The sequence below is a fragment of the Finegoldia sp. P2-F-LR genome (assembly GCF_052932265.1).
In genome coordinates, this window is sequence record NZ_JBRFJF010000006.1 from 57672 (window position 1) to 115342 (window position 57671).

At 31.2% G+C, this 57671-nt stretch carries 57 protein-coding genes, 1 pseudogene and 1 CRISPR repeat array (2 of these 59 cut by a window edge); of the genes and pseudogenes, 28 read left to right on the plus strand and 30 right to left on the minus strand.

Going from position 1 to position 57671, the window contains the following annotated elements; all coding sequences use genetic code 11:
- Positions 1–708: a CRISPR direct-repeat array (repeat unit 28 nt; unit sequence GTTGTACCCGCACACGCGGGGATGATCC) (it extends 1516 nt beyond the left edge of the window).
- Between the two features lie 160 nt (positions 709–868).
- From ACU68W_RS04880 to fusA, 4 genes and pseudogenes are all read left to right on the plus strand, one after another.
- A pseudogene (locus ACU68W_RS04880) lies at positions 869–1192 on the plus strand (MobA/MobL family protein); the annotation flags it as partial.
- Between the two features lie 138 nt (positions 1193–1330).
- Positions 1331–1903, plus strand: a complete 573-nt coding sequence (locus ACU68W_RS04885; RefSeq protein ID WP_446756193.1) for a uracil-DNA glycosylase family protein — start codon at positions 1331–1333, stop codon at positions 1901–1903.
- Between the two features lie 67 nt (positions 1904–1970).
- Entirely contained in the window at positions 1971–2258 is a 288-nt protein-coding gene (locus ACU68W_RS04890; RefSeq protein ID WP_094204083.1) for an AraC family ligand binding domain-containing protein, read from the plus strand.
- 637 nt (positions 2259–2895) lie between these two features.
- Complete coding sequence (gene fusA / locus ACU68W_RS04895) at positions 2896–4953, plus strand: elongation factor G (protein WP_446756194.1); 2058 nt, start codon at positions 2896–2898, stop codon at positions 4951–4953.
- 337 nt (positions 4954–5290) lie between these two features.
- Here fusA and ACU68W_RS04900 read toward each other — a convergent pair whose 3' ends face one another.
- Positions 5291–5956, minus strand: a complete 666-nt coding sequence (locus ACU68W_RS04900; protein ID WP_094223156.1) for a Crp/Fnr family transcriptional regulator — start codon at positions 5954–5956, stop codon at positions 5291–5293.
- Positions 5957–6064: 108 nt separating this feature from the next.
- Between ACU68W_RS04900 and cysK the strand changes: the two genes are divergently transcribed.
- The 4 genes from cysK (at position 6065) to ACU68W_RS04920 (ending at position 9797) form a co-directional block, all read left to right on the plus strand.
- Positions 6065–6961: a cysteine synthase A gene (gene cysK / locus ACU68W_RS04905; RefSeq protein ID WP_446756195.1), complete on the plus strand. Its 897-nt coding sequence runs from the start codon at positions 6065–6067 to the stop codon at positions 6959–6961.
- Positions 6948–7472, plus strand: coding sequence for a serine O-acetyltransferase EpsC (epsC, locus tag ACU68W_RS04910; RefSeq protein ID WP_094223158.1), 525 nt, complete (start codon positions 6948–6950; stop codon positions 7470–7472). The genes cysK and epsC overlap by 14 nt, the downstream gene beginning before the upstream one ends.
- 90 nt (positions 7473–7562) lie before the next feature.
- Positions 7563–8564 carry a hypothetical protein gene (locus tag ACU68W_RS04915; RefSeq protein ID WP_446756196.1) on the plus strand — a complete coding sequence of 334 codons (1002 nt, stop codon included), beginning with the start codon at positions 7563–7565 and terminating at the stop codon, positions 8562–8564.
- Positions 8565–8705: 141 nt separating this feature from the next.
- Positions 8706–9797: a glycerol dehydrogenase gene (locus ACU68W_RS04920; RefSeq protein WP_094204076.1), complete on the plus strand. Its 1092-nt coding sequence runs from the start codon at positions 8706–8708 to the stop codon at positions 9795–9797.
- Between the two features lie 66 nt (positions 9798–9863).
- On the opposite strand, the gene ACU68W_RS04925 is transcribed toward ACU68W_RS04920, so the two are convergent.
- From ACU68W_RS04925 to ACU68W_RS05010, 18 genes are all read right to left on the minus strand, one after another.
- Complete coding sequence (locus ACU68W_RS04925; protein WP_446756197.1) at positions 9864–11438, minus strand: antibiotic ABC transporter permease; 1575 nt, start codon at positions 11436–11438, stop codon at positions 9864–9866.
- The gene (locus ACU68W_RS04930; protein WP_278731837.1) at positions 11425–12165 is read right to left on the minus strand and encodes an ABC transporter ATP-binding protein; all 741 of its coding nucleotides are present in this window, start codon (positions 12163–12165) and stop codon (positions 11425–11427) included. Before ACU68W_RS04930 ends, ACU68W_RS04925 begins: the two co-directional genes overlap by 14 nt.
- 295 nt (positions 12166–12460) lie before the next feature.
- A complete protein-coding gene (locus ACU68W_RS04935) occupies positions 12461–13000 on the minus strand; it encodes a DUF3783 domain-containing protein (protein ID WP_446756198.1) in 540 nt (179 codons plus the stop codon).
- 9 nt (positions 13001–13009) lie between these two features.
- Positions 13010–13426, minus strand: coding sequence for a hypothetical protein (locus ACU68W_RS04940; RefSeq protein ID WP_446756199.1), 417 nt, complete (start codon positions 13424–13426; stop codon positions 13010–13012).
- 25 nt (positions 13427–13451) lie between these two features.
- Positions 13452–14318, minus strand: coding sequence for a hypothetical protein (locus tag ACU68W_RS04945; RefSeq protein ID WP_102164277.1), 867 nt, complete (start codon positions 14316–14318; stop codon positions 13452–13454).
- Between the two features lie 3 nt (positions 14319–14321).
- Positions 14322–14735, minus strand: a complete 414-nt coding sequence (locus ACU68W_RS04950) for a conjugal transfer protein (protein WP_102164278.1) — start codon at positions 14733–14735, stop codon at positions 14322–14324.
- Positions 14736–14827: 92 nt separating this feature from the next.
- The gene (locus tag ACU68W_RS04955; RefSeq protein WP_102164279.1) at positions 14828–16204 is read right to left on the minus strand and encodes an ATP-binding protein; all 1377 of its coding nucleotides are present in this window, start codon (positions 16202–16204) and stop codon (positions 14828–14830) included.
- A gap of 162 nt (positions 16205–16366) precedes the next feature.
- On the minus strand, positions 16367–16807 hold the full coding sequence (locus ACU68W_RS04960; RefSeq protein WP_102164280.1) for a GNAT family N-acetyltransferase: 441 nt from the start codon (positions 16805–16807) through the stop codon (positions 16367–16369).
- Between the two features lie 1115 nt (positions 16808–17922).
- Positions 17923–18096 carry a hypothetical protein gene (locus tag ACU68W_RS04965; RefSeq protein ID WP_446756200.1) on the minus strand — a complete coding sequence of 58 codons (174 nt, stop codon included), beginning with the start codon at positions 18094–18096 and terminating at the stop codon, positions 17923–17925.
- A 14-nt stretch (positions 18097–18110) separates the two neighbouring features.
- On the minus strand, positions 18111–18422 hold the full coding sequence (locus tag ACU68W_RS04970) for a hypothetical protein (protein WP_094223168.1): 312 nt from the start codon (positions 18420–18422) through the stop codon (positions 18111–18113).
- 146 nt (positions 18423–18568) lie between these two features.
- The gene (locus ACU68W_RS04975) at positions 18569–19132 is read right to left on the minus strand and encodes a flavin reductase family protein (protein WP_094223169.1); all 564 of its coding nucleotides are present in this window, start codon (positions 19130–19132) and stop codon (positions 18569–18571) included.
- An 87-nt stretch (positions 19133–19219) separates the two neighbouring features.
- Positions 19220–19612, minus strand: coding sequence for a ferritin family protein (locus ACU68W_RS04980; RefSeq protein ID WP_094223170.1), 393 nt, complete (start codon positions 19610–19612; stop codon positions 19220–19222).
- A gap of 182 nt (positions 19613–19794) precedes the next feature.
- A complete protein-coding gene (locus ACU68W_RS04985; protein WP_102164671.1) occupies positions 19795–20319 on the minus strand; it encodes a GNAT family N-acetyltransferase in 525 nt (174 codons plus the stop codon).
- Positions 20320–20664: 345 nt separating this feature from the next.
- Entirely contained in the window at positions 20665–21693 is a 1029-nt protein-coding gene (locus ACU68W_RS04990; protein WP_102164672.1) for a S66 family peptidase, read from the minus strand.
- Positions 21694–21737: 44 nt separating this feature from the next.
- Positions 21738–23066, minus strand: a complete 1329-nt coding sequence (gene rlmD / locus ACU68W_RS04995) for a 23S rRNA (uracil(1939)-C(5))-methyltransferase RlmD (RefSeq protein ID WP_446756201.1) — start codon at positions 23064–23066, stop codon at positions 21738–21740.
- Entirely contained in the window at positions 23066–23326 is a 261-nt protein-coding gene (locus ACU68W_RS05000; RefSeq protein ID WP_002835237.1) for a hypothetical protein, read from the minus strand. The genes rlmD and ACU68W_RS05000 overlap by 1 nt, the downstream gene beginning before the upstream one ends.
- 78 nt (positions 23327–23404) lie before the next feature.
- Positions 23405–25651 carry an ATP-dependent DNA helicase gene (locus ACU68W_RS05005; RefSeq protein WP_446756202.1) on the minus strand — a complete coding sequence of 749 codons (2247 nt, stop codon included), beginning with the start codon at positions 25649–25651 and terminating at the stop codon, positions 23405–23407.
- Complete coding sequence (locus ACU68W_RS05010) at positions 25648–26118, minus strand: acyl-CoA thioesterase (protein ID WP_094202885.1); 471 nt, start codon at positions 26116–26118, stop codon at positions 25648–25650. The genes ACU68W_RS05005 and ACU68W_RS05010 overlap by 4 nt, the downstream gene beginning before the upstream one ends.
- Before the next feature lie 145 nt (positions 26119–26263).
- Between ACU68W_RS05010 and ACU68W_RS05015 the strand changes: the two genes are divergently transcribed.
- The 5 genes from ACU68W_RS05015 to ACU68W_RS05035 all read left to right on the plus strand — a co-directional run bounded on the left by ACU68W_RS05015 (position 26264) and on the right by ACU68W_RS05035 (position 31230).
- Positions 26264–26683: a PPC domain-containing DNA-binding protein gene (locus ACU68W_RS05015; RefSeq protein WP_094230233.1), complete on the plus strand. Its 420-nt coding sequence runs from the start codon at positions 26264–26266 to the stop codon at positions 26681–26683.
- An 8-nt stretch (positions 26684–26691) separates the two neighbouring features.
- The gene (locus ACU68W_RS05020; protein WP_094202884.1) at positions 26692–27654 is read left to right on the plus strand and encodes a lipoate--protein ligase; all 963 of its coding nucleotides are present in this window, start codon (positions 26692–26694) and stop codon (positions 27652–27654) included.
- A complete protein-coding gene (lipA, locus tag ACU68W_RS05025) occupies positions 27647–28510 on the plus strand; it encodes a lipoyl synthase (protein WP_306478911.1) in 864 nt (287 codons plus the stop codon). The genes ACU68W_RS05020 and lipA overlap by 8 nt, the downstream gene beginning before the upstream one ends.
- Positions 28511–28556: 46 nt before the next feature.
- Positions 28557–30098, plus strand: a complete 1542-nt coding sequence (locus tag ACU68W_RS05030) for an ABC transporter ATP-binding protein (protein ID WP_446756203.1) — start codon at positions 28557–28559, stop codon at positions 30096–30098.
- Between the two features lie 106 nt (positions 30099–30204).
- Complete coding sequence (locus ACU68W_RS05035; protein WP_094202879.1) at positions 30205–31230, plus strand: YeiH family protein; 1026 nt, start codon at positions 30205–30207, stop codon at positions 31228–31230.
- Between the two features lie 214 nt (positions 31231–31444).
- Here ACU68W_RS05035 and ACU68W_RS05040 read toward each other — a convergent pair whose 3' ends face one another.
- Together ACU68W_RS05040 and ACU68W_RS05045 are read right to left on the minus strand one after the other, a co-directional pair.
- Positions 31445–31882 (minus strand): DUF523 domain-containing protein, encoded by a 438-nt coding sequence (locus ACU68W_RS05040; protein ID WP_094223178.1) that lies wholly within the window; start codon positions 31880–31882, stop codon positions 31445–31447.
- An 11-nt stretch (positions 31883–31893) separates the two neighbouring features.
- Positions 31894–32532, minus strand: a complete 639-nt coding sequence (locus ACU68W_RS05045; protein WP_446756204.1) for a Maf family protein — start codon at positions 32530–32532, stop codon at positions 31894–31896.
- A gap of 70 nt (positions 32533–32602) precedes the next feature.
- On the opposite strand from ACU68W_RS05045, the gene pfkB reads away from it, so the two are divergent.
- The 5 genes from pfkB to ACU68W_RS05070 all read left to right on the plus strand — a co-directional run bounded on the left by pfkB (position 32603) and on the right by ACU68W_RS05070 (position 37499).
- Positions 32603–33526 carry a 1-phosphofructokinase gene (gene pfkB, locus ACU68W_RS05050; protein WP_446756205.1) on the plus strand — a complete coding sequence of 308 codons (924 nt, stop codon included), beginning with the start codon at positions 32603–32605 and terminating at the stop codon, positions 33524–33526.
- Positions 33516–35387: a PTS fructose transporter subunit IIABC gene (locus ACU68W_RS05055; protein WP_094223181.1), complete on the plus strand. Its 1872-nt coding sequence runs from the start codon at positions 33516–33518 to the stop codon at positions 35385–35387. The genes pfkB and ACU68W_RS05055 overlap by 11 nt, the downstream gene beginning before the upstream one ends.
- Positions 35388–35439: 52 nt before the next feature.
- Complete coding sequence (fba, locus tag ACU68W_RS05060; RefSeq protein WP_094202874.1) at positions 35440–36306, plus strand: class II fructose-1,6-bisphosphate aldolase; 867 nt, start codon at positions 35440–35442, stop codon at positions 36304–36306.
- 91 nt (positions 36307–36397) lie between these two features.
- Positions 36398–36961 (plus strand): chromate transporter, encoded by a 564-nt coding sequence (locus ACU68W_RS05065; RefSeq protein ID WP_242427969.1) that lies wholly within the window; start codon positions 36398–36400, stop codon positions 36959–36961.
- Complete coding sequence (locus ACU68W_RS05070; protein ID WP_094202872.1) at positions 36948–37499, plus strand: chromate transporter; 552 nt, start codon at positions 36948–36950, stop codon at positions 37497–37499. The genes ACU68W_RS05065 and ACU68W_RS05070 overlap by 14 nt, the downstream gene beginning before the upstream one ends.
- Positions 37500–37529: 30 nt before the next feature.
- On the opposite strand, the gene ACU68W_RS05075 is transcribed toward ACU68W_RS05070, so the two are convergent.
- From ACU68W_RS05075 to scfA, 6 genes are all read right to left on the minus strand, one after another.
- Positions 37530–38366: an antibiotic ABC transporter permease gene (locus ACU68W_RS05075; protein ID WP_094202871.1), complete on the minus strand. Its 837-nt coding sequence runs from the start codon at positions 38364–38366 to the stop codon at positions 37530–37532.
- Positions 38359–39063: an ABC transporter ATP-binding protein gene (locus ACU68W_RS05080; RefSeq protein WP_094209001.1), complete on the minus strand. Its 705-nt coding sequence runs from the start codon at positions 39061–39063 to the stop codon at positions 38359–38361. Before ACU68W_RS05080 ends, ACU68W_RS05075 begins: the two co-directional genes overlap by 8 nt.
- Positions 39060–39416 (minus strand): GntR family transcriptional regulator, encoded by a 357-nt coding sequence (locus tag ACU68W_RS05085; protein WP_094209000.1) that lies wholly within the window; start codon positions 39414–39416, stop codon positions 39060–39062. The genes ACU68W_RS05080 and ACU68W_RS05085 overlap by 4 nt, the downstream gene beginning before the upstream one ends.
- A 60-nt stretch (positions 39417–39476) precedes the next feature.
- A complete protein-coding gene (locus tag ACU68W_RS05090; RefSeq protein WP_094208999.1) occupies positions 39477–40721 on the minus strand; it encodes an aminotransferase class V-fold PLP-dependent enzyme in 1245 nt (414 codons plus the stop codon).
- Entirely contained in the window at positions 40714–42072 is a 1359-nt protein-coding gene (gene scfB / locus ACU68W_RS05095; protein WP_094223746.1) for a thioether cross-link-forming SCIFF peptide maturase, read from the minus strand. The genes ACU68W_RS05090 and scfB overlap by 8 nt, the downstream gene beginning before the upstream one ends.
- Positions 42073–42221: 149 nt before the next feature.
- Positions 42222–42371: a six-cysteine ranthipeptide SCIFF gene (gene scfA, locus ACU68W_RS05100; RefSeq protein ID WP_002835215.1), complete on the minus strand. Its 150-nt coding sequence runs from the start codon at positions 42369–42371 to the stop codon at positions 42222–42224.
- Between the two features lie 132 nt (positions 42372–42503).
- Here scfA and ACU68W_RS05105 point away from each other — a divergent pair, with 132 nt between their 5' ends.
- The 7 genes from ACU68W_RS05105 (at position 42504) to ACU68W_RS05135 (ending at position 49348) form a co-directional block, all read left to right on the plus strand.
- The gene (locus ACU68W_RS05105; RefSeq protein ID WP_242428048.1) at positions 42504–44123 is read left to right on the plus strand and encodes an ATP-binding cassette domain-containing protein; all 1620 of its coding nucleotides are present in this window, start codon (positions 42504–42506) and stop codon (positions 44121–44123) included.
- A gap of 19 nt (positions 44124–44142) precedes the next feature.
- Entirely contained in the window at positions 44143–44955 is an 813-nt protein-coding gene (locus tag ACU68W_RS05110) for a hypothetical protein (protein ID WP_094223744.1), read from the plus strand.
- Between the two features lie 111 nt (positions 44956–45066).
- A complete protein-coding gene (locus tag ACU68W_RS05115; protein WP_446756206.1) occupies positions 45067–45984 on the plus strand; it encodes an ABC transporter ATP-binding protein in 918 nt (305 codons plus the stop codon).
- Positions 45981–46751 (plus strand): ABC transporter permease, encoded by a 771-nt coding sequence (locus tag ACU68W_RS05120; RefSeq protein WP_446756207.1) that lies wholly within the window; start codon positions 45981–45983, stop codon positions 46749–46751. The genes ACU68W_RS05115 and ACU68W_RS05120 overlap by 4 nt, the downstream gene beginning before the upstream one ends.
- A 1-nt stretch (position 46752) precedes the next feature.
- Positions 46753–47523, plus strand: a complete 771-nt coding sequence (locus tag ACU68W_RS05125; protein ID WP_308611524.1) for an ABC transporter permease — start codon at positions 46753–46755, stop codon at positions 47521–47523.
- Between the two features lie 2 nt (positions 47524–47525).
- Positions 47526–47651 carry a hypothetical protein gene (locus tag ACU68W_RS05130; RefSeq protein ID WP_275542317.1) on the plus strand — a complete coding sequence of 42 codons (126 nt, stop codon included), beginning with the start codon at positions 47526–47528 and terminating at the stop codon, positions 47649–47651.
- A 227-nt stretch (positions 47652–47878) separates the two neighbouring features.
- Positions 47879–49348: an ATP-binding cassette domain-containing protein gene (locus ACU68W_RS05135; RefSeq protein ID WP_274983580.1), complete on the plus strand. Its 1470-nt coding sequence runs from the start codon at positions 47879–47881 to the stop codon at positions 49346–49348.
- Between the two features lie 2 nt (positions 49349–49350).
- Here ACU68W_RS05135 and ACU68W_RS05140 read toward each other — a convergent pair whose 3' ends face one another.
- Entirely contained in the window at positions 49351–50259 is a 909-nt protein-coding gene (locus ACU68W_RS05140) for a DMT family transporter (protein WP_446756208.1), read from the minus strand.
- Between the two features lie 113 nt (positions 50260–50372).
- Between ACU68W_RS05140 and ACU68W_RS05145 the strand changes: the two genes are divergently transcribed.
- Together ACU68W_RS05145 and ACU68W_RS05150 are read left to right on the plus strand one after the other, a co-directional pair.
- Complete coding sequence (locus tag ACU68W_RS05145; RefSeq protein WP_446756209.1) at positions 50373–51914, plus strand: ATP-binding cassette domain-containing protein; 1542 nt, start codon at positions 50373–50375, stop codon at positions 51912–51914.
- Entirely contained in the window at positions 51907–53436 is a 1530-nt protein-coding gene (locus ACU68W_RS05150) for an ATP-binding cassette domain-containing protein (protein WP_242428034.1), read from the plus strand. Before ACU68W_RS05145 ends, ACU68W_RS05150 begins: the two co-directional genes overlap by 8 nt.
- A 32-nt stretch (positions 53437–53468) precedes the next feature.
- Here ACU68W_RS05150 and ACU68W_RS05155 read toward each other — a convergent pair whose 3' ends face one another.
- Together ACU68W_RS05155 and ACU68W_RS05160 are read right to left on the minus strand one after the other, a co-directional pair.
- A complete protein-coding gene (locus ACU68W_RS05155) occupies positions 53469–54620 on the minus strand; it encodes an iron-containing alcohol dehydrogenase (protein WP_446756210.1) in 1152 nt (383 codons plus the stop codon).
- Positions 54621–54713: 93 nt separating this feature from the next.
- Positions 54714–56156 carry a threonine synthase gene (locus ACU68W_RS05160; RefSeq protein WP_446756211.1) on the minus strand — a complete coding sequence of 481 codons (1443 nt, stop codon included), beginning with the start codon at positions 56154–56156 and terminating at the stop codon, positions 54714–54716.
- Positions 56157–56379: 223 nt separating this feature from the next.
- Between ACU68W_RS05160 and ACU68W_RS05165 the strand changes: the two genes are divergently transcribed.
- Positions 56380–57671 carry the 5' portion of an ATP-binding cassette domain-containing protein gene (locus ACU68W_RS05165; protein WP_094207498.1) on the plus strand. The gene runs 283 nt beyond the window's last position, so 1292 of the gene's 1575 nt are visible here — the first part of the coding sequence; it begins with the start codon at positions 56380–56382; the stop codon falls past the right edge of the window.

Here is a 57671-nt window from a genome sequence, read left to right on the forward strand (position 1 = left end):
ATGAAATATGTTGTACCCGCACACGCGGGGATGATCCCACGTCATCATACAGCTTTATCGTGTCTCCTGTGTTGTACCCGCACACGCGGGGATGATCCCAGGTTTACAAGGAGCAATTGCTCAAGGTTGGGGTTGTACCCGCACACGCGGGGATGATCCCAAAACTTCCGTCGTGAGTTGCTATTATTTTAAGTTGTACCCGCACACGCGGGGATGATCCTGTATTGGTTTTTGTTTTCTTGACTATATAAAAGTTGTACCCGCACACGCGGGGATGATCCTGTTCGTTTGATGCTTTTAGTACCCTGCCACTAGTTGTACCCGCACACGCGGGGATGATCCTGTGTTAGATGGTATATTTGTCGTGCTTGCTCCGTTGTACCCGCACACGCGGGGATGATCCCAACTTTTCTAGCATTCTTCAGCGAATTAGTACGTTGTACCCGCACACGCGGGGATGATCCCGTTCAAAAGGACACTGAAATAAGCATAAACATGTTGTACCCGCACACGCGGGGATGATCCCAAGTGAAGCACAAAGACGTGCAAGCAAGAAATGTTGTACCCGCACACGCGGGGATGATCCCATCTGCTGCTACAGTTTGTAATGATGAAGTAAGTTGTACCCGCACACGCGGGGATGATCCCGAAAACTTGGAAACTGGAACTTGTATGCTTACGATGTACCCGCACACGCGGGGATAATTCACAAACAAGAACTAATAAAGATTCAAAAACGCATGAGTACTGATGTAAAAGACATTGTAGAAGTACTGTGTAGTAAGTTTCTAACTAAAAGACTAACAAAATGTGCATATTAAAATGAACTGACCTCCTTTAGTTAGTTTTTAGGTCTAACTTTTGAGGGTCAGTTCAAAGTGCGGCATATATAAGTGGAGAAAAAATAAAAAATGAATGGGACGGAGTAACCTACGACTATACAAGAAAAGAAAAAAGTATTAGTAAAAAATATAATATTGCCTGATCACATACCAAAAGAATTTAATTATAGGTCGACCTTATGGAATAAAGTAGAAATGGCAGAAAAAAATTCTTATGCACAACTAAAAAGACACTTCATAATAGGACTAGCAAAAAATTATCTTTAAGTGAAAATAAAAACCTAGTCGAAAGATTTATAAAAGAAAATCTAACATCACAAGGAATGATAGTAGATTATACAATTCATGATTAGAGTCAAGACAAAAATGGGTAATAATCTTATGTAGGTTAAAAGTTTTACTATGCTAAGAATAGATTTTTTACGAAAATTGTTACTTGCCATAAAGCTTGGTAAGGGTCTAATTCTAATGAAGGTGATGGCAAAATTATGAAAGAAAAACTCATTATTAAAAAATTAAGAGAAGATAGCAGAAATGAAATCTACATAAATAGAGGAATTAACCCAATATTCCAGCTAAATCCAAAATCAAAAATTTTGATAATTGGGCAAGCTCCTGGGGAAAAGGTTGAAGAAACTGGTATTTTATTTAATGATAAGAGTGGGGAAAATCTTGTCAAATGGTTGGGTATATCGGAAGACGTCCTCCATAGTGAAGATTTTTCTATAATTCCAATGGATTTTTATTATCCTGGAAAGGGGAAATCGGGCGACAAGGCTCCTAGATCTTTTATTGCAAAAGAATACCATCCACTATTATTAGATGAATTGAAGGATATAAAGTTAACCATTTTGATAGGAGCCTATGCTCAAAAGTTTTATTTGAAGGATAAATTTAAGAAAAATTTAACCGAAACAATAAAATCTTACAAAGAATTTTTGCCAGAATATTTCCCAATAGCCCACCCAAGTCCTCTAAACAACAGGTGGATAGCAAAAAATCCTTTTTTTAGAGAGGAGGTCTTGCCTGAGTTAAAGGAAATTGTAAAAAAGCTGAGATAAATTGTGTTTGTAAAAATTTATTGTATACCATTTTTTATGGTAATGGTCATTAACAAGGAGAGAAAATATGAAAAAAATAAGTGCGAATATTTTAGACGGCAAATTTGAGCATTTGGTGGATGAGGATAATTTACAAATAACCCACCTACAAATCAAAAAGGGCGATGAAATACCAAGTCACAAGTCAGATAAAAGTGTAGTAGTTGTAATTTATAAGGGCAAGGTAGATTTTAAGGGAGAGAACGGAAATCAGATAATAATCCCAGGTGATATAATCACAATGGATCCTAATGAAATCCATGCTCTTAAGGCTCTTGAGGATAGCGATTTGATGGTTATAAAAGTAAGAATTTAAGAATATATTTAACTAAGATAGGCAGGTGGTTATTTTATCAACCTGCCTTTAATTTTTATATATTTAAGAAAAAATTTGGGGCATCATATATGAAAAAAGACTTAGTTTTATTGAAAATACAGAGGTTTTATGTTTTATAAGGCTAATTATCTTATTTTAGAAAGATATTGTGCGTGATGATTATTTTATGCAGGTGTAAGACGGTATTATTGTTGGATTTTCTACGAATCAGATATCAAATCGATAGAAATATTAGACTAATTAAGCAAACTACTATGCTTTATACAGTAATATATTAAAGGTGCTTTTTTTGTACATTTAAGTGTGTTGATTGAATGATATCAGAGAATAAAACCACCTCTTATGTAGATATAAGATGTTAGATTTAGATTCAAGCAAAATAAAATCTCATTTTAAAAAATATAAATATGTAAGGAGGAATTTTTATATAATAATTTTTAGGTTGTTAGGAATTTTGATTTTTGGGTATATATATTTTAATAATATAAGAGAAACGTTGCGGTCATTTTGCAAACGATATTATAAATATTGTTTGGCAAATTTATTTATCAATTTGCGTATTAAACTATGCAATAAAAATGCAAATGTTTTCTTATAAATAATAGGAGGCACAATTATGAAATCTTATCCAACAAACAAAATCAGAAATCTTAGCTTGGTTGGGCATAGTGGAAGTGGAAAAACTCAACTCACTGAAGCATGCCTATACTTAACCAATGTGATTAACAGAGTAGGAAAAGTTGAGGACAAAAACACAGTTTCAGACTATTCTAAGCAAGAAATGAAGAGGGGTATTTCTATATCCAGCTCTGTTATTCCAATCGAACATAACGACATAAAAATAAATTTCATTGATACACCGGGCTATTTTGATTTTGAAAGAGAAGTGTACCAATCATTAAGAGCATCTGAAGCAGCGCTTATCGTTATAGATGCAGTTAATGGAATTGAAGTAGGAACAGAAAAAGTATTGCGTTATACAGAATCTATCGATCTTCCAAGAATTATATTTGTTAATAAGATGGACAAAGAAAACGCTAACTTCAACAAGTGCGTAAGTGATTTGCACGAAAGATTTGGTAATAATATTATTCCTTTCACTTTGACTCTTGGAGAAGGCGAAGACTTTAAGGGAGTTATTGATGTTATCGACAAGAAAGCATATGAATACAATGGTTTCGAATTTAAGGAAGTTCCTATTCCGGAAGATAGAGTGGATGAAGTTAATGTCGTATTCGATGAAATTTGTGAAGTTGTCGCTCAAACAGACGATGATTTGATGGAAAAATATTTCAACGGAGAAGAATTTACTCACGAAGAATTCAAAAAAGCTTTAGTATCAGCACTACTTGAAGGCAGTTGTGTACCACTTATTGCAGGAAGTGCGCTTACAGGAGTAGGTGTTGATGTTTTATTAGAAATTATCGAAAAATACATGCCAACACCTGACGATGAAAGAGCAAAATACGGATTCAGACATGCAGACGACAAGCAACGTAAGTTCTCTGTTGACGAACCAATGAGTGCAGTTGTATTTAAGACAATTGTGGATCCTTTTGTTGGAAAGATTTCAATTTTCAAGGTTATATCAGGTAAAATAACCAAAGATACTTTAATATATAATTCAAGCAAGGAAGTTGATGAAAAAATTGGTGATTTGTTCTTCTTACGTGGCAAGGAACAAATAAAAACCGATGAAGTTCACGCAGGTGACATTGGTGAAATTAGCAAATTGGTTGAAACAGAAACAGGAGATACTATTTCTGATAAGAATGATCCAACTGTTTACAAACGTTTGAAATTAAAACCTGCAACATTATTCTTTGCTATTCAACCAAAATCAAAATCAGATGATGACAAGATTTCAACAGCATTAACTAAATTGCAAACTGAAGATTTGTCATTTGTATCTGAAAGAAATAATGAAACTAAGCAATTATTAATTGGTGGACGAGGCAATGTTCAACTTCAAGTAATGATGGACAGATTAAAAGATGAATACCAAGTAGAAACAGAAGTTGTTCCATTGAGAATTGCATATCGTGAAACTATCAAATCAAAATCAGACGTCGAAGGAAAACACAAGAAACAATCTGGTGGTGCTGGACAATTTGCGGATGTATTTATTAGATTTGAACCATTGACAGATTCTGAAGAAAACTTTGTATTTGAAGAAGAAGTATTCGGTGGAGCTGTTCCTAAGAATTTCTTCCCAGCAGTTGAAAAAGGCTTGGAAGAATCTTTGGAAAAGGGACCTTTGGCAGGATATCCTGTAGTTGGTGTCAAGGCGATACTTTACGATGGAAAATATCACCCAGTAGATTCAAATGAAATGGCATTCAAGATCGCAGCTCAAATCGCATTTAAAAAAGGAATTGAAGAAGCGAAACCAATTTTATTAGAACCTATTATGAAAGTTACAATCAAAATCCCTGAAGAATACATGGGAGATGTAATGGGAGATATGAACAAACGACGTGGTAAAATTTTGGGAATGGAATCTGACGAAGATGGTAACCAAGTAGTAATCGCAGAAGCTCCTCACAAAGAATTATTCGAATATTCAATAGATTTGAGATCAATGACTCAAGCAAGGGGAGAATTTGAAATGGAATTTGTGAGATATGAAGAAGTTCCTTCTAATGTTACAGAAGAAATAATTAAAGAACAATAAAATTAGAGATGCCCTTATCGTTTGATAGGGGCATTTTTTTGTGGCAAGAAACTTGAGTGCTGAAAAATTCAAATGACAAAAAGCTTGCTGGGATACAAGCAAACATCTCGCTATCGAATATCTCGCTTACGAAAATAAATAAATTCTAAGCTCGTTAGCCTAAAATTGTGAACTCTTGCTACGCACTCAGACAGCACAATTTTTTAACGACTAACTTCGCTTGAATTTATGATTATTTTCTCCAGAGGATATTCTTAAGCTTCGATTGTTTGCTGGAATGCTGAGAGATTTCACATAAAAAAATCCGTATTGTCAGATTCTGGTAGAGTAGACGCGACTAGATTACGTAGAAGTATTCTTCCTTGAAGTTTTTGTGGAGTGAGAAGTGGTTTTTGTTGTAGTCGAGTAGTCCTTCTTTTTTCATTTCCATTAGTTCCTTCGATAGTGCACTTCTGTCGACGTTTAGGTAATCTGCTAGTTCTTGTCTATTAAATGGTATGTCGAATTGGTTGGTTTCTTTTTTTAGGGCGACAGAGCTTAGGTACACGGATAGTTTTTGGCGAATTTTTTTGAAGGAGGATTGGCAAAGTTTTTGTGATAGTGAATAGTTGTCGTTCGATAGTATGAGGAGAAGATTTTTGATTAATTTGTCGTTGTAATCGTTGTGATTTGCGAAAATTTGGTTTGTTTTTATGAACAAGATTTCACAGTCTTCACTTGCGATTACATCTATGATTAATTTTTCGCCACTTATTGCGTAGGACTCTGCTATAATTTGAAATTTGTTTCTGTTTGAAAGTATAATTCTACTTCCCCAATAATTTGTGATTTCTAATCTAACTTTTCCTTTGAGTATTAATCCGAATGTGTCTGTTATGTTTCCGGATTTGTATATGTATTGGTGTTTTTTATAGGATTTTTGGTAAATAAAATTTGAGTTTAATAGTTGTTCGATTTCTTGTTTTGAGAAGTTTTTAAATAATTCTGATTTTAATATTTCCATTTCTACCTCTTATGTTGTTTTAACAACGTACTTTTTCATTAAATTATATTAAACTATAGACATAAAATCAAATGTGGTTTATTGTATATGGAAACAAAGGAGAGAAAAATGAAAAATATTTTAGATACTATTGGAAATACAAGACTTGTTAGATTGAAAAACATAGGAAATGGAAATATCTATGTCAAGGTTGAGAAGGAAAATGCAACTGGTTCAATCAAAGACAGAGCAGCTCTTGAAATGATTAGAGGTGCGATTGATGATGGTTCATTAAAACCAGGCATGAAGATTGTTGAGCCAACAAGTGGTAACACGGGAATTGCTATTGCAATGATTGGTAAAACTTTGGGATACGAAGTTACACTTGTTATGCCAGAATCAATGTCTATCGAAAGACGTAAATTGATGCAAGCATATGGTGCGACAATTATTTTGACTGGCGAAGGTGGTATGCAAGCAGCCGTTGATAAGGCGAAGGAAATGGAAGCTACTGGCGAATATTTTATGCCAAATCAATTTGCAAATCCTTACAACACATTGGCTCACGAAAAATACACAGGTCCTGAAATCTATTCTGAATTACCAGAGGTTAAAGGATTTATCGCTGGTGTTGGAACAGGTGGAACTGTCAGTGGTGTTGGACATTTCTTAAAAGAAAAAAATAAAGATGTTAAAGTGTGGGCAATTGAACCAGAAGAATCAGCGTTGTTAAGCACTGGTAAAGCTGGTGGACATAAAATCCAAGGAATTGGAGCAAACTTTATTCCAGAAATTTTGGATAGAGACATGTTAGATGAAGTAATCACTGTAAAGGGTGATGATGCTTTGGATATGGCAAGAAGACTTGCAAAAGAAGAAGGACTTTTGGTGGGAATTTCTTCGGGCGCAAATGTATTTGGCGCATTAAAAATGTTAGAGAAAGTTGATGGTCCGATAGTTACTGTTCTCCCAGACACTGGAGAAAGATACTTGTCGACTGAATTATTTGAAAATGAGGCTAATTAAAAGATTATCTGAATACGGTGATTTTATTTTAAAAGAAGATCCTGCATGTCGCACGAAATTTGAAGCGTTATTTATGTATCCAATCGTGAGGGCGTTGATTTATCATAGAATCGCAAATTATTTTTACAGAAAAAAGCACACAACTGTTGCGAGATTTTTCTCACAAAGAGCGAGGCGTAAAACAGGAATTGAAATTCATCCAGGTGCAACTATCGGAAAGAATCTATTCATAGATCATGCGATGGCAGTTGTAATTGGAGAGACTGCGATTGTCGGGGACAATTGCCACTTCTACCATAATGTCACATTAGGTGGTACTGGCAACGAAAAAGATCACCAACGTCATCCGATTGTAGGAAATAATGTTGTAATTGGAACTGGAGCGACTGTTTTGGGGCCGATTAAAATTGGAGATCGTGCGAAAATCGGTGCAGGTGCAGTTGTTTTACATGATGTTCCAAGTGATTGCACAGCAGTTGGAATGCCTGCAAAAATAATAAGACACCATTAATATGAATTTAAATCTCTTCGGCAAATTTATTTGCTGAGGAGATTTTTTATTTTGTGGTAGAATGGATGTATAAGCAAGCAGGAGGAATTTATGAAGAAGAAAATATTTGCAATTGTAATGGCGCTTTTAATGTTGTGCTCATGCAGCATTGGAAAAAGGGATGTGTATTTGTATGGAGAAGACCACGATATAAAACCTATTTATAATGAAGAATTAAACATTTTGAGAGATTACTACAAAAAAGGTGGTAGGAATTATTTTCTAGAGTCTCCTCATTATTGTGCACAATATCTTAATTTGTGGATGAAATCAGATAATGATGAGTATTTGAACAAAATGTATGATTTTTTTAAAGAATATGGAAATTATGATTATGATTACACTATTGAATTTTATAAAACTATTAAGAAAGAAATGAATGATATTAGATTCTACGGTGTCGATGTGGGACATGCTTATGATATCATCGGCAAGGATTACCTAAAATTAGCAAAAGAAAAGGGCGACAAAGAAGATATTGAACTTACTGAAAAAGCTATAGAACAAGGCAAGAATTTCTATGGCAAAGAAAAAGTTGATCATTTAAAAGCCAGTGAGTACAGAGACAAAATGATGGCAGAAAACTTTATGAATACATATAACAGGACAAAAGGAGATGTTATTGGATTTTTTGGATTGGCACATATAAATGGAGTGGGTTATGTTAACGATTATATGACGAAGATTATACAAGATAAAATTAAAAATCTTCACACAGTTAATTTGTTGAAAAGTAAAAATCTCAAACCAATCTCAACAGAAAAAATCACATATAATGGAAGAGAATTTGAAGCAGATTATTATGGAATTATAAGTCACAAGTACTCTCCATATCCTCACGAAAAATTATACCGAATTAAAGATGCGGAATATTTCAAAGATTTTACGACAATAGGTTACAATCAATCATTTCCGTATAATTTCAGCTTTGAAAAAGGAGACATCATATTAACTAGACAATACAACGATAAAGATCAAGAAGATGTCGTTGTAAGAGTTACAAGTGATGGAACAGAAAAACTTTTCTTAGTAGACTACATTCAACCAAAATAATTAAAAAATAAACAGCGATGAACGAAAAAGTTTGTCGCTGTTTTCGTTTTTTTAAATTTGGGTATAAATATTTTAGAGGTTTATTGAACATAAATGTTAAATAAATAACCTTGTATATCAAAATTACGAAAGGAGAATTAAATGTTAAAATTAATTAGAACACCACAAAAATACGTTCAAGGCAAAGACGCTTTGAATGAATTTGGGAAATACGCAAAGGATTATGGAAACAGGTTTTTGTTCGTATCTTCAAAAAGAGGATTGAACGATTGTAAGGAAAAAATCGAAAAAAGTTTTGAAGGAACTGACGCTTTCAGAAAATATGAAATATTCTCAGGGATTTCTTCCAATGGAGAAATAGAGAGAATGAGAAAAATCGTAGTCGATGAAAAAATCGATGCAGTTGTTGGGATTGGTGGTGGATCTGCTATTGATACTGCAAAGGCTACTGCATTTTATGAAAACAAACCAGTTTTGGTAGTTCCTACAGTTGTAGCGACTGATGCTCCATGTACTGGACTTTCAGTTATTTACAATGACGATCACACATTTGACAGATATATTTTCTATCCAGATAATCCTAACATGGTAATCGTGGATACGACAATAATTGCCAACGCTCCTGTGAGATTTTTGGTTGCAGGAATGGGCGATGCTTTGGGAACTTACTACGAAGCAAGAAGTTGCAAAAAAGTTGATGCACCTTCACTAGAAAATGGTGGAATTAGTGAATCAGCGATGGCACTTTGCAAATTGTGCAATGAAATTTTGTTTGAACATGGAGAAATTGCCAAAAAATCTGTGGATAATCATTTGTTGAATGAATCTGTAGAAAAAGTTATTGAAGCAGCAACTTATCTAAGTGGTGTTGGTGCTGATAATGGTGGACTTGCAGCGGCACATTCTATCTACAACGGATTTACTGAAATAGAAGGTGTGTCTGCAATGCACGGAGAAATCGTAGCTTTTGGTACGATAGTGCAATTGTTGATGGAATCAGCTCCAAAAGATGAATTGATGAAGGTAATGGATTTCTGCTACAAAGTTGGGCTTCCAATCACTTTGAAAGATATGAATATAAAAGCTGAAAATATAATGGTAGGTTGCGAAAAAGCCTGTGTTGAAGGAGAAACTATTCACAACGTAGTTGGAGAAATCACTCCGGAAAAATTAAGAGATTTCGTATTAACAGCTGATGTATTGGGAACAAGATACTACGAAGAGCACAAATAAATTTACGCATTAATAGCATATTAAAAAATCATCCTAAGTTTATTGACTAGGATGATTTTTGTGTGTCTATTTTATTTTTCTCCAAAAACCGATTTGATTGTAAAGTTCAATTCCTATTACTATTAATGCCCATGGAATTAATATTCCTATGAGAATCCATTTAATAGGAGCTGATTGGATGCTAAACATTACAATTGAGAATATTGCTATCGTCAAAAATGAAAGTCCCATCATTTTAATAACGTAGGCGAATTTGGATTGTCTGTTCATTATATCTGAAATGCTCGACCAATTTACGTACTTGTGTTTATAATCTCCTGCGACTTTGAATCTACAAAATACGAATATAGATATTAAATTCAACACAATTGCAACGATTACGAAATAGATTTTTACTCTGAAGAATAAGGAACATCCTAATATTGCAAGTGCAGATAATGCTCCCATAATTAGAGCTGAGAATTTTACTTTTTCGTTCAAATAAGTTTTCTTATTTATTGGTAGGCTCATCAAATAATCGTGGTTTTGTCCGTCCAATGAAACTATTATCGATTGTAGATTCATAGGAAATAGTCCGATGAACACACTGTACATAAATGAAATGCTGAGTGCAACAGCAAGTGATTGCAAATCGGAAATATTTGTTCCGAGGTCACTTCTCATATTTGACAAGTTTGTAAATGTCATTATTATTGGGAACATCACTGGGAATAAAATGCACGATGTGATAGTTGTAGCATCACTCAAAAGCATTTTGTTGTATTTGAACATTTCCTTGCCGATATTGCTTGGTTCTTTGTCAACTTTAGTTCTTCTGACAGAATTTTTTCTGTTTTGAATATCGCTCATGTGTTCGTACAAGTTCTTCGATGCAAATTCTAGGATTGCCTTTCCTAAAATCACTTCAATAACTGCCAATACAGCTATGAAAATAATCGCCGATAATGGATTGTGAAGTAATCCTGAAATAGGGCCAAGTCCTGTGGCATTCTTCATGATTTTTGAATTTTGAATAAAAATTACAAACACTATGGCAACGACTTGAATGAAGATATTAAGTCCAACCATTATTTGCGTGTTGAATTTGTACAAAGCGGATGTTCTCACCAAAAGCTCCGCAACGACAATATTCAAAATTATTGTAAAAACGAATAAAACTACGAAATTCAAAATTCCGAACAAAATTGCCAAGAATATATTGAATTTGAAATCAATGAAAAACTTTATCGACAACAACAAAATCGGACTTAGAACTGTCAACGAACTCAACATTGTCAAGAACGTCTTGGATATGAACATTTCTTTCTGACTAATTGGGAAGTAGGACATCTTCAACGAATCCTTGTTTTCATAAAACAGATTGAATACGCTGATGAAGTTTTGCAAAGTTCCCAGAATTACCAAGTAAAACACGAACAAATCATACGCCTTAGGGGCCTTGCTGTAATCAAATATAAGTCCGAACATAAGTCCGTAAATTACAAGCATCATCACAGCGGACATTATATATTGTCTGATAATTTTCTTGTAAATACTTTTGTTCTCAGCAGGCTTGGTCTTCTGTCTGATTTGCCCTGTGAGCATAGGATTTATATTCAATAAGTCGATTTTCATCAATTCTTTTAATTTAGTTTTGTTCATTTGGAACCTCATCGTGTGATTTTATCATTTCAAGATAAATTTCTTCCAAAGATTTATCCGGATGTAAATCTTTTAGTTCTTGAACTGTACCTAAGAATATAAGTTTTCCTTTTTGCAAAATTCCAATTCTGTCGCAAAGTTTTTCTGCAATTTCCAAAATATGAGTTGAGAACAAAACAGTATTTCCTTTGTTGGCGTGTTCTCTCATCATTTCCTTCAAATTGTACGAGCTTTGTGGGTCAAGTCCTGTCAACGGTTCGTCCAATACCCACACATCTGGATCAGATAACAGAGCAGCTATTACGAAAACTTTTTGTCTCATACCATGTGAAAAAGATTCGATAGGTTGGAAGAATTCTGTCAAATCAAATTTTTCGGAAAGCATCTTGCAAGTAGCATTGAATTTGTTTTCTTCAACTTCATAAATCGTTCCTACAAATCTCCAAAATTCGTAAGGAGTCATCTTCAAAAACATATCTGGACTGTCAGATACATATCCGATTTTTTTCTTAGCTTCCATTGGATTATCTTTTACATCAATATCGTCAACTTTGATAGTCCCTTCTTCAGGTTTTATAACACCAACTAAGGATTTTATCGTAGTTGATTTACCGGCTCCGTTATGTCCAATAAGACCGAAGATTTCGCCGCTATTAATTGTAAGATTCAAATTATCCAAAGCGATTTTCTTGTCATATTTTTTTGTCACATTCTCAAAAGTAATCATACATACCTCCTCTTGTATCATACTGTATCATAATCGTAGCACACTTGTGATATCGTGTCAAATAAAAAAAGAATTAGCTATTGCTAATTCTAATATGTAAGCAAACCCTCATACACGAATATCTGGACTACAAAAATTGTTGATTTCTAAATCTCAAAATCCTAAAATCGAAAACTCACTTACGTTCAAACAGTTCGATTTTTACGGATTTTTTCGAATTGAAATCAAAGCAATTTTCTCCGTATGATATTCTTAGCATGAGGGGTTTATTACTTTGACTATGAGTTAAATAAATCTAGCTAATTCTTTCTATAACTGATTTTAAATGGTTGAATCTTCTGATAAGTTCATCCTTTTCAAATTCTTTTGGTTGCATATATTCAGTGACTTCAGTAATAGTTTCATAAAGTTCATCATTGTCATTTTCTTTGTACAATTGAATAGCTTGTGATCTGAGAGAAGCAAGCTCCTTGTAAATCGTCATCACCTCGTGCTCTTCTTTGTTTTCCAAAAGAAGTTGTTTAAGTGGCCAATTGATATTGTGCTCAGTAGTCACGCATTTGTTTGGAATGTAAATATTCTCACGTTGCATATCTTTCAAAAATCTATTTAAAATTTGGTTGTTGAATTTATTGATCATTAGAAAATTAATATCAACACCTTCTTCAGCACACTCAATTTTTTCGCCGTCTTCTTCTTTTAAAAGCACAGATATTTTAGTGCACAAATCAGAATCATCGCATTCGATTATTTCAAAATCGTGCTTCTCAGATTCAATCTTCAAAAATTCTTTAATATTTTCAGGCATATTGTAAATTAAAATCGATCTAGCCATAAAACCTCCTTAAATATTCATATCTTCCCAATCAAAGTCATCACTCAAAGGCTTTTTATTATAAAAGTCCTTGAACAAATCCTTTGTGTCTTCGACACTCACATCATCGACACACTTCACCAAACTGTCAGCAATATCCTTCATATATTCAATATGATAAACACATTCGTAAGCATTAGGAATAAAAGTCGCTTGAATGAAACTTTCGCCCACAAATTCCAACGAGAAAAAGTAAGTCTTCTTACCAGATCTTACTTCCTTGTAATTTCTTAACGCATCTTCTGAAATCTTGTCTATCTCATCTAAAACTATATCGAATAGGGGAGAGTCGAATGTTTTTTCTGAAGTTTTCAAAATCAATTTACTTTTTTGTTCCAAAAACTCATCAGTTCCACTAAAAACTCCCTTTTTCAAAAACTCAAGCATAAAAACCCTCCTTAAAATTATACATTTAATCGGTTAAACTAATAGTATACAATTCATACTTCGTTATGAAATTAAAACCCACACTTTCAACTATTTTTCTTTCCTTTTCTTCAACAAAAAATGTAGTATGTTTTTGATTATCTAATTTTGATGTATTCAAGCATTTAATCAATAAACTTCGCATTATATTTTCGTCAAAATCATCCTTATAATCAATCCCGAAGATCTCCATAAGTAAAGGCGTGTACACAAAATAAATACATCCTTTTAAAATATTTTTTTCGTAATATAAAAAAATATTCCATTTCTTATTTGACTTTGAATTTAAAGCGTTGAAAAGCCTATCGGAATTCCAGTAAATATCACTTGTTTTATCATGTAAATCTCGAAAATCATTCCAATTCTCAATATTAACACTAACTATGTCTCCATCACATTCTAAAGGAGAATATTTTTCAAAACTTAAAGTGTATACGTAGTTTTCGTCAATTTTTTCAGAATCTATACTTTTCAAATACTCAATACTTAGTGTATTATCTGAAGGAAAACCAAAATAAATCGTATAGTTTGGATATCTGGATTTTGAATATTCAATAAATTCTTCAATAACTTCTTGTTGATTATTTTGAATATTAAATACATTAAAGCCTAAATAATGGTCTTGTTCAATCCAATAATAATCAATCCAACCTAACACTTCATCATTATTTATAAATAAGAGTATTTTTGAATTTGATTTTGAAAATGATGAATATGCTGATTTGTAAAAATCATTTTTAGTCTTGATACCATCCAAATAAGTTGGAAATGCTGAAGTTGTCAAATCTTGTGATAAATTATATGAAAAGTCCAAATAATTTTCTATATCTTGTAAAGTCGCTTTTTTTAACATATACTACCCTTGGAAATCATTTCTGAATTTAGGTGTTTTTCCATTTTCATAAGGATTGTAGTTGTTGATATCACATTGAAATTCTTTTAGTTCAATAATTTTCTCTGAATCATTCCATAGAACAAGCGAAATTCCTTCAAAACTTGAAAAGTCGCCGTTACTCATTTTACATTCAAAAATCCACTGAACAACTGATTGGTTTTCATGATGAAATATTTGTAAAATATCCCATTTTATAACCTTACCGCGAGTATTCCATTCATCAAACCATATCTTTATAGTTTTTTTATCTGAGTACCTTGGACCCCAACATTCTGTGTAGACAACATTATCAGCAAAAATGTTATCTATTCCAAAGTCTTTTTGTTCTAACCACATTTTAAACCATAATTTTATAATTAATTCTCTATTATTCATCATAATCTCCCTTAAAAGATTTCTGTCATACATTAATGATACCACAAATCAAATAAATTACGGTAATTTAGCCTGCACATTATCATATAAAACTAAGCGTACATGTCATCTAAAGTAATAAGCTCAACATTGTCATCGTATGAAAAATCTTCAAAGCCAGACATGCTAATTATCCAGTAAAATTTTTGGTTGCTGTTAAATATTTTCGATTTTTCAATGAGTTCATTGAGTACAGATTTCGGACAAAGTCCATTTCTCCATTTGCATTCCACGAACAGATAATTTTCACTGTCGTAAGCTAATATATCAATCTCTGATTGTTTTTTACGAAGAGAATCATTTCCCCACCAATTGCCGTAATCAGTAGGTAAGAAGCTCAAATCTCCAGATTTGATTCTGTATTCCAAGTATTCTATCGAAATTTTTTCGAAAATTTTACCCATATAATCATTTATAGAATTTTCTATTTTTTCTGAGTATACTCTGTGACCTAATTCGAGATTTATCAAATTGAGATTAGGTTGTACAAATTTGTACCAGAAATTAAACATCGTGTCTTTAATCAAATAAATAGGTCGATTGGATTTGCGATTAGTCACAGGGGTTTTTCTTTCAATAATTCCAAGTTCTATCAAACTTTCAAGATAAGGACTGATTGAGCCAGATTGCACACCTAATTTATTGGATATTTCAGATACTTTGGTATGTCCATTGGATATTAAATATAAAATATCATTGTATCGTTTTGGATCTCTGAGTTCTTGTTTTAATAAATTAGAAGGTTCTTCGTATAATCTGCCTTGCACCGACAAAAAATTATTGATTATATTTTCTTGTAAATTAATAGAATCATCAAAAAAAACTAGATATTCTGCAACGCCACCAGTTAATCCAAAAACAATTGCCTTGTCATGATTAGAATAATTCTTCACAAATAATGCAGATTCTTTATAGGAAAAAGGATTGATTTTTAGTTGAATTGATCTTCTTCCATAAAGAGGGCTTTTATATCCTAAAACTTGGTTTTCCATGAAACTCATAGATGAACCACATAATATCAAAAACAATTTGCTTGTCGTTTTATACTCATCAATCAAATTTTGAAGAACTGAAGAAATTGAAGGGAAGGACTCAGCAATGTATGGATATTCATCAATAACGAACGCGATTCTGTGATTCACGGAATACTCAAATAAAAATCTAAATGCATGATCAATATCAGAAAATGTAGGTAAATTTCCATAATAATTACAAGCCTTATAAATTGATTGTGACAAATGATTCAAGTTGATAAACTTATCAGATTCTACACCGACAAAATACGATCCAGATTTTTCTTTCATAAATTTTTGAATCAAATAGGTTTTTCCGACTCTTCTTCGACCGTAAATTACACACATAGAAAAATTTTCCTTAGAGAATTCTGTATTTAGTTTTTCAAGTTCATGTTCACGACCAATAAATTTCATATTCTCACCTCAACTATATTATAGAACACAATATCGTACAATGCAATATTACGATATTGTATATTACGATATTGCATTAAAAAAATCAAAATAATAATAAGTGGAAAAGATTTACAATAGTTTACTAAATTTTTTCAACAAAAAAAGCGACAAGTTCGCCGCTTAAAATTTGTATTCAAATAATTCTTCATCGATTTGCTTAAAACCTACAGCTTCAAACATTTTTCTGCTTTGATGATTAAAAGCGTAGATATTTGCCGTGACAGATTTTAATCCATTTTCTTTTGCTAATTCCAAAACCTTTTTGACACAATTTCGTCCGATGTGTTTGTTTTGAAATTCTTTGCACACAACTATTGTTATTTCATTGTCATCAGTTAAGGAAATATCTCCAACTAATTCGTTATTGTATTCAATGTAGAACAACTTTCCATGAGTATTCAAATAATTGTACATTTTTTGAAGCCTATCAATATCGTATACGAAATCAATGTTGTCAACTTGTTTGCACACATCCTTATCTTCGTACCATTTCAAAGTAGTATCGTAATTTTCGAAATAGGGAACAAGTTTGATGTTTTCATTGACGGTAATTGTGTTCATGTTAATTTTCCTTTATTTTATATCGAATTTTATGATTCCTCACAATTTAATTAAATCTACCATTTATTTTATCTTCAATCAGTTATATTAATCCGATACCTTTTAATAGTCTTAGATCTGGATTTAAGTATTAAATAATGTTTAAATTGCCACCTACTAAAATTAGGTATAGAAATATAAAGTACATACTTTTGTGGATGCTGTATCACTGATTTAAGTGAGAAAAGTCACAACTCCTTATATTATCCTTTAAGGTTTTATTCTCACAAAATTCAAATAAATATTTTAATAAACTTATTTTGTTAGTATCTATATTCTTGTATAAATCTGTAACTTTTTTTTCGTTAATCCAATTTATCTTTGTATTAATTTTCCCTCTATGTTCGATATAATAATCAGCTACAGATTCTATTTCTTCTTCTAGCCTTTTAGCTTTAGCTAAATTAAAAATTGGAAATATCATTATAGAAACAAGATTTCTTTTATCAATGTATTCAGGAACACTTTCAATTTGTTCTTTATAATACGGAAAATCAATATCTATATTTTCTGCTCTATTTAAATCTTCATAAACTATTATTGCAAGATCTTGAGAGTCTTTTTCTAATGTTAATACTATAATGTTTTTAGCATTATATTCTAGTTTTAAGAAATAATTTATTATAATAAAGCCCCCTTATATAGCAGGTATTACTTCTGGTAAAGCTTCTGGTGCAAATAAACCAACCCCAACTACTATTATGTACTTCTTGATTTTTATTTTAGCATTATTTAAATTCCGATTCAATAAATATTTTATACAGATTACTAGCTTTAATAAAACGAAATTACAAAAGACCTATATCATAATATACAGATTTATTTATATCATTATCATATATCATTCCCATTTCAAGAAACATGATTGTATATATAACTCCATCTATTTTTTCTATATAATCTCATTATCTGCCTATATGTTTACGGCAAGTTCAGTTCTTATAAAAATTTGAAAGCTTATCAAACAATGCAATATTACGATGTTGCATTAAAAATATCAATATAATAATTAGTTCAAAAGTTTTGAAATAGTTTGGTAAATTTTTGCAACTAAAAAAGCGACAAGTTTGTCGCTTTTAATTTGTATTCAAATAATTGTACATTTTTTGAAGCCTATCAATATCATATACGAAATTAATGTTGTCTACTTGTTTGCACACATCCTTATCTTTGTACCATTTCAAAGTAATATCGTAATTTTCGAAATAGGGAACAAGTTTGATTCTATCATTGACTATTATAGTGTCCATAGGAAATTCTCTAATTATTTTATGTTGTGTTTTTCCATTTTTTCCTTAAAAATATCTGTAATGATTTTTTGCAATTCGTCACGTTCTTTTTCAGGAAGTTCGCCTTCTCTTTTTGCTACAGCGTAAAGTTCAGGATATTGGTTGGCAATTCTTTCGATTGTTTTTGTTGTTGAATGTTTTCTTACAAAAAATGGAATTTTCTTGATCCATCCATCTGGAACTAATGCTAATATTTTATCTGCGGCTTCTTTGTCGCTGATTTCTGCTGAAGATAGTCCTTTGTCAATTTCTGCTTGTTCTTTTTCTGTAAAATCTTCTAATTTCATAATATCCTCCTTTGTGTATTTTATGATTTCTTATACTTATATTATAACACTAATACTGTTAACAATCAAAAACGAATATCATTTTTATTAAGTTTTTCATAATAAAAAAAGCTTTTAAGATTACAAAACCCTAAAAGCTTTTTTGTTTATTTGAGTTGTAAACCATCTTTGTAAGCATTGCCTACTCTTCCAGCTACTTTGTAGTACCCAAGAGTATATGGGTCAAAAGCAATTGCCTCTAATGAATCAACGTTTACTTTATCACTGTCAAAATGTTCTTCATCTACTGATGTTCTGATTACTTTTCCAATGACTCCAATTCCATTATTATCTTTTTTGTATTCTATGAATTCACATTCGATAGCAACTGGAAATTCGTCGATTATTGGAGCATCAACGAGTGTGGATTTTTCAAATGTTAATCCTGATTTTTTGAATTTGTCTTTCTCAGTATTTCCGCTAACAACCCCGAAATAGTCAGCTTCAACAACATGTTTTGCATCTGCCACATGTACTACGAATCCTTTACGTGCTTTGATATTTTCAACAGTTTTATGAGTTTCTGACAAATTTAATGCTACTGTGTCTCTGTTGAGCATAGTTCCCCATGCAGCATTCATTACATCTGCAGTATCATCTTCGTTAAAGGTGGCCACCATCAAAACTGGCATAGGGAATATAGAATAAGTTGTTTCAATTTCTTTTTTCATCGTTTCCTCCTATTTATTTTGTGGTATTTATTAATTCATCTCACAAGAAAATTATAACGCTAATAGTATTATTTATTAAAATCCAAATTAATTCTTAATTAATGAGTTTACAATATCACCGTGTCTTTTTTCATCGTTTTTGACACTTTCTATTTCTGGGAATTTTTCAGCAACTGGTGCATAGGTATTAGCAGCATTGTATTCTCCGTTTGCAATTAGTTTATATAATTTTTTCTTTCCTATTATCTTATAAAGCAAAGGAATAATTATCGCCTTGGTTTTTTTAGGTTTCAGATTTTCTTTTGTAAGATTGTGGAATACCGATGCATGATGACCTTCTTCTGTAGCAAGCTTACGAAAAGTTTCTTGATCATTTGCATCCTTTACAGTATCTGCAAGTGCACGATACATTAACACAACGTCCAATTCACCTTGTTGAGATTTCAATAGTATTTTCATATCTTTTTGTGTTATATTCATTTTTTTCTCCTCTTTTAGATTCGATTAGTTCCATTAAATTCATAGAATAATTTTTTAGTTAATTTAATTTTACCACAAAACAAAAACCCGACTATTATCAATTGTGATAAAGCTGGGTTTTAAATTTTAATATAAATTTTTTATTGCTCTATTGTAGTTTTACGCTGTACTTTTAAACACAATTAATTGTCTATCCAATATCTTTGAATTGTCTTACCATCCGAGTTAACAAACTCATTTTCAAGTACTCCACCATTTTTAATAATAGACTTAGCTGATCCTATATTTTCTTTATCACAAATCATAAGTACTCTTGCAATTCCCAATTTTTTACACTCTATCAAAGCTAGTCTTACCATTTCTGTTGCATAGCCTTTTTTTCTCTCACTGGGTCTTATTCCATCTCCAATATGTCCACCTTCTTTCAAAAGTGACTCATTTAAATAGTGGCGAATATTTACAGATCCTAAAAGCCTATCTCTTTCTTCATCTAAAAGGAAGAAAACTGAATCTGGAACTTTATTTTCAGTTTTAGATTTTATTTCTAAGTTATTTAGATAATAGTCAAAATCATGGTAATCATTTTTAAATATTGACCATGGAGAAGAGTTTGTGTTATTCATTTCTTGGTCAATCTTCCATTCATCAATCATCTCACCAAGCTTTAATTCATACTCTTTAGTTAGTTTAATTAATTTTAGTTTCATATATTTTCCTTAATTCCATCCATACCATGCACACAACCTACTCAATATCCAAAATGTAGCTAAAAACAAGAATTTGAAAGAAATTTTCGACCACTAATTTCAAAATACTAAGCTTTTAATAATAAATCCACAAAATCAATAATATATTGATTTCAAGTACTCAGATTTTTCTAACTCTTCTCCAACAAAACAACAGCTTCGCAGTGTCTTGAGTGGTCAGTATGGATAACATTGGTTATTTTTCAAAAGCCTCGTATGTGGGAATATGCCGATCAATAAACATCTTATAATTTACTAAATCATTCTAAAGTAGAAAAAACAGCTCATGGCTTAGCTTAATTTTGTTTAATAATTAAAGGATATAGTTTGTTTACTTACATTTACATCTGCTTCTACCCCAAAAGGAATTATACATCTTGGAGTTGAGTGTCCAATATTTATATTATAGACAATAGGTAAATCTTTATTAGTAATTTCTTCTAATAAAATAGATTTATACTCCTCATAATAGATTTCATTTTGAGGTTTCCCTACTAGTATTCCTGATAATTTATCAAATATTCCGTAGTCTTTTAGAGCAAGTATCATTTTCCTATATAAATCTGGTTTTGTTTTTTCTTCGCTTGATTCTATAAGTAAAATCTTATTCTCCCATTCCTCAAGGGTTGGAAATAAATTATATTTGCTACAGATTTCTACTGTATCTTCAAATCTAGAATTATCGAACATATCATATATTGTTTCTATGCATCCGCCTAAAATTTTTCCACTAAATATAGGATTTCCTCTTAAAAGCTCAAAACCGGTATTAGGATGGCTTTTCATTTCTATTCCAATAGCTTTCTCGCTAAAATCTTCCCTTGCCTCATACCAAACTTCACTAGGATGTATCTCATTTATTTTTCCTGTTTTTATAAGTTCCAAAAAGTATTTTTCTGTATAAGCTAACATATTAGCAGATAGTTCGCATACATCGGGCAAGAAAGCCTGACCATAAAATGTTTTTATGCCGAACTTATTTAAAATAAAGTGATTCATTGTTGAGTCAGAAAAGCCTAAAAAAAGTTTTTGTTTAACAATATTTTTTAATCTATCTCTTTCAAATAAATAAGGAGCTAATCTATAGGTATCTTCTCCACCAATAGCACATAAAATCATATCAATAGTGTCATCTTCAAAAGCAAGCAGCAAATCATCTGCCCTAGCTTTCGGATGATTCTTTAAAAAATCAATGCCTTTCAAAGAATTAGGTAAAAACTCTATTTCGACTCCTAGCTTATTTAATCTGTCTATTCCTATTTTTATTTCATGCTCAACGAAACTTTCTCCCAAAACACCACTTGATAAGCTCACAACTCCTATTTTCTTTATCATTATTTCCTCCAAATTTCTAAATAAAGTAGAAATATCCTATATTCTTATTTTCTTGATAGCAACACAACAGCTTCGCAGTGGTAAGTTCTTGGGAACTGATCGAAGAACTCCAATGACTTGATTTTATACCCTTTTTCGATAAATTTATCCAAATCCATTCTTTGTGTTATCGGATTGCAAGAAATGTAGATGAATTTATCCGGATTGATGTCAATTAATCGATCGATTGCTTTTGGATGAATTCCATCTCTTGGTGGGTCGAGGACTACTACGTCTTTTTTCTCAACTTTTTCCATAAAATTCAAGCAATCATCGCAGATGAACTCTGTGTTAGTCAATCCATTTAGTTCTGCGTTTTCTTGTGCTTTTTCGACTGCTTCTTCTACTATTTCGACTCCGATTACGCTTTCGGATTTTTTAGCGAAAATTTGTGCGATGGTTCCAGTTCCACAATACAAATCGTAGACGCTTTTTCCTGACAAATCTCCAGCCAATTCCAATGCTCTGTTATAAATTTGTTCTGCTTGTGCTGGATTTGGCTGAAAGAATGAAAATGGAGATATTCTAAATTCCAAGCCATTTATTTTTTCTGTCAAATATTCTTTGCCGTACAACAATTCTAATTTGTCGACAATTACCGCATCAGAAATATTATCGTTAATTGTGTGATAAATCGACACGATTCTGTTGTCGATTTGCTTTGTAAATTCAACGAAATCATTCACATCAAACTCATCACTTGTCGTTACCAAATTAATCATGTACTCATCATCACTGAAACTTTTTCTGATTATGAAGTGTCTCAAAAGTCCAGTATGTTTTATTTTTTTGAAAAATTCGTAATTTTTATCACGAAAATATTCTTGAACAGCTTGTCTGATTTTGTTGAAGCCTTCATCAATTATATTGCAATCTACGGTGTCTGTTATTTCGTAGAATTTGTTTTTAGTGTGAAGTCCCAAAACAAGCGGACCACCTTTGACACTATCTCCAAAAGTGTATTCCATTTTGTTTCTGTAGCCTTGTAAAATAGGCGATGGATGAAAAGTAATATCCTCATCGTAAATATCTTTGTATAATTCTGTGAGTGTTTTTTTCTTCAAATCGCACTCCACATCATACTTTAATTTTTGATAAATACAACCGCCGCATCTTTCATTTACAGGGCAACCTTCAATAGTTTCAAGAGGGGAGTTTTCTAGTTTTTCAACTAGTTTTCCCTCAATAAATCCCTTTTTCTTTCTTTTTCGTTGAAAAGAGATTGTCTGTCCTTGAATTGTGTTCTTTATAGAATACAAATTATCGTCTATTTTGCAAATTCCCTTGTTGGGAAATACATTGTATTCTACTTTTGCCTCTAAAATTTTTTTCATTATCCTTGTAGACCGTCTGCTTGTCTTTGCATATTTTCTACGACGATATCGTGAATATCTCCGATTGATTGTCCGTATTCCAATACTTGCCAAGGTTCATTAGTATGGAAATGAATTTTAATCAAATCATCGCCACCTACAACCAAAAGGCAATCGCCTTTAAAATGTTCTGTGATATATTCACTAATTGTATCGCTTGATAAGTTTTCTCCTGCTATTAATAATTGTGTATCAAATCTAAATTCTATTTGTTCTGACATAATTTCACCTTCATTTTTAAATTTCCCATTGGGATTAAGTTAATTTTACCATATTGTGTTGTAATTTTCTCAGAAAAATTATTTCCAGCTATTCGGAAGAAGTGATTTGTAAGGATATGAATCAAACCTATCGTCAATCAAAAATAATTCTCCAGTATCGGTGTCTGTTCTAATAAGTCTTCCACCAGCTTGATGCACCTTGTTCATTCCTGGATACACATAAGCGTAATCGAATCCGTTTTTTCCATTTTCGTCAAAATATTTTTTAATCAAATCATTTTCTACACTAATTCCGGGAAGTCCGACTGAAATTATCCCTACAGTATTCAATCTGTCGCCACTCAAATCCACGCCTTCGCTGAACACTCCACCCAAAACACAAAACGCCATTATGTTTGAACTTGTTGTAAATTGGGACAAAAATTCCAACCTTTCCATATCAGTAAGCGTTCTTTCTTGTGTTAAAATATCGAAACCACAAATCTCATACACTGATTCCAAGTATGAATAAGAAGGAAAGAATATGAGTTTATTTCCAGGCTTTTCGTTGATTTTTCGAAGGATTTCTGCAATTTTATATTTCGTATCTTCGCGGTCTTTAAATCTAGTTGAAATGTTGATGTGATTTACTTTCAAATTCTCTTTTGGGAAAGGAGATTCCAATCTTATGTTGTAGAATTTTTCTAAACCCAACACATCTGCGAAGTAGGTCATAGGAGACAGTGTCGCTGAGAAAAATACGTTGGATTTGCATTTTTTCAAAAGATTTTTAAAAATATTGTGAGTGTTCAAGCACATGATGTTGTAAATAACATCATCGTTTTCCGATTTTATCAAAGTAACGAAAGAATCATCGTAAAAATCAGAAATCTTCAAAAACTTATTGATTTCAAAATACACATCCAATACTTTGTCGTAGTATGGTTTTTCCTTGTCTTCGACCAAGAATTTCGTCATGGATTCTTTGCAACGTACACAATAATCAATCAAATCTACTGACAAATCCTTGTATGTGTTGACTGGTTTTCCAAAAGATTCATCTTTGATTTGTTTGGCTATTTTCTTCAAATTTCGTTTGATTTTGAGTTCTTTTTTATCATCTAAAAGCTCATCACAACAGTCCATAAGTTGGTTGAAACTCAACGAATACGAATACATATCACGCCCTCGACTCACCAAATTATGAGCCTCATCAACCAAAAGCGACATTCTCAAATAAGGAACTTCGAAAAATCTTTTTAGATATACTACCGGATCAAAAACGTAATTGTAATCACAAATCACAATGTCACAGAAATTGGACAAATCCAGCTCCAATTCCAACGGACAAACTCTGTATTTGAATGCGTATTTTTTGATGATTTCTTCCACGATAATATCTTCGTTATCGAGCATATCGAGAATGCATTTGTTGACCCTGTCGTAGTGACCTTTTGCAAATTCACAATCATTTGGATTGCATTTAACTTCATTATTGATACAGACCTTGTTCTTTGCGATTATCTCGACTGATTTTATTATCAGACCTTTTTGTTTCATTAAATACAATTGGTCGTTACAAGCTTTTTTTAGAGTAGACTTTGCAGTCAAATAAAAAATCTTGTCCGTCAAATCTTCTCCCATAGCTTTAATTGAAGGAAAAAGCGTGGAGATAGTCTTGCCGATTCCTGTTGCAGCTTCCACCATCAAATCTACACCCTGTTTGGTTGCAGAATACACGTTTTGGCTCAAATACTTCTGACCAGCTCTAAATGCAGGATAGGGAAATGATAAGTTCTGAATGGATTCGTCACGATTCTTTATGTGCTGTGTGATTAATTCTGTGAACACGGAATATTTTTCTAATAATGAAAAATAAAATTCTTTTAATTCTTCAAAAGTAAAATTTTGCCTGATAAATTTTATTTTCTTGGTATCAGTTTGATAATAAGTTAGCTGTAAATCAATATCTTCCAAGTCGTTGTCCAAAGCATAAAAATACCCGTAGCATTTTACTTGTGCCCAGTGATATTTGTTGGAATTGTATTCCAATTCTTCCAAATCACGCGTAGTCGATTTTATTTCATCTATTAAAGTTTTGCCATTTTTAATTCCTATTCCGTCAGCTCTACCTTCCACGATGTAATTTACCGATTTGTAGAGGGTAGTGTTTTTGAGAGTAACTTCCGGCAGAAATCCAATATCGTATTCTTTTTGAATCATTTTGTGGATTTTCTGTCCTTCTTTTGCCCTGTCGAACACATTTCTGAATCTATCGTCTATGTCGCCACTTCGTTCAGTGTATTCAACCAAATCTCTGACAGAAAGTTTGATTTCTTTTTTCATAGTTTATAATTTTGTTGAAGCAAATTTACTTCCTTGTAAATTTTTCTTCGTTCAATCGCCAAATCGCGATACATTTTATCCTCATCTGTTACATATTCGATTTTTTCATTTACAATTTCCGATTCGCCGTCTTCATTCACACTTACCATTGTGAAATATCCCGAAGCTTTTATGATATCTGTACCCTCGACTTTAGCACGAACGAAACATTCCATGCTTGTTTTGCCAACGTAATCTATAATCGCTGTGATTTTTATAATTTCTCCCAATTTTGTTGGAGCGTTGAATGTCAAATTATTTACGGCTTTTGTCAATGTTTTATTGGAACAAAATCTTCTCGTGCACACACCTGCGATTGTGTCCATCATTTTGAATAATTCTCCTCCGTGAAGAAGTCCGTAAAAATTTCCCATATCTCCATTTGCTCTGAATTTTACAATTGTTTTTGTATCTTGTTTTGTTTTCATATTATCCACCTTTTAATTCTTACTTCTATTATAGTATAAAATTTTATTTTCGGAAAAATGAAATCAATCGCAAGTTTTTAAAATTGAAACAAAAAGAAATTAAATGTATAATTAGATTGTATGAACTTTACAGGAGGTTAATGATTTGAAATATAGAGAATATTATGATAATGTTTTAGTCCGCATCGAAAAGGGCGAAGACGTTGTAGAAAAATTATTCGAATTAGTTGACAAACTTCAACTAAAAAATGGTTCTATTTCAGGAATTGGCGCCAGCGATAATATAACTGTGGGATTATATAGTGTCGAAAAACAAGAATACACTAAGAAAAATTTTACAGGAGAGATGGAAATCACAAGCATTCTTGGAAATATATCTACTATGAATGACAAACCTTACTTGCACATGCACATTACATTTGCAGATGAGAATTTGAATGTTCACGGCGGACATTTGAACGAGGCTATCATATCAGCAACTTGTGAAATCATAATTAATAAAATAGACGAAAAAGTTGATAGATTCAAAGATTCTGAAACAGGTTTAAATTTATACGATATTTAGAGGGGAAAATGAAATATTATTTTAATAATGACAGCGTAGATCCGTATTACAATTTTGCAGTTGAGTATTTTTTCGCAAAGCATAACATTCCAGTGTTTATTTTGTGGAGAAATAAGGATTCAATCTTACTTGGAAAGAATCAAAATATTTACAGAGAAGTTAACTTGAAATACACTGAAGAAAATGGGATTAATCTAGTTCGTAGGTTATCTGGCGGTGGTTGCATATATACTGATGAAAAAAATATGCAATACACTTTTATTGAAAGTCAAAACTACGCAAATGACTTCAAACATTTCGCTAATATGATAATCAATCAAATGAAAAAAATGGGACTTAATCCAGAATTCAGCGGTAGAAATGATATTTTGATTGATGGTAAGAAAATAAGCGGCAATGCACAATACATGAAAAACAGCATGGTGGTTCACCACGGTACAATTCTATTCGATATTGGAGTGGAAAAAATGATGAATTCACTTACTCCACAAAAGATAAAATTCGAAGGAAAAGCCATTAAATCCGTAGAATCCAGAATCACAACTATTAATGATATGATTGATATGGAATACGGTGAGTTTTTCAATAAAATCAAAAACGGTATCATTGAAGATAATAACTTAGAAGAATATGTATTAAACGATTCTGAACAAGAAGAGGTCAATGGATACATTGATTTATTCAAAAATGAAGAATTTATATATTCAAAAGGAGAAACTACTGCAAATTATCAAAGAAAGCATAAGTTTGGAGTTGTGGAATACAGCTACAACATCAAGGATAATTTGATTGATAGTTTTAAAATAGAAGGAGATTTCTTTTCTAACAAAGATATTTCAGAATTATGCGATATGTTTGTTGGAAAGGCAATGACAATAGATGGTTTCCACAATGTTTTAAATGATGTTAATATTGGAGAATACATTGTTGGAATGGATGAGAAAGTGTTTTTAGGTGATATTTTTGATTAGAAAACCAAAATGGATGAGAATAAAAATCGAAGGTAGCCAAAACCTTCACGAAGTAGAAAGTTTAGTAGATGGATTTGAATTGAACACAGTTTGCAAGGAAGCAAATTGTCCTAACAGAATGAAATGCTACGAATCACGTACAGCTACATTTATGATTTTAGGAGATATTTGTACTAGAAACTGTAGATATTGCAACGTAACTACTGGAAGAGGAAGAGAAGTTGACGAAAAGGAACCTGAAAATGTTGCAAAAGTTGTGAAACAATTAGGGTTGAAATACGCTGTTATTACTTCAGTTGACAGAGACGATTTAAAAGACGAAGGCGCAACTCAATTCAAAAATGTAATCAAGGAAATTAGAAAACACAACGAAGGAACATTAGTTGAAGTTTTGATTCCTGATATGCACGCAAAGCATGAATTGTTGGATATTGTTTTTGATGAAAGACCAGATGTATTAAATCACAACGTTGAAACAGTTCGTTCTATCTTCAAAGAAATGAGACCACAAGGAAACTTGGATAATTCTTTTGAAGTTTTAAGATATGCCAAAGAAAAAGGCCTTGTAACTAAATCTGGATTTATGGTTGGACTTGGAGAAACTAACGAAGAAGTTCATCAAATGCTAGACAAGTTAAACGAATTAAAAGTAGATATAGTTACAATTGGACAATATTTGATGCCAACATTGGAACATGCTGAGTTGGACAGATACGTTACTCCGGAAGAATTTGACGAATTCAAACAATACGGTGAATCAATAGGAATTAAACACGTTGAGAGCGGCCCATTCGTAAGAAGTTCTTACAATGCGGGCAATGTATTTAAATCATTGGAGAAAAAAGAAAATGAGTAATGCAAAATAGGGCGAAAGCTCTATTTTGTATTATAAGAGGGAAAGTATGAACAAGTATATTTTTAGAGAAAAAATAAATTTGCTGGTGCAAATTTTACTGACGATTTTGTTGTCGTGTTTCATGTCGGTTGCGATAGTATTTACCAAAAGATTATTCGAAATTGAAAACAAGACCTTATCATTGATTGTTATTAGTGTTTCATTGATTTTGTTCACTGGAATAAATTATCTCAAGGACAGGACGATTTACAATATGGGACTTTCTTTTGTAGAAGGTTTCAAGCAAGATTTGTTTCACAATGTGATTTCACAAAACTTTTATGAAATACAACAAAAAGAAAAAACTTTTTCGAATGACATCACATCGACATCACTTTACTTAAAAGAATACTACATTATTCCGACCTTGGAGTTGATATCTGATGCAATTTTATTGATTTCAGTTTTTGTTACAACAGGATACTGCGTTTCATTTATTCCAGTGTCAATTATAACTGTGGGAGTGTTGATTTTCAGTTTAATCAATGTGAGAATCGACAAATCAATAATAGAAAAGAAAACAAATACATCGAATTTAAGAAAAAGATACGTGTATTTTCTAGATGATATGTTAAATTCCAAGAAAGTCATCAACTCAAAGGCTAACAAAGCGCTTGAAGTTGTTCACAGTAAATTAATAGAAGACATATCAGAAAAAGTGACGGAACTTGACAAGCAAGAGCTCACAAAATACAATCTGAAATTATTATTCATCGGAGTATATTTTATAATTAGTTTGATTTATATTATTAAACAGCCACAAATCAGCACCGGTGAAGTTATCATTCTTATAAGTTTAATTATGTTGTTGTATCATATGATTAAAAAAATCGTAAAAGAACGATCTATGATTGTGCAATCTGAGCAAAAAGTTTTCGAAATGGAAGAAATTTTTGGAAATCAAGAAAAATCAGATAAAATTGTAGAACACATAAAAGACATTGAGTTCAGAGATGTGAAATTGTATTCTTCAAATGTTAAAGTTAAGATCAACTACACATTTTATACTGACAAAAAATACCTAATTATTTGTGATAATGAAGAAGTTGTAAACTTACTAGCAAAATCATTTATTCAAACATTGTCTCCACAAAGCGGAATGATTTTGGTAAATAACGAGCCGTTAGAAGAGTTTGATTTGTCTTCGAATATGCTTGTCACTTACGATGAAAGTTACATCTTCGATACTGATTTTAGAAACAATGTTACATTATTTAATTCTTTTGCGGATAAGAAAATTCCACCATTGTTAAAAATATTCGATGAAGAATTGACTTCAAAACAAAGATATTCTGAATATAGTGATAGAGATAAGAACTTGATCAGATACAAGAGAATAATCAATCAAGATTCTGAATTTAACATGGTAGTTAATTTGTTTGAAAATTTGGACGAAAATACAGGAAATATTTTGCTTGAAGATTTCATTTTGAGATTCGATGGATCAATATACTGTGCTAAGGACGTTAATCCATTTATCAAGGAAAAATTTGACGAAGTGTTGTATGTTAAAAATATCGACAGTGATTATTTGTTAGTTCAAGAATAAATCAAACATCACGGTAAATAATTTATCGTGGTGTTTTTTATTTTTATACTTTACAAGAAAAATTTTTGAGTTAAAATATATAAGTAATTTAAAATTTGGAGGAATTATGAATTGGTTAAATAAAAATTATAAAGGATTATTGCTTTGCCTTTTAATAGCTATTCCTTGCCACTTTTTAGGTAAGAAGTTTCCTGTAATAGGTGGTGCAGTCCTAGCGATTTTGGTTGGGATTGTTATGGGATATATTATTAAAGACAAATCACAATTTGAAGTTGGAATGAAATTTGCATCGAAAAAAATATTGCAATATGCTGTAATTTTACTTGGATTTGGAATGAATCTGGCGGTTGTTATGGAAACTGGAAAACAATCATTGCCAATAATTATTCTAACTATTTCCACATCTTTAATTATTTCTTATGTACTTGCAAAGAAAATGAATATTGCGAAAAACATTGCGATATTAGTGGGAGTTGGATCATCAATTTGCGGTGGATCTGCAATTGCAGCAACTGCTCCAGTAATAGAAGCTGATGATGAAGATGTTGCACAGGCAATTTCTGTAATATTTTTCTTCAATGTAATTGCGGCTTTGATTTTCCCGTTGTTGGGAAGCGTGATTGGATTTTCCACTCATTCTGGAGAAGCGTTCGGAATATTTGCAGGAACTGCTGTAAATGATACATCATCAGTAACAGCAGCAGCCGCAACTTGGGATGGATTGTACAATTTGGGAACACAAACATTGGACAAAGCTGTTACTGTAAAATTGACTAGAACATTAGCGATTATTCCAATCACTTTGGTATTGTCGTATTTAAGAACTAAAAAACAAGAAAAATCAGAAAAAGTTGAACTCAAAAAAATATTTCCTATGTTTATTTTGTATTTCGTTCTTGCAAGTATTATAACTACAGTTGCTTTGAAAATGGGAGTAGATGCGAAAGTTTTTAATCCATTAAAAGAATTGTCTAAATTTTTCATTGTAATGGCAATGGCTGCAATTGGATTTAAAACAGATATTGTAAAATTAATAAAAACAGGTGGCAAACCAATCCTACTTGGATTTTGTTGCTGGATAGGAATCACTATAGTTTCAATTGCAATGCAATTTGCACTTGGACTAATATAAAACAAAAGCTATGCAAAAACTTTGCATAGCTTTTTCAAATAAAAAAATCACGGCTTTAGGGGTAGCCGCGATTTCTTAAGTACAATTTTATCTTACAAGGGGTTTGTTTGATATAAATTGATATCTATTATCATTATACTACGGTTTTTTAATTTGTCAACTAAAAATGGTTATCAAATTAAAAAAATCAAACAAATAGTAATATTTTTATATTTTACAGTAATATTTTAACATTTTCTTCGCTAAATAATTTTATATTTTCTTTTGAAAGTTTGTGAGCAGCAATCCCCATGCCTTTTATTTTTTGATGATTGAAAGTTCCATCGTAAATGTAATTCGATCCACATGATGGAGAATTTTCTTTTAAGATGGCGATTGTAGCATCGTATAACTTGGCAAGTTTTACCACTTCTTCGCTTCCTTTTTCAAATTCTTTTGTGAATTCTTCTCCGTCATAATCAAAAACTTTCCCATCACTAATCTCAACAGGATTTCTTGGAGTTGGCATTCCGCCCATAATTTCCGGACATACTGGAATTAAATTGTATTTTTCTTTGAGTGAATGAATAATTTTATCGTCTAATTTGTTGTTAGATCCGTTGTATTTACAATCAACGCCCAATAAACAAGCGCTAATTAAAACATTTTGCATATTTGTCTCCTTTAATTTTTGCAAATCCTTTTGTTAATTTCACTGACAGGAAGGCCTATAATTGTGTTCAAATCACCTTCGATGTATTCTATAAGAACTGGATTTAAATCCTGTATTCCGTACGCACCAGCTTTGTCGTAAACTGTGCCTTCGTCGATGTATTCTTTGATTAATTGGATATTTTTATCTGTTTTATCTGAAAATTTTACATTACTGAAAGTGTAGAATATTTCTTCGTAATTTTTTGATTTTAAGCAGACAGACGTCACAACTTTGTGAACTTTTCCCAGATAGGAGGTTAGCATATCCAAAGCTTCGTCATAATCTTTTGGCTTGTTCAAAATTTTACCGTCATTAATTACGATTGTGTCAGAAGAAATGTAGAGCGTGTCTTCTTTTAATTCTAACGGAAGAATTTTTGCTTTGGATATTTCACAGCAAACAAGTGCAAGTTTTTCTATAGTTTCACGGTCTTTGTATTTTTCATAAGCTAGTTTTTCTATTTTTCTCTCATCAATATCTGTAGATGTGCTTTCAAATTCACAAATATTTTTCAATAATTCGTTTCTTCTTGGAGATTTGCTAACCAAAATTACATGAGTAAATTCGTCTAATTTCCCAATTTTTGTAACATTTTTTACGTATTTCATTTTATCACCAAATATATTGTCTTATCTTTTTATTAATGTGTCAAATGGGTATATATAGTATGGTGATTATATGATATATACAGTGACATTAAATCCTTCGATTGATTACATAATGCGATTGGATGATTTAGAATTTGGAGAAACTAATAGAGCGAAAGTTACTGAACTTTACGCTGGTGGAAAAGGAATTATGGTTAGCAAATTGCTACATAATTTGGATGTAGAAACCCAAAATATTGGATTTTTGGGAGGATTTACAGGGGATTACATCGAAAAATTATTAGATGAGATGGAAATTCTCCACGATTTTACAAAAATTAATGGAAACAACAGAATTAATGTAAAATTAAAAATGGATTCTGAAACAGAAGTTAACGCACCAGGGCCAGATATTTCTCAAGAAGAATTAGAAGACTTCTACGAAAAACTTTCTGGAATTGATGGTGGGATAGTATCTTTTTCCGGATCTGTGGCAGCGAATATGGATAAGGATATTTATATTGAGATGATAAAAAAATTATCTCCGAATACTAGATTCACATTGGATACAACTGGTGATGTGTTATTGAAAAGCTTGGATTATAATCCTTTGCTGCTAAAACCCAACCAAGCAGAATTAGAAGAAATTTACGGAGAAAAGTTTAGTTCAAAAGAAGAAATAATTTCGTATATAAAATCGACCATGATTCCAAAAGCAGAGCATGTGATATGTTCTTTGGGAAGTGATGGTGCGATTTTTGTGAGTGCAAATAATTCATTTTACATTCCAATTTTAAAGGGCGAAGTTATCAACAGCGTTGGTGCTGGAGATAGTATGGTTGCAGGATTTATCTACGCTTATATAAATGAAATGAGTGAAGAAGATATGTTCAAAATGGCTGTGGCTAGTGCGACTGCGACTGTTTTCTCATATGATATGGGAGAAAAGGATCAAATAAATGAAATATTTGGCAAATTAAAAATAATAAATATGGGGGAAAATAATGGAAATTAAAGATTTGCTTTCAAAAGATCTAATGATTATGAATCTTAAATCTACAACAAAAAAAGATGTTATAGATGAGATGATTGAAAAATTGTACGAAAACAATGTTATTAATGATGTACTAAAATTTAGATCTGAAATTATGAAAAGAGAGTTGGAATCTTCGACAGGTCTTGGAGAAGGAGTTGCTATGCCTCATGCAAAAACATCGGCAGTGAATAAACCTGCGATTGTGTTTGCGAGAAGTACGACTGGTGTGGATTATGAAGCGTTAGATGGAGAAGATACTTATATATTTTTCATGATTGCTGCAACTGAAGGACAAAACCAAATGCACATTGAAACTTTGGCGAAACTGTCCAAGCTTTTATTAAAAGAAGGATTTATCGATAGATTAAAATCTAGCGAATCTCCAGACGATGTTTACAAAACTATTGATGATTATGCAGAAGAATCTGAGCTGAAAGTAGCACCAGTAGAAACTAGCTCGATTTATACAGAAAAGCCATTCGTCTTAGCTGTAACTGCATGTCCAACGGGAATTGCACACACTTATATGGCAGAAGAAGCTTTGAAGGAACAAGCATCTAAAATGGGAGTTGACATCAAGGTAGAAACAAACGGATCTGATGGTGTTAAGAACAAATTAAGCGCTGCTGATATCGAAAAATCTACGGGAATTATTATAGCTGCGGATAGAAAAGTAGAAACTGCACGTTTTAATGGCAAAAATGTAATTGAGTGTCCGGTTTCCGATGCAATTAGAAATCCAAAAGATTTGATTGAAAAAATAGTAGACGGCAAAGCGAAGATTTATCATGCAGATGAATCGGAGTCAAAAGAAGTTGAAGAAGAAACGACAAATTGGAAATCAAAATTATACCAAGATATTATGAATGGCGTAAGTCATATGTTACCATTTGTAGTTGGTGGTGGAATTTTATTGGCGTTGTCATTCTTGGTTGAAAGATTTTTCTCGGACACTTCACCAATTTACAATTTATTCTCCGTAGGTGGAAAAGCAGCGTTTGGATTCCTGATTCCGATTTTGGCAGGATACATTGCTATGAGTATTGGAGATAGACCGGCGTTAATGCCTGGTATGGTTGCAGGTTTCATTGCAGGACAAGGCGCAGGATTTTTGGGAGGACTGTTAGGTGGTTTCTTAGCAGGTTATGTTATTTTATTTTTGAAGAAAATTACTAGAAATCTTCCAAAATCACTTGAAGGGACTAAACCAATGTTAATCTTCCCGGTATTTGGATTGCTATTAACATCTTTGGGTATGATTTTCGTAATATCTCCAGTGTTTACTACAATTAACAAAGCAATCAACGGATTTTTGGCAAACATGGGAACTACAAACTCAATTTTACTTGGAGCTTTGCTCGGAGCGATGATGAGTGTGGACATGGGTGGTCCTGTTAACAAAGCAAGTTACACTTTCTCAATAGGAGTATTCACAGATACTGGTAATGGTGCTTTTATGGCAGCTACAATGGCTGGAGGAATGGTTGCACCACTTGCAATAGCTTTAGCATCTAGTTTATTTAAAAATAAATTTGACGAAAAAGAAAAGAAATCAGCAGTCACTAACTATATTTTGGGTGCATCATTTATCACAGAAGGAGCGATTCCTTTTGCAGCAAAAGATCCATTGAGAGTGATTGTATCATCTGTAATCGGTAGTGCAATCGCAGGCGGACTTACACAAGCATTTGAAGTAAAATCTCCAGCACCACACGGAGGAATATTCATTTTACCAGCTATGGAATCTGTAGACAAAGCATTGTTCTTCGTATTATCCGTAGCGGTTGGATCTTTGGTTTCAGCAATCATTTATGGATTGTGGAAACAAAAAGCAGAATAATGTTATAATAATATTGTAATTTACAAATTATCAAATTTTCAAGGAGGAAATTATGTTAGTAGCAGCAGACAAAATGTTAAAAGATGCATTAAAAGGAAAATACGCAGTAGGTCATTTCAATATCAATAACTTAGAATGGACTAAAGCTATTTTGGAAACAGCACAAGAAAACAACTCACCAGTTATTTTGGGAGTTAGCGAAGGCGCTGGAAAATATATGGGCGGATACAAAACAGTTGTAGGAATGGTTAAAGGAATGATTGAAGAATTAAATATAACAGTTCCTGTAGCAATCCACCTAGACCATGGATCATTCGAAGGTGCAAAAAAATGTATCGAAGCAGGATTTACGTCAGTAATGTTTGATGGTTCTAAATATCCAATTGATGAAAATATAGAAAAAACAAAAGAAATAGTTGAACTTGCTCACTCAAAAGGAATCAGCGTTGAAGCAGAAGTTGGAGCTATCGGTGGCGAAGAAGACGGAGTAATCGGTCAAGGAGAAATCGCCGACAAAAATGAATGTAAGAGAATTTCTGAATTAGGAATAGATTTCTTGGCAGCAGGAATTGGTAATATCCATGGAGTTTATCCTGAAAACTGGAAAGGATTAGACTTCAATGCTCTTGAAGAAATCAAAGGAGAAATCGGTGAAATGCCTCTAGTTCTTCATGGTGGAACAGGAATTCCAACTGATATGATAAAAGAAGCGATCAGCCTAGGAGTATCCAAAATAAATGTAAACACTGAATGTCAAATCGTATTTACAGAAGAAACTAGAAAATATTTCGAAGAAAACAAAGATAAAGAAAAGAAAGGATTTGACCCAAGAAAAGTTTTGAAACCAGGCTACGAAGCAATCAAAGCAAAAGTTAAAGAAAAAATGGAAATTTTTGGATCAATCGACAAAGCAAACTAATTTTATAATCATAATTCAAGCTGAATCTATTAATTTAGATTCGGCTTTTTAATTTGAAAAAATTTTTATTGTATAGGATAATATTATCTAGGTGATAATTTTGAAAAACATAGATTTATTTAAAACTCTTCTGAAAATTAATGCCGTGACGTTTGGTGGAGGATATACAATAGTTCCTATAATTAGAGATGAGTTTGTTAAGAACAAAAAAATAATTGATGACGACGAAATGATGAAGATAATCGCCTTGGCACAAAGTTGTCCAGGAGCGATGGCTATCAACACATCAATTTTATTGGGATACAGGATTAACAAAACGAAAGGAGCGATTGCAAGTGTATTGGCTGCGACTCTTCCATGTTTGGTTATTATTTCGATTATAAGTTTAATTTACAACAAAATTCACGACAATCCATTTATCAATATGATGCTCATTAGTATGAGTGGAGCAATCAGTGCGATATTACTTTTAACTGTTGTTGATTTGGCAAAATCAAATTTGAAAAAAGACAGAGCACTTGGAATTGGAATAATGATCTTAGCATTTGTAATGGGATTTGTATTTAACATAAATGTTGCGATAATTTTACTTGCATGTGCTTGTATCGGAGTAATGTATTCAAAGATTGTAGGTGGAAAATATGATTTTGATTAAATTATTCTGGGTGTTTTTTAAAGTTGGATTATTTGCATTTGGTGGAGGATATGCAACACTTCCACTTATCACGAATTTTGTAGTAAATGAAAATCAATGGATCAGTCTTAGAGAATTGACAGACGTACTTACGATATCGCAAATGACGCCAGGACCAATAGCGATAAATTCCGCGACATTTGTTGGAATGAAAATATATTCCGTGCTGGGCGCTGTTGTAGCAACTACTGGATTGGTGTTTCCGGCGTTAATTATTCTACTTCCGTTATCTAAGTTGATTTTCTCGGGAAAAGAATTAAAGTTTTTGGATTATATACTAAAAGGGATCAAACCTGCAGTTGCAGCACTGATATTCATTGCATTTATCGATTTATTCGAATCGGCAGTGTTTAACGGCACATTTAATACGACAAACATAAACGTTGTAGCTGTAATTTCATTTTTTGTAGGATTTGTAATGTATTATAAAAAAGTTTCTATCATTAAGATAATCGGCGTGTGCGCAACGATAGGACTAATATATCAATTTGTAATTTAAAAAAAGCCTCACTATGAGGCTTTTTGTAGTTTAAATATCTATTGAGTTGTCCATCATTTTAATTGATGCTTGGTATAAGCCAAGTCCTGTCAATATCCAAATAATAGTGCTTGAAATTGGTATTCCCATTACTTTTGTGAATGTATTCATTGTAATTGTATCACCAGGATCAGCAAGGACAACATCTTTCGCATTTACAATTCCTTCTCCAATATAAGAAATTATATAAGGAACTCTTAGGAATATTTCTTGGTCGATTAGAGATATAACCACGTTAATCACAATCATAATTATAATCCATGAGTAACCAGTTTTGTTTGATGGGAACAATGATTTCGTAGCAACTATTGAGAAATACATTACAATGTATCCAATAAATGTACTTATAATAAAGTTTACAGTCAAAATGATGAATGTAAATGGAGAAACCGTAAAGTATGGATTGTTAAATGCCAACTTAATCATTTCCAAGAACTTAGCTTCTCCTACAAAATACATTCCCAAAAAGTTTATTAAAGCAAATGCTATAGCAAAGATTACTGTCCATATAAGAGCGAATAATAATTTACTCATTAAAATGTCGTTGCTTTTAACAGGAAGAGTAAACATCAAATAGCCTCTGTCAGAATAGTAATCGCGTCTGAATACCATGACAATTTGTACAGCTAATGCCAAGAAACTTCCGAATACTGCAAGTATACATAAAATCAAGAAAAGCATTTCGACAAACCCCATCGTTTGAGCGTTTGCTTTTATTGAATTTTTGAACAACGCATACAATAATCCGTTTCCTAGCAATCCTACAAATAATGATATCAAACATAATTTCAAGTTGTTTTTTAAGTCGTGTTTTAAAAGTTTAAGCATGGTGACCTCCAAAAATTTGTTTGTAAACATCTTCTATGCCTTTGTTGTAAGTAGATCTCAAATTTTCTACGCTATCATTTAATTCTACAGAACCTTTGCTGAGCATGATTACTCTGTCGAAAATCCTCTCGATGTCTCTAACCAAGTGAGTAGTAATCAATAGGGTAGAGTCGGGATCAATATTGTCTATGATTGCATCTAAGATTTGTTCACGAGCTACAGGGTCAACTCCTGCGATTGGCTCATCAATAATGAAAAGCTTAGCGTGACGAGATAATACAAGCGCCAAGTTCAACTTTTCAGTCATACCTTTAGATAGATTGCTGACTTTCATATTCTTGTCCAAACTCATTTGTTCAATAAATCTGCTGAATTTTTCGACATCAAAATCAGAATAGAAATCTTCGAACAGAGCCTGTGTTTGAGCGATAGTTAAGTTCGGGTCTAGAAAAAATCTGTCTGGCAAATAACTTACAAATTCTTTAGTTTTGTAAGTTACTTCCTGTGAATTGATTTTGACTTCACCTTCGTATTTTTTGATGATACCAGCTAAAATTTTGATTAAAGTAGTCTTTCCAGAACCATTTGGTCCCAAAAGTCCAATAACTTCTCCTTTTTCGGCTGTAAATGATACATCATTAAGTGCTTGTTTACTGCCGTATTTCTTTGACAAATTTTTTATTTCGAGTACGCTCATTTTTTCCACCTTTCATCTATAAGTTTTATTAATTTTTCTTTTGGCATATTCATTTGATACATTTCGTTTAAGAAATCATCTATCAATTGTTGTGCCATATCATTTTTCAAAGCTTTTAATTTATCGTCATCTACATCTACAAATGAACCAAGTCCTCGTTTACTCATAGTAATTCCACAGCTTTCCAACTCTGCATAAGCACGTTGAACTGTGTTAGGATTTACATTCAATTCTTTCGCAGTTTCTCTGACAGAAGGAATTTTATCAGAAGACTTTAATTCTTGTCTAATTATTTTGTATTTAAAATAATCTACGATTTGAATGTAGATAGGCTTATTATCATCAAATTGCATATTATCTCCTTTCTCATCTGTTCTATAACAATAATACACCGTTACAATAAAAAAGTCAAGCTATTTTAATAAAATATTTACGCCCTTTGATGATAAATCATTCAGCTCATCGATTTGTTCTTGATTAATTGTGGAATTTTTCTTAGCGAAAATCTTTCCGGGTGGATAAATCACGATATCATTGGTAATCTTTTTGTTCAGTAAATAATCGTATGTTTTATAAATTTTCGTAGAGTCTGATTTTTCATATGAACGAAAAGCTTCCAGCAAAATTTCAAAATCTTTTTTCTCATCTGCAATCGTTGAAATCAATACGAGATTTTTGTCGTCTATCATTTCAATATAAATTCCGTTTTTCATCAAATGCTCATTCACATCACTTGGATTGTCGCATTCAAGAACAATTCTTGTAAAATCTCTTTTGCAATTTTTTTGAATAGGAGCTTTTCTTATGAAATCTAAGCAATCTATCTCACGGTAAAACCAATCTATTATTTCTTTTAATTCTGAATATTTTTTTTCATTTTTAATACAGTAATCAATAGCGTATTCTACTGATGTCATAAAAATATACGATGGGGAAGATGTCATAATCATTTGTAGATTGGAGATGGTTTTATCTATCAATTCATCTTCACAATTGAAATTAATTGCAGCAGTTTGCGTGAATGCTGGCATTGTTTTATGAAATGAGTTGATTGAAATATCACAACCAAGCTGCATTGCATTTTTGTCAAACCAGTTCAGTGCAAAATGAGTTCCATGAGCTTCGTCAACGATTATCTTGATATTATTTTCGTGACAGTAAGTTACAAGTTTTTCGATAGGCTGATAAATCCCATAATAATTGGGGCGTGTTATAAGAACTGCTTTGATAGATGAATCTTTTTTCAAATTTTCTATCAAAACTTCTTGTTCACACACTCCATCACAGTCAATCTCCACAGATTCTCCACGAGCAAGTCGTACGCCGTTGATTACGGATTTGTGGCAATTTTTCTCTACCAAAATTTTGTCGTTTTCATCTAATACGCTCATTATACTTGCGACTATTCCAGAGGTTGAACCATTGACAAGATACATTGATGATTTTGCATGTGAAAAAAGGGCAAGATTATTCCTGCCCTCAGCTATAATATTATTTGCATGGTACAAATCATCTGTATCAGATAATTCCGTCACATCAATCTTTAAAATATTGTCAAGAAAATCATTCATGCCTTCCAACTTTTTGCCCTTGTGTCCAGGCATGTGAAAGCTTACTTTTTCCTTTCTATTTATAAGATTATCATACAAATTACGCATTCAACATTTTCTCCACTTCAACCATAATTGCACATTCAGTACGCTTCTTTTGCATTGCGCATCCCAATTCGTATGGCTTGTAAATATCATTATTAAAATTATACGCATTTGCATGGCAACCACCAGAACAATAGAATTTACACCAACAATTTTTGCAATCTTCCTTTGTAAATACATGACAATTCAAGAATTCTTCACGCATATCTTCTGGTAAAGTTAGATTTTCATCTAAAATATTGCCCATCTTGAATTTTTCGTTGCCGACAAATTGGTGACAAGGATAGATGTCTCCTTCTGGAGTTACTGCAATGTATTCGCAGCCGGCACCACAACCTTGCATTCTTTTAATAACGCATGGACCTTGAGTCAAATCCACCATAAAATGGAAGAATTTAAAGTTAGAACCATTAACTTGATCCTTAGCATAATCCACTGCCAACTTTTCGTATTCATTTAAAACAGTGTCCAAATCTTCCTTAGTAATAGCGTAATCATCATAATCGCTGTCTACAACTGGTTCAATACTTGACAATTCAAATCCTAAATCCTTGAAATGTTTTACATCTTCTGAAAAATCCAAATTCTTCTTAGTAAAAGTTCCTCTAACATAATAATATTTTCCTTTTCTTCCTTTAATAAGCTTTTGGAATTTAGGAACGATTAAATCGTAGGATCCTTTATCATTCAAAGTTTTTCTCATATTATCGTTGACAGATTTTCTGCCGTCAAGACTAAGAACAACATTGTGCATATTTTCGTTGATAAAATCTATCTTGTCATCGTCCAACAAAACACCATTAGTAGTTATCGTAAATCTGAATTTCTTACCTTTTTCCTCGGCTATTTCGTTGCCGTATTTCACTAATTTCTTCACAAGATCGAAATCCATTAAAGGTTCTCCACCGAAGAAATCCACTTCCAAGAATTTTCTTGAACCGCTATTGTCAACCAAATATTTCAAAGCTTTTTTGCCGACTTCTTCAGTCATATAAGCTTTGTGTCCACCAAAATCACCTTGTGAAGCAAAACAATATTCACACTTCAAATTGCAATCGTGAACAACGTGAAGGCACATTGCCTTTAACACAGGTTCTCTCTTTTTGAAATCTTCAATGTGAAGATAATCATCTGATGAAAAAAGCATATTCGCTTTTTCCAATTCTCCGATTTCCTTGATAGAATCTCTGACAGATTCTTCAGGATATTGAGCTAATTTTTCTACTATTTCATCTGCACTTAAATCTTTGTAATAATCAAGTACATCGTAACTTATGTCGTCAAAAACATGGACACTTCCACCGTTTACATCTAAAACAATGTTGTGGCCATTCATTTTGTATTTATGTATCATATAATTCTCCTTTCAGCTACCGTACTATTTTATAGAAAATTATGAATTAAGTCAATAAAAAACGAAAACCACTCAAAAGAGTGGCATTAATTTAATAATCGCATATCTGATTGTTTACTTAAAAGTCTTCAATCATTATGTAAACAAGATTATCTATTTTCGTTTTCACATTCTTGGTTAGCAACTGTGCAAGAAGTTTTGCAAGCTGATTGGCAAGATGTTTGGCATTCACCACAACCACCTTTGCAAGCTGATTCTTTCAAAGTGTTAGGTGTTAAAGTTTTAATATGTTTTTCCATAATATTCACCTCAAAATAATTATATCACAAATCCAGAAAAAATGTGCGAAATAATAATTCGGATGTATAATCAAAAAAAGGATTGCATAAACATAAAACAAGTGATATATTTAATTTAAAGGAATGATGAAAATGTTCAATTACATTACACAAAACAAAAAATTATTCTATTTAACTCTTCTTACAGCGCCTATTGCCGTTGGATTTGATATCGGCTTGGCGTGGCTTTTAAGAATTATAACAGATGCGGGAACTAATGGAGAAGAACAATTTTTGCCCAGACTAATTCTAATTTCTGTGTTGTACATAATTTTTGCAAGTATTTCCGATTTATTATATCGAAAAAGCACAGTAGAACTTACGAATAATTGTATATATAACGTAAGAAATGATTTGTTCAACAGCATAACAGATGAATCTCTAATAAAAATTTCCAAACAAAATAGTGGATATTATATATCAATGTTTTTGAATGATTTGGAAGATTTGAAGATGGATTATTTCAAGAATATGGTGTCTTCATATCATGAAATTCTCAATTTCGTAATATCCTTAGTGTTACTTGTCAAAATCGACATAATAATGGCAATCACAATAATAATATTTTCTATGGTGCAATTAGCAGTGCCATTTATTTTCGAAAAATTAATCGAAAAGAGACAAGAAGAACTTATGAATATAAGAAATGAATACACGTCTAGTTTGCAAGAATTCGTGAACAATTTTAATTTGATTAAGTTTTTCAAAAGAGAAATTATTTTTCAAAAAATTAACCAAGATAAATCCATTGAATATCGTAACTCATCAAATACTAAGGAAACTTTGAGCAAAACTATTTACGTTTTATCATTTGCTAGTTCGTTGGCAATGTATTTGGGTTGTATGTTGGTCGGAATTTGGCTAGTATTTAAAGACAGAATAACAATTGGTCAAGTAATAGAATCAAGTCAACTTATGGCTTATGTGACGGGACCGTTGTTAAATTTCACAGATATAATGACAAGTTTCAAATCAGCAAAGCCAGTCCAAAACAAAGTTATAAATTTCATCTCTGAAGAAAAACCTGTTGAAGTAGAAGATGAATTCGAATTTAATAATTTGAAATTAAACAATATTTCGTTCAAATATCCAACAAGTGACAAATACGTTTTGAAAAATTTGGATTTTACATTTGAAAAAGGCAAAAAATACATTATTATTGGAGAAAGTGGAACGGGTAAATCAACTATATTCAAGATTTTGCAAAAACAAGAAATAGCAACCGAAGGAGTAGTTCAGATTAACAATAAAAATATTTTGAATATTACAGATAGCACATATTATTCGAAAATCGGATTTGCAACACAAGACACTGGAATATTCACAGCAAGCATCAAAGACAACATATCCTTGTATGACAACAGACCTGTAGATAAAACAATCATTGAACAATTGGGATTAAATACTATGATTAATTCCAAACCAAAAGGAATTGACACTGTAATCTCCAGCGAAGACAAGTCTATCTCAGGTGGAGAGAAACAACGAATAGCCATTGCAAGACTACTAAATGAAGACTTCGACTGTATTTTATTAGACGAATCGACATCCTCATTGGATAAACACAGTGTAGATATTGTTGAAGAATGCATACTTTCGAAAAAAGATTTGACAGTAATAGCAATCACACATCATTTGACAAGTAAAGCTATTGAAATGAGCGACTGTGTTTTAAAATTAGAAGACGGGAAATTAGTACCAGTTACAATGTAAACTAAAAGAGGGTAATGATATGGGAACTAAAAACACTTATAACAACTATCAATTTTATGAAACACCAGCATTGACTAAATATTTGGAAGAACAATCAATAAAAGGCTATAGTTTTTGTGGTGCAGTGGGAAGTTTTTTGGATATACTGAAGTTTCGCTATGATGAAAACAAAGCCCCACAATCTTATTGTGTCTTACGTAAGCGCTTGGATAAAAATATAGATGAAAAAATACAAATCATGAAAACTAATTCTCAGATCATTTATGAAAATAATGTGTATGTTGTATTTGCAAATAATTCTGAGGAGGATACGGAGTTAGAATCCATTTTAAAAAAGCAAAATGCTCTCCAAGCAGTTTCCATTAAAAAATCTGTAGCATTTATCAGTATATTATTGATTATTTCTGTGATTAGTGTGGCTTTGAATATATTATGGCCACAAAACACAAACTTAGTGTTAAACAGTCTGAATGTGGGAGTTTGTATTTCTCTAATTATTAATTTTTTGATTTATTTTATTGGAGATTTGCACGATTATTTTTCAGGAAAAGCAGTAGTAATAGACGGGAAGCTAATATTTAATGAGCGTAGCAAATTAAAAGATAGACTATTTAGAATTGGAGATGTACTTAAATTTGCAATATTGTTGGTGAGTTTATTTCTTAGCATAAAAGTTGTGTTACAAGTAAGTGATCCTGCAGTTACAGTTAATGTTTTAAAAATGTGGTTCATATTTTTTATTGTAGGATATACATCAAGAATTAGATTCCAAAAATCATATATTTCGTTTTTGATGATAGAAGTATTTCTAATAACACTTGGATTATTGTAAAAAAATTGCACGATTAATCTCGTGCTTTTTTTATTGCTAACATGTAGCAGGAAATTGTTTTTTTAGGATATAATATATAATGATATTGAAAGTATAAACATGGAGCGAATTATGATAGAGATAAACAACTTGAAAAAAGATTATGAAATAGTTAAGAGAAAAAGTTTATTAAACAAAGAAAAAACTATCGTGAATGCAGTGAAGAAGATTTCTTTTAAAATTGAAGATGGAGAAAGGGTCGGACTCATTGGGCTTAATGGAGCTGGCAAGACTACTACGATTAAAATGATGACGGGAATTTTGTATCCAACAGATGGTTTTATAAAAGTGAATGGATTCACTCCGTCTGATAGGAAAAAGGAATTCTTGAATGAGATTGGAGTATCAATGGGACAACGTTCGTGTATGTTTTACGATATTGATGTGATAGAATCATTCAATTATTTTAAAGAAGTTTATGAAATTTCGGATGAGGATTTTGAGGAAAGATTACAAGAATTTGATAAAGTTCTTGGACTTTCGCAACTTTTACATACTCCTGTAAGAAAATTGTCTTTCGGTCAGAGGATGAAGTGTGAATTGGCAGTGAGCCTTATTCATTTGCCGCGAACAATATTTTTGGATGAGCCTACTATTGGTCTTGATGTTGTGGTTCAAGAAAATATATTTGAGTTTTTGAATATGATAAACCAAAAATACAATTCTACGATCATATTGACCACACATGAAATAGAAAATATAGATAAATTTTGCCCTAGAATTATAGTATTAAATCATGGAGAAGTTATATACGATGGAAAGTGCAATAAATTTTTGGATAGAGATAAGTACAGAAAACTAACCGTATCTTCCAAATACGTTGAGTATTTGAAGGATTTTAATCCAGACATCGACAATGAGAAGGCGACAGCTTTATTGACTATCGATCAGTTAAATAGTGTAGATATTTCAAACTTTTCTAAGTCCGAATTCACCATCGAAGAATTGAGCTTGGAAGATGTTTTGAAAACTAAATTGAGGGTTGAATGATGAAATTATTTGCTTGTTCTCTAAGAATTGCTCTGAAAAAGATGTTTGCTTATCCAAATGAAATAATCATGATATTTTTTCACAGCCTTTTCCAATTATTGTCGACGATTTTGTTTTGGGTTGTGTTATTTGACAATGTAGAATCTTTTGGATACGACAAATCTTTTATATATTTGCTGGCAATGGTCGGGATGCTATCGTCAGCCATTGAAGAAATGTTTTTCGGACTCAGAGATTTTGAGTGGTTGGTGCGTGACGGAAGTTTGGATAGGTATTTATATCGCCCTCAAAATACTTTGTTTATGATAATGATAGAAAATATTCCACTTGTTGCATTCATTGAAGAACTTGTGCTTGGGATTTTTGGAATAATTTTGGTAGTAGTGAAATTTGATATCGCGATTTCTTTTGTAGCTGTATTAAAGATGATAATCCTTTTAATAATAGGGAACGTGTATTATCAAACGATTTATGCGACAATAACGATGCTGAGTTTAAGATTTGAAAAAATATCGACATTAAGAGATTTGATTTTCAATTTTAATTTTTCAAAAAATTATCCCACTACAATTTTTCCGAATTTTTTGAGAAAATTTCTGACTTATGTAGTTCCTGTTTCATTGATAGCATTTGTTCCAACACTAGCTTTAAGCGGAAAACCTACTAGACATTTTCCTCTAATATTAATTTTTTTAGCAGTGAGCTTGATGATTTTATACATTGTGTACAATCGTGGACTTAGAAGATATTCTTCAAATGGAGGTTAGAATGAAAAAATATTTAGCGTCTATGAAAATAGAATACCTAAATTCAAAAGAATACTTTATTTCTTTTGTTTCCTCCATATTTTATATACCAATTACAATAATTGTTTATTATTTTTTGTGGAAATTCATAATGAAAGGACAAGCTGATATTGCTGGAATGAATTTTGATGATGTGATTGCGTATTTCATGACGATTTTGGTAGTAAAAAATTCAATATCAAATACAATGGCTGAAACTTATTACATATTTCAAGATATAAATTCGGGAAATATTGATACTCTGATAACTAAGCCAATTTATTATCCTCTTACTAGATTTTGCATATCTATAGGAAGAGTTGTAATATCAATGCCTTTGGGGATAGTTTTTTGGATAGCAGTTCAGTTGTATTTCAATAAGTTTTCATTTGCATCGCTTGGTTATTTTATAATATCCTTGTTTCTAGGATTTTGTTTGATGTTTCAAGTGCTATGTGTTTTAGGATTACTAACATTTTGGTTAAAATCTGTACTTAGTCTCAGAGATATTTTTTGGTATATTCTGGCAATATTTTCAGGAGAAGTAGTTCCTTTAGCGTTTTTCTCTGGGAAATTTGAAATTATACAACACAATCCACTTGCCGGAATTTATTATATCCCTGCAAACATAATTAACTCAAACAATATGAAGGCTTTGATTTTGGAACAAGTAATTTACATCGTGATTTTTTCCATAATAATTTATTTTATGTGGAGAAGAGGAATAAAACATTACGAATCACAAGGCGGGTAAATATGATTTTGATATTAAATAATATATATGATAGGATTAAATTAGCAATGAAGGTGAGTTTATTTATGTTTACAGTATTAAGAGAAGGTAGCAGTGGCGGAGAAGATAAATGCCCAAGAAGAGCTTAAATATTGAATTGTAAAAAAGAGGAATCAAAAATGAGCGAATATTCTTAAAGTTGGTTTTATATCTAATTTTTGAGAATCAGTTCAAAATGTTTCCTTTTTTTTATAATAAATGAAAAGGAGAATAATTATGTACTTATATGTATTTAAAGATTTTGATTTATATTTTTTGTTTGAATTGTCAAATGAATTTGGTGTTTACATAGAAAACCCATTGGAGATGATAAATAATGTTGAAATTAAAAAGATATGTTTCAAATAAAAGCCTTGCTATTTATTGTTTGATAAATGGTCTATTAAAAATTTTGTTTTTAGTATCTCCACTTGTTGCAAAAAAGTTTATAGATAATGCAATGAATAAAAATTTTAATAATATGTTGATTTTTGGACTGATAGATGTTTTCTTATTTGTATTAACTCAGGTTGTATCTTATATATTTGATATTTTCAGTAAAAAAGTAGAAACATCAGCAATATCTAATATTTTCAAAGAGGTAAATGAAAATTTGGATACATATAGAGTAAAAGAACATTCAATTAATAGAGATAGGATTAATCAAGAAATAACAAATAATCTTACATTAATAAAAGGCTTTATTGTAGATATACCTGTTAGTATTGTATTTTCTATTATTACTATGATAGCAATATTTTTAATAATGTTAAAATTGTCTATTAGCTTAGCATTAGTTATGATAATTGTAGTCCCAGTAGGTGCATATATATCATATAAATTAGGTTATTTGATTTCAGATTATTCGGAAAAGGATTTAACGAATAATAGAGATATTAAGGGATATCTGCTAGATAAATATTCTATTACAAAGTCAGAAAGACTTTTAAAAAAAAAGCAGATGTTTGATATAAAAATTTTATTAGAGAATTATGAAAATACCTTAAATAAAAAATATAAATTAGAATCTCTTGTAAATAATATGATGATTTATTTTGTTTTAAATGGTGTAATAATTTCTATGTATTTGATTTCTGGATATTATGTGTATAGAAATATGATTACAATAGGTACTTTTTATGCTACACAACTTTATGTGTCTAGATTTTGGACACCAGTAGAATATTTGTTTGACATAAGAAATCAATATTTAACAGCAAAGCCAGCAATAAATAGTTTTTTGAATTTTATGGAAGTAAAAAAAACAAGATACAATTATGATATTATAAAAGAAATAGAATTGGTGAATTTTGAATGTTTGAGTAATAAAGGGAAAGTATTAAATGAAAAAATTTCTATGAAATTTGATAATAAAAATATAAATATAATTTCTGGAGATAATGGTGTAGGAAAAACAACTGTGATAGAATCTATTTTGAATTATACTGATAGATACAATGGAGATATATTAATAAATGGAAGAATATTAAAAGAGAGCTACTATGATATGGTGTACATATCATCTGATTATAATATATCTAATTTTGGATTGTTATCTGATAAAATAAATTTTTCTTCTGGACAAAAGAAAAAAGCACAAATAGAGTTAGCATTAAATACGGATAAGAGTGTTTATATAATAGATGAACCTACTAATTTTTTGGATGAAGAAAATAAAATCAAAATAGCGAATATGATAAATGAGTTGTATTTTAAAAGGAAAATAGTGATTTTGATTACGCATGATAGCGAAATTATTAATATGATAAAAAATAAAAAAATGTATTTTTTAAAAAAATCTGCATGAGATTATACTCGTGCAGATTTTTCATTTATTAGCATTCTTTGTTTTCTTCGATTGTTCATAAAATTAATCAAAGCTCCACTGAATATTAAAATATATCCGATTATACTTAAATAATCAGGAATTTGATGCAAGAATAAAAATCCGAACAATCCTGTAAAAATTATCGTCGAATAATCAAACACTGAAATTTCAGAAGCAGGAGCGAATTTGTAAGCCAATGTTATTCCAAATTGTCCGATAAGGGCTGCAAGTCCAACGCCGATAAGAGCAAGGATTGATGATGTTCCCATTGGAACAAAATTAAATATCATAAAAGGAATACATACTATACTCGAAAATCCTGAGAAAAAAGCAACGATAAACGAACTATTCACTCCTAGAGTGTTCAATTTTCTAACGCAAGTGTAAGCTCCACCTGCACAAATTCCACCCAAAATTCCTATTAAATATGGAAGGATTTCTTGGATTTGTAGTGTAGGTTTTACAACGAATAAAACCCCTACAAATGCTATCAAAATCGAAATTATGTGTTCCTTTCTCAAATCTTCTTTTAGGAAAATCCAAGACAAAATCAAAGTCGCAAAAGGAGCGAGTTTGTTGAGAACTGATGCATCAGAAATAAACAAATGATCCAACGCATAATAATTACAAAAAATTCCTGCAGTACCCAAACTTGCTCTCAAAATCAAAGTTTTCCAAGGAATTGATTTAATATCGTGAAGTTCTTTTACTTCTTCTTTTTTATTTGATTTCAATAAAAGCGCGAATGCCACCAAAAAAGCAATCAAATTTCTGAAAAAACTTTTTTGAATAGTTGGCAAATCTCCAGCAAGTGGTATGAATAAATTCATAAGAGCAAATCCAAATGCTGACAATAATATTGCTGTAATACCTTTAGTTCTATTATTCATTTATTACCTCCGTTTTAATAAATGATATCATAAAACAATGTAGATTTGAAATTTATTCTATTTCGCAAGAGTTTATTAGGTGATATAATCAAAAAAGAGAGGAATTTGTGATTATGAAAACTAAAGAGAAGAAATATTTTATTTATTCAAGTTTGTTTTATGTATTTATTTTTGTGCTTGATTTTTTAGTGTCTGTAATTACATCAAATTTTGCAGACGAATTTGTAAAACTAAATACAGTAGAATTTCAAAATACAATAAAAACTATGTTAATTATAATATTAGTATTTGGTGTGAAATTTTTATTAGAAAAACTAATACCTTATAAATTAGAATTAATAAAACATCAATTAAAATTTCAGTTTAAAAACAATATACTAAGAGATATTTACAATTTACGAAAAGAATTGTTATTCGAATTGTCAGGAGAGCAAGTTTTGCAAATTGTAGATAAGGACAGCGAAATCGTAGCAAGTTTTAGGTATGAATATTTGGTAGAATTTTTTTCTTCATTATTTATTTTTGCGATGGTACTTGTTTCATTTTTGGTTTTAAGTTATAAGGTGACTTTTATTCTTGCTTTGTTAGCTATTTTGCAAATAATACCGCCAATAATTACTAAAAATAGCTTATATAAGATTTACATGGATACTAGAAAAATAGAACAAGATACTACTAACTGGATTATTTCAGCATCAGAAGGAAGAGATGTTTTGAAAACTTTTAATGCGACTGATTGGTATTTTAAAAATAAAAGAAATTTAGATGAACTGAATGTAAATGCTGGTACTAAGGCTGAAATTGCATTTGCTCTTGAAAATGCTATGTATTCTCTGTTAGATTTGATTTTAAAAATAGTTAGTTATGCAATTATAGGTATAGCAATCTATAATCAGGAAATTACCATTGCTGATTCGGTGTTTATGATTATGTTACTGAGTACGTTTTATTCCAATTTTGAGAATATAACAAAATATATTTCGAAGGTTCAAGAATTCAATGTATCAAAAACTAGAATAAATAATATTTTAAATAAAGATATTAATAGTAACGATGTAACAGTTTCAGATACTGATTCTCTAATAGATTTAAAAATTGAAGATTTAGATTTTTGTCAAAATTTAAATGGAACAAATCTTAAATTAGAAAAAGGAGATAAAATTCTAATTTCTGGGGGTAATGGTAAAGGGAAAACAACCATTTTCAATTTGATTTTAGGACTTTTACACTCAAATAGCAAATTGGTTATTAGAGATATTCCAGAAAGACTTATAAGTTATTTAAATCAAAATGATTTATGTATTTCTTTTACAATGAGAGAGATTATGGGTATGCTTGAAGGAAAAGAATACGTTAAAAAAGTCCAAGAACTCTGCAATTATTTTGGGATTAAGGAGCTTGATTGGAGTAAATACTTAGATGAATTATCAGGTGGAGAAAGGAAAAAATTCGCATTAGCAGTTTGTCTGGCATCTGATAAGAATATACTTTTGTTAGATGAACCGACAAATCATTTAGATGATAAATCAGTGGAAAAACTAATCGGTGTTTTAAGATCTGATTCACGAGAAATGATTGTAATTAGTCATGATGAAAGGTTAAATAAAATATGCAATAAAACTTTAGATTTAGATAGCGGTGATAATTATGTATAAGGATTTATTCAAGTCTATGAGACTTGGCGCAATATTAGGGCTTATTAGCAATATAATTCAAGATGTGTCAGCAGTTTTCATAGCGACTGTTTTGGGAACTTTTACATCTGCAGTATTGAATTCAGATATAAAAATGATGAAATCTTCAATATATAAGTTGCTCATTGCTATTTTGATTACTGTAGTTTTAATACCTTTTTTTCAGATTTTGTCAAATAAAATTATCCTGAAAAATAGTTTTACTCACGAAAATTTGCTAATAGACAAATACTTAAAATTTGATGAAAGTATTTTAAGAGATATAAAATCTTATAAATTTGACAATATTATAGAAAAAGAAGCAACTATGCTTAGATTGAATTTTATATGGGCATTTCAAAATATTTCAGAAGCTTTAATAATAGTTTTAATTTTGATAATAAGCTTGAAAGAATTACCAATTTATTATTTCATATTCATAGTTGCTATGGGATTTTTAAGATTTGTATCATTTACTACTTTTAAGAATGAAGTTTCTGAATATACAAGAGACAAATATTCATTTAAAGAAAATGAAAGAAAAATACTATTTTCTTGCTCTTTTGAAAAAGATTGGTTGAAATTTAATAATTTGTACACAAAATTCATACAGGTATACAAAGAATTATTTGATGAATTTCTGAATGATAAAATATCAACAGGAGAAATGTATACAAAAACTCAAAATGCAGTAAGAAATTTAGCAGATGGATTGTTTTTAATACTAGTAGTGGGATTTGGAATTATTCTATGTTCTAAGCAAATTATAGCCATAAATTCAATAATAAAAGTTTTAGCTATGTCTGTTGTTATCAATAAATTTTTTGATTGCGTTAAAAAATCTGTGGACTCATTTATTCAATTAAAAAGTTTAAAAGTTAATGTGGGAAAATTTTATTCAATTATTCCAGAAAATAAGGTTTCTAATAATGGCAATAGTGAAATCGAAATAAATGCTAAAAATTTAAGTTACATGGTAAATGACAAAAATATTTTAAAACCTGTAAATTTTATTATAAAAAAAGGAGATAAAGTTAAAATATCTGGAGAAAATGGAACTGGAAAAACAACTTTAATTAAAATTTTAAGTAACATTTATACAGATTATAATGGAAATATTAGTATTAACAACACAGAGTTAAATAATGCGAAGGATATCAACATAAATTATTTTTGTCAAAACTCTTATGTTTTTCCAACTACTGTGAAAGAGAATATTTTCCTTGGAAAGAATAAAATAGATACTGTATTCACAGATAATAAGTTACTAATGAAAACAAATGTGAATGGTCTATCTGGTGGGGAAAAACACAAAATAACTTTGGATAGGGCGTTAATAGGAAACTCAAATATATTTATATTTGACGAACCACTCAATCACTTGGATAGCGAATCAACCGAAAAATTTCTGAAAGTTTTTGATGAAATTGAAGGAATAGTTATTTTTGTCGACCATAAAAATATAATTAAAAACTACAATAAAGAAATAATTTTATCTCACTAAAAAATCTGCCTGTCTCAAGGCAGATTTTAGTTTTAATATGCGTTATTGTAAATTGTTTCGATGTCAGATGTTGACAAATCTGAGTAGCTTGTTTTATATGCAGCTGTGTTTTCAGCCATTTCTTTGATTTTGTCTTTTGGAATGTCAAGTTCACGAAGTGTAGTTGGAGCTCCGATTTCTTTGAAGAAGTTTTGTAGTGCAGAGATTGATTCTAGTGCTAATTCTTCATCTGTTTTTCCTTCTGGATCTATATTCCACACGTTGATTGCAAAGCTTCTGAATTTTTCCAAATGATTTTTGTAGACAAATTTCAAATAATTTGGATGAACTACTGCAAGTCCCATTCCGTGCGTTACATCAAAATATGCAGATAATGTGTGTTCCAATTTGTGACTTAACCAATCTGAGCTTTTACCAGTAGCAGTAAGTCCGTTGATTGCAAGTGTACTTACCCACATTAGATTGCTTCTAGCTTGGTAATCTTCAGGATTTTTGAGAGCTACTCTGATACTGTCGATTACAGTTTTCATCAAGCTTTCTGATATATTATCTGTTGTGTTTTCGTAATCTGGTTCTGAAAAATATTCTTCCATTATGTGGCTGAACATATCGCAAGTTCCGCTGATTAATTGATATTTTGGAAGTGAATATGTGTATGTTGGGTCGATTATTGAAAATACTGGATACAATAATCTGTGCCCGTAGCCGTATTTTTTCTTTCTTTCGATATTTGAAATTACACAACTACCATCCATTTCACTACCAGTTCCAGCCATTGTAATTACTGTTCCAAGTTTGATAGCGTCTGTTGGTTTGTTTTTTTCTTCGAAGAAATAATCCCAGAAATCTTCATCAGTTTTTGCACCCATTGCAATAGCTTTTGAGCAGTCCAATGTTGAGCCACCACCGACAGCTAGTATAAAATCAATGTCATTTTCTTTACAGATTTTAATTCCTTCATAAACTTTGTCTGTTCTTGGGTTTGGAGTGATTCCAGAAAGTTCGAAAACTTCTTTGCCTTTCAAATTTTTCATAACATCATCGTAGACGCCATTTTTCTTGATGCTTCCTCCACCATAAGTTACTAAAATTTTATTGTAATCTTTTAATTCTTCGACTAGATTTTTAACTTGACCTTTACCAAAATGTACTCTTACAGGATTGTAAAATGTAAAATTGTTCATAATGCCCCCTTGTTTTATCTCGAAATTTCTCTTAACTTAATATATATCCGATATTTTATTATTTAAAACAAAAGCAGCGTAAAGTTACGCCGCTTAATTCATTTCTTGTATTTTTTTGTAAATTATATTTTTGATTTCTGATGAATCGAAAATTGTAGTGTCAACTTTTTTGATGTTTTGTAAATTATCGGGAATAGGCGATTTTATAAAAGAGTTTAATTTTTCCAAAGCCATATTTATATCCAAATCTTCATTGTATCCAAATGATTTCAAAAGCTTATCTGTAGATAAATATGGAGAAGTTGTAGCCATAATTATTGAAGGCGTGTAATCATAAGAATCGATAACGTATTTGTCGTAGGCGAGAGAAGCCGTTGCGGTTTGAGGAGATAATGGATACTGACATTCCAAAAATAATCTCAAAATTTTCTGACTGACTTCATCACTTGTCATGCTGTACGTTTCAATACAACTCAATTTTTGTAGTTCTTCAGGATACAAAGTGAATTTATTTTTTTCTCTAAAATCGGTGTAAATCTCTCTTATTCTATCTTGATTATTTATCAAATGATGTAGTAATCTTTCGATATTCGCCAAGACCAATCTTTCAAATGATGTGGATTCTTCACCGAAAACTTCGTCATAGACAAATTCTCCCGTATCCAAGAATTTTTTGAAAGACAATGGACTTTTTGTCGCACAAATTATTTTATTAATAGGAAGTCCCATTCTTTTTGCATAGAAACAAGCCATTATATTGCCGAAATTTTCCGTAGGAATACTTACGTTGATTCTATTTCCAGCTTCTATCTCTCCGTATTTTACCATTGTCACATAACTGTAAAAATAATAAATAACTTGAGTGAGAACTCTGATTATATTCAAAGAATTGCACGTAGAAATAACCGATTCTTTTTGTGCAATCAAGTCTTTGATATCAGAATCATTTATCAAACTGTCCACTAATTTTTTGCATTCATAAAAATCACCATTCACGCCAATTGCACAGACATTATCGGAAAGCGTGGATAATAATTTTGATTTTTCGATATCTGAGATATTATTTGGATAAAACACGAAAACTTTTGTGTTCATCTTTTTAAAATTCTCAATCGTAGACACAGAGATATCAGTGGAAGCTGTGAACAAGTATAAGTTTTTCACATCTTCATTATTATTCAAATTAATATCTATAAATTTAGAGATAATACTCAATGACAAGTCCCTATAAGACAGACTTTTGTTGTTGAAAAGTTCAACGTAGCATCTATCATTTGTTTTTCTCAAAAAAACATTAGGCTCATCTCCATCGTAAGCGTTATTTACAATGCTTGATATTGAATCTTCGTTGATATCAGTTAAAAAATGCTTCAAAATATATATAGCAAGTTCGTTATATGTCATATCTCTAAGCACATCAATATCGTACAAATTATCTAAATTCAAAGGAACGTAAATATCATCATTTATACAATTGAAGATTACTTCTTGAGAATCTATAGTTATAGAATTATCCCTAGTGCTAATAAATTTCATATTTCCTCCTAATATTATTCTAATTATATCATTTTATGAGATTTAAGTTAATCTTTTTAAATTTCGATAAAATTTGAGTAAAAAATGCCGAAAACATAATGAGAAGCTTATAACTATTGTTTATTTGTTTTTGAAGAGTATAATAATAGTAAAGCGTTTTCTAATTAATAGAATTGATTGTAGCTTTGGGTAAGAATTATAAAATTGAAGGAGAGAGGGAATTATGATAAAGGTAATTCTTAAAAAGAACATCAAGTTTATGGCAGTATCTTTGATTATGAGTTTAATTATGGTTGTGGCGACGCTGTCCGTACCGTTTTTAAGTAACAAGATCTTCAGAGATATTACCAACATTCAAAGAAGTGATTTGTACTTATTGTTTGGGATAATGGTGTTAAATTATTTTATTCAAATAGGGCTGATTTTGTTAAAAGAAAAAGTAGCGGTGAATGTGAATTCAGAAAACTTAGATAATTTTATGCAGGATTTATTTCACGTGAAATACGACACTATGATTAATTTGGGAAACAATTCACTGATTACGAAGATTTCTAAGTTGACCAATTCTATTTACAGTTTTTTGATTGATGATGTAAATACAATGGTTAGTTCTATTTTGATAATTATTGGAGCTTTGATTTTTGTTTCAATTCAAAATATTTATTATGGTTTGATTTTATTAACGATAATACCATTTACATTTTTCGGATTTAAATTAATCAATAAGAAATTATCTGAAAAATGCGTATCACTATCTGCAATTACTTCCAAAAACTACCAAGATTTTAACAATATTTACAGCAATCCAGATTTTTTGAAACAATACTCCAAGTTTGATGGTTTTGATAATCTTATCAACAAGAAAATCGTGGAAATTTTTGAAGCACACAAAAGCGTTAATCAATTCGCAGGTGCAGCAAGTAGTAGTATTAGAATGTTTAACGAGCTTGTGCAAAATGCTTTGTTGATATGGATCAGTTACAATGTTACGATTGGAAATGCTAAGTTATACTCAATTGTGGTGTTTACTTTGGTAATCAATGTATTCTTCGACTCATTGTATTCATTAAATGGAGTAAATATCGACTTAACGAATTTGAAGGTGGATTCTGGATTTTATAAGGAAAATATTTTAGATAATTTAGAAAACAAAGACGGGATTGCTGTTGAAAATACTATTAGCAAAGTGAAGTTTGAAAATCCTGTTGTGAAAATTTTGGACACTGAGTTCAAATTTGATATTAATGAAGAATTTTATCCTTCAGATATCGTATACATAGACGCAAAAAGTGGTGCTGGTAAAAGTACACTTCTACGCTCGTTGTTGAATATTAGAGATGTTGATGGAATATCTATTAACGAAAAGTCCGTCAATTCATTATCTTTGGATGAATTAAGAGAAAAGGTCGCATACGTTCCACAAAATCCACTTATTATTCCTGCAAGTTTGAGGGAAAATATTTTGGTGGATACAGTCAAAGACAAATCTATCGATGAAAAAATATTGTCTATGGA

What these genes read in the sequence shown, in the direction of transcription:
- ACU68W_RS04885 (WP_446756193.1), top strand. Translation starts at nt 1,331, where the DNA reads ATGAAAGAAAAACTCATTATTAAAAAATTAAGAGAAGATAGCAGAAAT.
- ACU68W_RS04890 (WP_094204083.1), top strand. Translation starts at nt 1,971, where the DNA reads ATGAAAAAAATAAGTGCGAATATTTTAGACGGCAAATTTGAGCATTTG.
- fusA (WP_446756194.1), top strand. Translation starts at nt 2,896, where the DNA reads ATGAAATCTTATCCAACAAACAAAATCAGAAATCTTAGCTTGGTTGGG.
- ACU68W_RS04900 (WP_094223156.1), bottom strand. Translation starts at nt 5,956, where the DNA reads ATGGAAATATTAAAATCAGAATTATTTAAAAACTTCTCAAAACAAGAA.
- cysK (WP_446756195.1), top strand. Translation starts at nt 6,065, where the DNA reads ATGAAAAATATTTTAGATACTATTGGAAATACAAGACTTGTTAGATTG.
- epsC (WP_094223158.1), top strand. Translation starts at nt 6,948, where the DNA reads ATGAGGCTAATTAAAAGATTATCTGAATACGGTGATTTTATTTTAAAA.
- ACU68W_RS04915 (WP_446756196.1), top strand. Translation starts at nt 7,563, where the DNA reads ATGAAGAAGAAAATATTTGCAATTGTAATGGCGCTTTTAATGTTGTGC.
- ACU68W_RS04920 (WP_094204076.1), top strand. Translation starts at nt 8,706, where the DNA reads ATGTTAAAATTAATTAGAACACCACAAAAATACGTTCAAGGCAAAGAC.
- ACU68W_RS04925 (WP_446756197.1), bottom strand. Translation starts at nt 11,438, where the DNA reads ATGAACAAAACTAAATTAAAAGAATTGATGAAAATCGACTTATTGAAT.
- ACU68W_RS04930 (WP_278731837.1), bottom strand. Translation starts at nt 12,165, where the DNA reads ATGATTACTTTTGAGAATGTGACAAAAAAATATGACAAGAAAATCGCT.
- ACU68W_RS04935 (WP_446756198.1), bottom strand. Translation starts at nt 13,000, where the DNA reads ATGGCTAGATCGATTTTAATTTACAATATGCCTGAAAATATTAAAGAA.
- ACU68W_RS04940 (WP_446756199.1), bottom strand. Translation starts at nt 13,426, where the DNA reads ATGCTTGAGTTTTTGAAAAAGGGAGTTTTTAGTGGAACTGATGAGTTT.
- ACU68W_RS04945 (WP_102164277.1), bottom strand. Translation starts at nt 14,318, where the DNA reads ATGTTAAAAAAAGCGACTTTACAAGATATAGAAAATTATTTGGACTTT.
- ACU68W_RS04950 (WP_102164278.1), bottom strand. Translation starts at nt 14,735, where the DNA reads ATGAATAATAGAGAATTAATTATAAAATTATGGTTTAAAATGTGGTTA.
- ACU68W_RS04955 (WP_102164279.1), bottom strand. Translation starts at nt 16,204, where the DNA reads ATGAAATTTATTGGTCGTGAACATGAACTTGAAAAACTAAATACAGAA.
- ACU68W_RS04960 (WP_102164280.1), bottom strand. Translation starts at nt 16,807, where the DNA reads ATGAACACAATTACCGTCAATGAAAACATCAAACTTGTTCCCTATTTC.
- ACU68W_RS04965 (WP_446756200.1), bottom strand. Translation starts at nt 18,096, where the DNA reads ATGGACACTATAATAGTCAATGATAGAATCAAACTTGTTCCCTATTTC.
- ACU68W_RS04970 (WP_094223168.1), bottom strand. Translation starts at nt 18,422, where the DNA reads ATGAAATTAGAAGATTTTACAGAAAAAGAACAAGCAGAAATTGACAAA.
- ACU68W_RS04975 (WP_094223169.1), bottom strand. Translation starts at nt 19,132, where the DNA reads ATGAAAAAAGAAATTGAAACAACTTATTCTATATTCCCTATGCCAGTT.
- ACU68W_RS04980 (WP_094223170.1), bottom strand. Translation starts at nt 19,612, where the DNA reads ATGAATATAACACAAAAAGATATGAAAATACTATTGAAATCTCAACAA.
- ACU68W_RS04985 (WP_102164671.1), bottom strand. Translation starts at nt 20,319, where the DNA reads ATGAAACTAAAATTAATTAAACTAACTAAAGAGTATGAATTAAAGCTT.
- ACU68W_RS04990 (WP_102164672.1), bottom strand. Translation starts at nt 21,693, where the DNA reads ATGATAAAGAAAATAGGAGTTGTGAGCTTATCAAGTGGTGTTTTGGGA.
- rlmD (WP_446756201.1), bottom strand. Translation starts at nt 23,066, where the DNA reads ATGAAAAAAATTTTAGAGGCAAAAGTAGAATACAATGTATTTCCCAAC.
- ACU68W_RS05000 (WP_002835237.1), bottom strand. Translation starts at nt 23,326, where the DNA reads ATGTCAGAACAAATAGAATTTAGATTTGATACACAATTATTAATAGCA.
- ACU68W_RS05005 (WP_446756202.1), bottom strand. Translation starts at nt 25,651, where the DNA reads ATGAAAAAAGAAATCAAACTTTCTGTCAGAGATTTGGTTGAATACACT.
- ACU68W_RS05010 (WP_094202885.1), bottom strand. Translation starts at nt 26,118, where the DNA reads ATGAAAACAAAACAAGATACAAAAACAATTGTAAAATTCAGAGCAAAT.
- ACU68W_RS05020 (WP_094202884.1), top strand. Translation starts at nt 26,692, where the DNA reads ATGAAATATTATTTTAATAATGACAGCGTAGATCCGTATTACAATTTT.
- ACU68W_RS05030 (WP_446756203.1), top strand. Translation starts at nt 28,557, where the DNA reads ATGAACAAGTATATTTTTAGAGAAAAAATAAATTTGCTGGTGCAAATT.
- ACU68W_RS05035 (WP_094202879.1), top strand. Translation starts at nt 30,205, where the DNA reads ATGAATTGGTTAAATAAAAATTATAAAGGATTATTGCTTTGCCTTTTA.
- ACU68W_RS05040 (WP_094223178.1), bottom strand. Translation starts at nt 31,882, where the DNA reads ATGCAAAATGTTTTAATTAGCGCTTGTTTATTGGGCGTTGATTGTAAA.
- ACU68W_RS05045 (WP_446756204.1), bottom strand. Translation starts at nt 32,532, where the DNA reads ATGAAATACGTAAAAAATGTTACAAAAATTGGGAAATTAGACGAATTT.
- pfkB (WP_446756205.1), top strand. Translation starts at nt 32,603, where the DNA reads ATGATATATACAGTGACATTAAATCCTTCGATTGATTACATAATGCGA.
- ACU68W_RS05055 (WP_094223181.1), top strand. Translation starts at nt 33,516, where the DNA reads ATGGAAATTAAAGATTTGCTTTCAAAAGATCTAATGATTATGAATCTT.
- fba (WP_094202874.1), top strand. Translation starts at nt 35,440, where the DNA reads ATGTTAGTAGCAGCAGACAAAATGTTAAAAGATGCATTAAAAGGAAAA.
- ACU68W_RS05070 (WP_094202872.1), top strand. Translation starts at nt 36,948, where the DNA reads ATGATTTTGATTAAATTATTCTGGGTGTTTTTTAAAGTTGGATTATTT.
- ACU68W_RS05075 (WP_094202871.1), bottom strand. Translation starts at nt 38,366, where the DNA reads ATGCTTAAACTTTTAAAACACGACTTAAAAAACAACTTGAAATTATGT.
- ACU68W_RS05080 (WP_094209001.1), bottom strand. Translation starts at nt 39,063, where the DNA reads ATGAGCGTACTCGAAATAAAAAATTTGTCAAAGAAATACGGCAGTAAA.
- ACU68W_RS05085 (WP_094209000.1), bottom strand. Translation starts at nt 39,416, where the DNA reads ATGCAATTTGATGATAATAAGCCTATCTACATTCAAATCGTAGATTAT.
- ACU68W_RS05090 (WP_094208999.1), bottom strand. Translation starts at nt 40,721, where the DNA reads ATGCGTAATTTGTATGATAATCTTATAAATAGAAAGGAAAAAGTAAGC.
- scfB (WP_094223746.1), bottom strand. Translation starts at nt 42,072, where the DNA reads ATGATACATAAATACAAAATGAATGGCCACAACATTGTTTTAGATGTA.
- scfA (WP_002835215.1), bottom strand. Translation starts at nt 42,371, where the DNA reads ATGGAAAAACATATTAAAACTTTAACACCTAACACTTTGAAAGAATCA.
- ACU68W_RS05105 (WP_242428048.1), top strand. Translation starts at nt 42,504, where the DNA reads ATGTTCAATTACATTACACAAAACAAAAAATTATTCTATTTAACTCTT.
- ACU68W_RS05110 (WP_094223744.1), top strand. Translation starts at nt 44,143, where the DNA reads ATGGGAACTAAAAACACTTATAACAACTATCAATTTTATGAAACACCA.
- ACU68W_RS05115 (WP_446756206.1), top strand. Translation starts at nt 45,067, where the DNA reads ATGATAGAGATAAACAACTTGAAAAAAGATTATGAAATAGTTAAGAGA.
- ACU68W_RS05120 (WP_446756207.1), top strand. Translation starts at nt 45,981, where the DNA reads ATGATGAAATTATTTGCTTGTTCTCTAAGAATTGCTCTGAAAAAGATG.
- ACU68W_RS05125 (WP_308611524.1), top strand. Translation starts at nt 46,753, where the DNA reads ATGAAAAAATATTTAGCGTCTATGAAAATAGAATACCTAAATTCAAAA.
- ACU68W_RS05130 (WP_275542317.1), top strand. Translation starts at nt 47,526, where the DNA reads ATGATTTTGATATTAAATAATATATATGATAGGATTAAATTAGCAATG.
- ACU68W_RS05135 (WP_274983580.1), top strand. Translation starts at nt 47,879, where the DNA reads ATGTTGAAATTAAAAAGATATGTTTCAAATAAAAGCCTTGCTATTTAT.
- ACU68W_RS05140 (WP_446756208.1), bottom strand. Translation starts at nt 50,259, where the DNA reads ATGAATAATAGAACTAAAGGTATTACAGCAATATTATTGTCAGCATTT.
- ACU68W_RS05145 (WP_446756209.1), top strand. Translation starts at nt 50,373, where the DNA reads ATGAAAACTAAAGAGAAGAAATATTTTATTTATTCAAGTTTGTTTTAT.
- ACU68W_RS05150 (WP_242428034.1), top strand. Translation starts at nt 51,907, where the DNA reads ATGTATAAGGATTTATTCAAGTCTATGAGACTTGGCGCAATATTAGGG.
- ACU68W_RS05155 (WP_446756210.1), bottom strand. Translation starts at nt 54,620, where the DNA reads ATGAACAATTTTACATTTTACAATCCTGTAAGAGTACATTTTGGTAAA.
- ACU68W_RS05160 (WP_446756211.1), bottom strand. Translation starts at nt 56,156, where the DNA reads ATGAAATTTATTAGCACTAGGGATAATTCTATAACTATAGATTCTCAA.